Raw genomic sequence first — 57,671 nt, 5'->3', positions numbered from 1 at the left:
AAGGAAGGCATCCCCAAGCGGACGATCCCCCGCTGGCTGGATCTTGATGCCGACAACATGAAAGGGCGCGTTACCGACCTGCCGGAAGAGGGAGATGTCGACACGGCAGTGGACACGCGGCTTATCGTGGAGTTCTACTCCCGCTAGCATCCGTCAGTTTCGGGACCCGTATCGAATGAGGAGCAGTTACATTGGAGTCATTCGTCATGATTGGGCCAGCCCAGGACATACAACCTGGGCCGGCAGTTCCCAAACCAGAGGTCAAGACCATTGAACTGGACGAGACCTACGGCAAGTTTACGCTGGAGCCACTGGAGCGCGGCTTCGCCACGACGCTGGGCAACCCCCTGCGCCGCGTGTTGTTGAGCTCCATTCCGGGTGCCGCTGTCACGTGGGTCCGCATTGATGGCGTGCTGCACGAATACTCCACCCTTCCCCACATGAAGGAGGAGGTGATGGAGGTCATTCAGCGGGTGAAGACCATCCGGCTGCGCGCCCACACGGAGCGTCCCGGCCGCTTGCGTCTCGAGGCCCGAGGCCCCGGCGAGGTCTATGCCGGCGACATCGTCGCTCCGGCCGACTTTGAGATTGTAAACCCCGACCTACATCTCGCGACGCTGGACTCAGACGAAGGCACCCTCAACATGGAGTTCAACGTGGAGCGCGGCACCGGATACGTACCGGCGCAACAGGCGGTCGGCTACTCCATCGGCACGCTGCCGGTTGACGCTATCTTCAGCCCTGTTCGCAAGGTGAACTTCGGTGTGGAGTACACCCGCGTCGGACAAGTCACTGACTATGAGCGATTGGTACTAGAGGTCTGGACTGACCGGACCATCTCTCCTCTCGACGCCGTCCATACGGCTGCCAAAGTGCTCATGGAACACAGCGCGCTGCTCATCGGCGCAGGCAAGGACACTGGTGGAGAGTCCGGACCCGGAGCCGGCATACCGGCGGAGATTTACAACATTACCGTCGAGAAGCTGGAGCTCTCTTCGCGCACGCTGAATTGCCTGAAGCGCGCCGGCATCAACAAAGTCGGCGAGGTGCTGGAGCGCACCGCGGAGGAACTCCTCAAGATTCGCAACTTCGGCGAGAAGTCGCTGGAGGAACTACGAGCCCGGCTTGAGGAGAACAACCTGCCTGTACCGGACAGCTTCTGGGGCAAGAACGCTGAACCTCCAGCGCCCATCGCCTCCATTGTGGAAGACATGGAGGCAGAGGACGAAGCGGACGAGGAACTGTCAGAGGACGAAGACGACAACGATCAGGACGAATCTCCCAAGGAGACCTAAGGGCCATGCGTCACAATATCGGCATCCACAAGCTGGGCAGGACCAGCGGACAGCGCAGGGCGCTCTACAAGGGGTTGGCGCGGTCGCTCATCCTGCACGGTCGAATCAAGACTACCGAGGCTCGGGCCAAAGCGCTGCGCCCGGTCGCGGAACGGTTTATCTCGTGGGGTTGCCGTGCGGCACGGGCCATGGATGGCGGCGACACTCCGGAGAATCGGGCGCGTGCCGTGCACTGCCGCCGGATGGCCTACGCCTTTGTGCAGGACAATCAGGTCATCCGCAAGCTCTTCGATGAGTTGGCGCCTAAGTACAAGGAGCGTCCCGGCGGCTACACCCGGATTATGAAACTGGGCTTCCGCAAAGGGGATGCTGCACCGATCGCACTCATTGAGTTGGTATAGGCGGATCGGAGGTGCAGGGGTGACCCTGGAAACCCGGCGCCGCATCGCGCTGATTGTTGAGTACGACGGTACGGGATACCGGGGATTTCAGACACAGTCAAAGAGGCCAACAGTCCAAGGGGAGTTGGAGCGTGGGCTCCAGGATCTCTTGGGCAAGTACGTTAAGACACACGGCGCAGGCCGGACAGACGCCGGGGCGCACGCTTGGGGACAGGTGGTCGCCCTTACGACCAATGCGGGCTATCCCGCAGCCATGTACCCCAGGGCGCTGAATGGCGTGCTTCCACCAGACATCCGGGTTACGGCAGCGGCGGAAGTGGGTTTGGACTTTGACCCGCGGCGAAGCGCAAGGCGGCGGCTCTACCGCTACCTCGTGCTGAACCAACCTGCGCCATCGGCACTATGGGGACGGTTCGCGTACCATGTGTGGGCGGAGCTGGATCTGGCGGCGATGGCCGGCGCGGCAGAGGCCTTTCGAGGCGTCCGCGACTACCGTGCTTTTTGTAGAGCGTCCTCATTGAGGCGCCGGGATACGGTCCGCGAGGTCTTCAGTGTGAAGGTCTGGCGGCAAGGGCAGGTGGTGGCCGTCGACATGACCGCCAACGCCTTCCTGCCGCAACAGGCGAGACGCATTGCCGGGACGCTGGTTCGCGTCGGGCAAGGGCGATTGAGCGGGTCGGCAGTGTTGCCACTGCTGGAAGGAACGGTGGAGGTAAGCGGGGGGCCGGCGCTGCCGGCATGTGGCCTTTACCTGATGTACGTGGTCTATCCGGAGGGAATCTTGGACATCAGCGGCCCCCGAGGGCTGCAGGAGAGAGGAGAGCCCTGGCCCGGGCTGTTGGATCCGGGGCAAGGGGAACCGTCATGGCAACAAACATAAAACGGACACGCACATACGTCGCGAAACCGGCGGAACTAAGCCCGCGGTGGCACTTGTTCGATGCGTCCCAAATGCCGCTTGGCCGCTTGGCCGTGCAGATTGCGACGATATTGCAAGGCAAGCACCGGCCCATCTACACGTCGAACATCAACACGGGCGACTTTGTGGTGGTAGTGAACTCGGCCAAGGTGCACACAACGGGCAAGAAGCGCGAGCAGAAGGTCTACAACTGGCACAGCGGGTATCAGGGCGGCTTGCGCAGTGTCACGATGGACAAGATGCTGGAACGCAGGCCCAACAAAATCATTGAGCAGGCTGTCTGGGGGATGCTGCCAAAGACCACGATGGGCCGGCACATGCTCAAGCGCATGAAGGTCTACCCCGGTCCGGACCATCCACATCAGGCGCAGATCACCGGCTACGCCCCTGAGAGACAGGCGACCGGCGAGAGCGCCTAGGTCGGCAAGGAAGGAATCGAGATGACGACACGGCCGGCACAGGCATCCAGCGATCAGCAATACTACTATGGCACGGGCAAGCGCAAGAATGCAGTTGCGCAGGTACGACTATATCCCGGTGGCGGCGAGGTTGTGGTAAACGGCCGGTCGTTGGAGCAGGCGTTGCCGTGGGTGACATGGCAATCGGCGGCTTTGGAGCCTTTGCAAGTGACGGACAACCTCGGCAAGTTTACGGTCGTGGCCAAGTGCCACGGCGGTGGCTTGGCCGCTTGGGGCGACGCATTGCGGCACGGAATCGCGCGCGGTCTGCTGGCGTTTGATCCAAACCTTCGGAAGCTGCTGCGGAGCCACGGAATGCTAACCCGCGATGCCCGCATCAAGGAGCGCAAGAAGTACGGTCTCAAACGGGCCCGTCGCGCGCCGCAGTACACCAAGAGGTAGCGCCCTAGCGCTAGCATGAGGATGCGCAACCGCCCGTCAATGACCTTCGGGCCAAGACGGGCGGTTGATTGTCTTCCGCACCCACTCTCGGCGAGGACTCACGAGTAACCATTCCCCTTTGGCGCAACAACCGGATTCGTTGACACTTTTCATAGCTGAGACATACAATCTCTCAATCAGCTCCTCTAGGGGACGCTAGCTTGCGGAAAGGGGTGGGAACTATGCCAGAGATGTACATCGACAGCATCCGCCTCAGCCCGATGAACTATCAGCGCGTGGTCATCCTGAAGGAGAAGGACGCGGACCGGTATCTGCCTATTTGGATTGGGCAGTTTGAAGCAGATGCAATCGCCGTGAAGCTGCAAGAGGTGAAGGTGCCCCGGCCTCTCACTCATGACCTGCTCGGCAACGTCATCGATGCCATGGGTGGGGTGGTGAAGAGAGTGGTGGTAAGTGATCTGCAGAACGACACCTTCTACGCCAAGATCATCCTTGAGTACGGAGACAACACCAACGGCCATAGCAAGGAGGTCGACTCGCGCCCCAGCGACGCTCTCGCGCTTGCTGTTCGCACAAACGTGCCGATCTTTGTGGACGAGGGCGTCCTAAGCAAAGCTGGCGTACAGCTTGACGAAGAGGCCAAAAAGGCGGTGGAAGGCGGCCAGCCGACCCCGGGTGCAACGCCCGGCGAGGATGAACTTCGCGGGATGTCTGCTTTTGCGGACTTTGTGGAGGGCTTGGACCTGGGAGACCTCGGAAAGGGCCCAAACAGCTAGCGTCCGAGATAACAAATCCACCAAAGCAAGAGGCCCCTAGTAGGGGCCTCTTGCTTTGGTGCCCGTTTTCAGTCGCTCGATGCCATGCAGGAACGATGTTCAGAGGCGCGGTATTCACCACAGAAAGGACAAAGGGGACGTTTGACGCGCCGTAAACGGTAGTGATAAGATTCACCAGACTTCTTTGAGGTGGTATATGCCAACGTGGGCTCTCGCTCTGCGTCTCATGGGGGTCGGGTGGTATGTCGCTGCGTCCGTGGTCATAGGTATTGTAGGCGGATACTTGGTGGACCGGTGGCTGGGCACCACACCTGTGTTCATAATCGTGGGAGTCATACTGGGGACGGCGGTTGCTTTTTACGGGCTCTACCGGATGGTTCAGCCGCTGATGGGTGACCAAGAACGGGGATCCAGGGAGGAATAATCGGCGTGGCCATTTCCGGAAGCGCCAAGGGAATACTGGTCTTTGCGGCACTTGCCCTATTGGCGTTGGCATTGGCGGGATTTATCACCGGCGCCATTGGCGCCGCTTTTTTCGACCGAGAGAGCTTTCTCCCTACGCCGGGTGTGCACTTGGCCCCGCAGGAAATCCTTGGCGACAATCCCGGACATGAGCTCAAAGAGGGTGGGTTCGACTTTGTTGTCACCAACACCATCCTCTCATCGCTGGTGACTTCTGTTGTTCTCATCCTGCTCTTTGTCCTGGGCACCAGTCGGATGAAGCTGGTGCCGGGGCGGTTGCAGGGGCTTCTGGAGTCCATTGTCGAGGCGCTGCTGAGCTTCGTTGAGAGCGTCATGGGCGCGGGCAAGGGGAGGGGCATTTTCCCCCTTGCGGCCACCATCTTCTTCTTCGTTGCCTTCAACTCTTGGCTCGCCCTCATCCCCATTTACCAGTCCTTTGGCGTCATCAAGGACGATAAGATCTACGCCACCTTCCTGCGTCCCGCAGGCACGGATCTGAACATGCCCTTAGCGCTGGCCCTCATCTCCTTCTTCGTTGTGGAATACCTGGGGTTCCGCGCCCACGGCGTCGGGTATTTGGGGGAGTTCATCCGCTTCGGCAATCTCCTGCGAGGACGCATCCTTACGGGGCTGATAGACCTCTTTGTCGGCGTGTTGGAGGCGGTCAGCCACATGGTCCGCGTGGTCAGCTTCACCTTCAGGTTGTTCGGCAACATGACGGCGGGAGAGATCCTGCTCTTGGTGACCTCGTTCCTGGTGACCTTCATCTTCTCCGTGCCTTTCTACGGGCTGGAGCTGATGGTTGGCCTGATACAGGGAGTGATTTTCGCGGCCCTGACAGTAGTCTTTGCCGCGATTGCCGTTGCGCCCCATGAAGCGGAGGGGGAGCACTAGCGGCGAGGCAGCACAACTCAGGAGGATCCAGGCCTCGCATCGGCATCGGTGTGAGGGCCGCCCGGAAAGAGGGGACGACATGGACGTAGTCATCCTGGCGTTGGTGGTAGTCGCGATAGGTCTGGCCGCGGCCGCCTTAGGCGGCGTCTTTGCGCTGTATGCCAGCCGGCAGGACTAGGAAACAGGCAAGAAGCGCCGCCGAGGCAAATCTACTACGGCTGCGCAAGGAGGAACAATGGTAGAGACGGAAGGGTTGAAGTTGTTGGGCGCTGGCATTGCGGCCGGCCTGGGCATGTTGGGGCCTGGCCTTGGCATCGGCATCCTAGGCGCGGGTGCCATGAACGCCCTGGGGCGTAACCCGGAGGCCCGGGGCGCTATTCTGACCAACATGATCCTGGCCATCGCCTTCGCCGAGGCATTGGGCATCTATGCTTTGATCGTGGCGGTCATCCTGGCGCTGGTGGCGTAGAACGCCCGGCGCGGGAGGAGGTTCCCGTGGCACTTTTGGACGGATTGGAGAAGCTGGGGTTTCACATACCCAGCCTGATAGTCTTTCTCGTAAACTTCGCTATCCTCTTGGCGGTGCTGTACGCCTTTGGGTACAAGCGCATCCTGGCCATGCTGGACCAGCGCTCGGAGCGCATCCGGGACTCGCTGTCTGAGGCGGACCGGGTTCGGCAGGAGTCGACCCAAGCCCGCGAGGAGCTCGAGGCCCAGTTGGGCGAGGCCCGTCGTGCCGGCCAGCAGGTGCTGGAAGAGGCCCGACAGGCCGCCGAGCGCTACCGCGAGGGGGAGCAAGCGCGGGCACGCGCGGAAGCGGAGGACTTTCTCCGGCGTGCGCGTACGCAGATCGAGCAGGAGCGCAACCAAGCTATCGAGCAGGTGCGCGAGCACTTTGCCGACTTGGCCATCACCGCGGCGGAACGCGTCATCGACCGCTCCCTGGACCGCGATGCTCACCGGGACCTTATCGAAAGGGCACTCAGCGAGAGCGCTGAGGCGCAGCGGAACTAGTACATGGCGGGGCGAAGACAGCCATCGTCCAAGCGGTACGCGCAAGCGCTCTTTGAGCTTGCTCAGGAGTCAGGTGCCGTTACCGAATGGGACGAGCAGTTGGCAACGCTTGCCGCAGCGGCTGGCACGCCAGAGTTTGTCTCCCTGATGGAGGCACCGGAGATAACTGCGGACGAGCGCGCGCGGGCGTTGGGGCACGTCCTTCCGGACATGACCGACGGCGCCGGCAACTTGTTGCATCTGCTTGCTCGGGCACGAGCGGTGCAGGCGTTTCCGCAGGTGCACGAGCGCTTCAGGGAGCTCGTCGATGCGTCGCAGGGCGTCGTCCGCGTGGAGGTTGCCTCCGCCGTGGAATTGTCGGAGGACGACACGAAGCGCATAGCTGAGCAGCTCTCGACGGTGCTGGGCGGCGACGTGCGTGTGACCGCGTCTGTGGACTCGGAGTTGTTGGGCGGTTTGGTCATTCGGGTGGGCGACCGCGTCATAGACGGCAGCGCACGCCAGCGGCTCAACTCACTGCGGGGTGCGCTTGCACGGGGTATGGTCTAACGCGCCACCCCTCGAGGTGGCGATACAAGCAGGGTCCCGCGGTGCGGGATGGAGGTAGGCATGGCCATTCGTGGCGAAGACATCGTATCAGTCATCAAGCAGCAAATAGAAGGATTTGAGAGCCGCGTGTCCATGGTGGATGTGGGTGTGGTGATGGACGTCGGCGACGGCATCGCCCGCATCCACGGGCTAGCGGGCTGCAAGTCCACGGAGTTGTTGGAGTTCCCCAACAACGTGTTCGGCATGGCGCTGAACCTGGAAGAGGACAGCGTGGGTGCCGTCATCCTGGGCGAGGAGAATACCGTCCGGGAGGGCGACCAAGTGCGCACAACTGGGCGCATGGTCGAGGTCCCTGTTGGCGACGGCCTGCTGGGCCGCGTTGTCGACCCGCTGGGACGTCCCCTTGATGGCAAGGGTCCCGTGGCCAGCACTAAGAACCGCCCCGTGGAGCGTGTCGCGCCGGACGTGACCAAGCGGAAGTCGGTGGACACGCCAGTGCAGACAGGCATCAAGGCGATTGACGCCATGATCCCCATCGGCCGCGGCCAACGTGAGCTCATCATCGGCGACCGTTCCATCGGCAAGACCGCCATTTGCATCGACGCCATCATCAACCAGAAAGGCAAGGACCTGTTGTGCGTCTACGTGGCCGTCGGACAGAAGGCGGGCAAGGTCGCGGGCGTGCTCGGAACGCTGGAGCAGGCCGGTGCGATGGAACACACCATCATCGTGGCCGCCAACGCCGCTGACTCGGCAGCGCTGCAATTCCTCGCCCCCTACGCCGGTTGCGCCATCGCAGAGGAGATCATGGAGTCTGGACGGGACGCCCTCGTCATCTACGACGACCTCTCGAAGCACGCATGGGCATACCGCCAGCTTTCGCTGCTCCTACGTCGACCTGCGGGCCGCGAGGCCTATCCCGGCGACGTCTTCTACCTGCACAGCCGGCTACTGGAGCGCGCCGCCAAGCTGAGCGATGAGGAGGGCGGCGGTTCCATGACCGCGTTGCCAGTCATCGAAACGCAGGCAGGCGACGTGTCCGCCTATATCCCGACCAACGTGATTTCAATTACGGACGGCCAGATCTACTTGGAGGCCGACATGTTTAACGCCGGCAACCGCCCGGCGGTGAATGCGGGCCTTTCGGTTTCCCGAGTGGGCGGCAGTGCCCAGCGGCGCGCCATGCGGCGGGTCGCTGGCCGCATGCGCCTGGACTTGGCCCAATATCGGGAGTTGGCCTCCTTCGCGCAGTTCGGAACGTCCGACCTTGACGCAGCGACTCGGCAGCAACTGGAGCGTGGCCAGCGCACCACTGAGATCCTGAAGCAAGCCCAGTACCGACCACAGAACCTCGAGCACCAGGTGATGACCTTCTTCGCGGTGGGCAACGGCTTCGTAGATGAGGTACCCATTGCAGACGTTCAGCGCTGGGAGTCCGAGTTCACGCAGTACATGGACACGGCCCACCCAGAGGTTGGCCGAAGCATCGTTGAGACCAACGACATTACGGAGGAGAACACCGCGGCCCTTCGCTCTGCAATAGAGGAGTTCCAGAAGGGCTTCGCGGCGGCGTAACGCAATGCCAAGTCTACGACAGATACGTCGGCGCATCCGCACGGTGCAGAACACGGGTAAGATCACGCGCGCCATGGAGATGGTGGCGGCAGTGAAGATGCGCCGCGCACAGCAGGCAACGATGGCTGCTCGGCCCTACGCGGAGAAGATGGCTGAGTTGCTCTCCCACCTTGCCGGCATGCCCAGCAACGAGGACTCGCACCCGCTCCTGCAGACCCGGTCCATTGAGCGAGCCACGCTTGTGCACGTGACCCCGGACCGGGGCCTGTGTGGGGCGCTTCCCGGCAACCTGAATCGCCGTGCTGGCTCGTTCATCCTGGAGGATAACGCCGGCACCCCGGTGTCTGTTGTCACCGTCGGACGAAAGGGGCGCGATTTCATGATCCGTGCCAACCGCGAAGTTCAGGCGGTCTTTGACGGCCTTGGCGACCGGCCGACGCTGATGGAAATCGTCCCGCTGGCCCGGCTCATCATGGACTCCTTCACGTCGGGCGAGACCGACGCGGTGTTCATCTCGTACGGTCAATTCGTGAACACAATCGTGCAGCGGCCGACGTTGCAGCAGCTTCTACCTGTGGCGCCGGCGGAGCTGGCAGCAGACAACGCCGTGGGCTACATCTATGAACCCATACCGGCCGAGGTGCTCGACGCTCTGCTCCCGCGCTACGTAGAGATGGAGCTCTACCACGCGGTGCTGGAAGGCATCGCAAGCGAGCAATCGGCCCGCATGGTGGCCATGCGCAACGCGACAGAAAACGCGCAAGACTTGGTGAAGGACCTGACGCTGGCGGCCAACAAGGTGCGGCAGGAAGCCATTACCAACGAGCTACTTGACATCATCGGCGGCAACCTGACCTTCCAATAAATATGCAGGCTAAGAGGTAGGTGGATCATGGCTCTTGGAACCGTTGGACACGTAGTGCAGGTCATCGGGACCGTGGTGGACGTGGAGTTCCCCTCGGAGGGATTGCCGGCCATTCACTCCGCTGTCGCCTTGGACCTTGACGGCGAGGCGCTGGTGCTCGAGGTGCAGCAGCACTTGGGGAACAGCTGGGTGCGTTGCCTGGCCCTGGGACCGACGGAGGGCCTGGCTCGCGGCACCGAGGTCGTCGACCGAGGCGAGGCTGTCAGCGTGCCCGTGGGCCGCGGCTCTCTTGGCCGCCTGTTCAACGTGCTTGGTGAGCCGCTGGATGGCTTGGGTGAAGTGCCCGCGGAGGAGCGGTGGCCCATCCACCGGGAGCCGCCTGCCTTCGAGGAGCAGGAGACCAGCACATCGATGCTGGAGACGGGCATCAAGGTCATCGACCTGGTGTCCCCCTTCGCACGTGGCGGCAAGATCGGCGCGTACGGCGGCGCCGGCGTAGGCAAGACGGTGATCATCCTGGAGCTTATCCACAACATCGCACGGGTTCACCAGGGATTCTCAGTAGTTGCGGGCGTGGGCGAGCGCTCGCGCGAGGGCAATGACCTCTGGAATGAGATGAGGGAGTCCGGCGTGCTGAGCAATGCGACGCTGGTCTTCGGTCAGATGAACGAGCCGCCGGGCGTGCGCGCGCGAATCGGGCTCACGGGTCTGACCATGGCGGAGTACTTCCGCGACAACGAGGGGCAGGACGTGCTCCTGTTCATCGACAACATCTACCGCTACATCTTGGCGGGCATGGAAGTGTCGGCGCTGCTGGGCCGGATGCCCTCTGCTGTGGGCTACCAGCCGACGCTGTCCACGGAGATGGGCGCGCTGGAGGAGCGGATCACCTCCACCAGTAAGGGATCCATCACCTCAGTTCAGGCCATCTACGTGCCGGCGGACGACTACACCGACCCGGGCATTGTCGCGACGTTCGGGCACCTGGACGCCATCATTTCACTGGAGCGGTCCATTGCGGAGCAGGGGCTGTACCCGGCGGTGGACCCGCTGGCCTCCAACTCGCGCATCCTGGACCCGCAAGTGGTCGGCGATGAGCACTACCGCGTGGCCCGGGGCGTGCAGGCGGTGTTGCAGCGCTACCGCGACCTGCAGGACATCATCGCGATTCTGGGTGTTGAGGAGCTGTCGGAGGAGGACAAGGTGACGGTGGGCCGCGCACGCAGGCTGCAGCGGTTCCTGTCGCAGCCGATGAACGTCGCCGAGGCGTTCACGGGCCGTGAGGGCCGGTACGTCCCCATCACCGAGACGGTGCGGGGCTTTGCAGAGATCCTCGAGGGTAAGCACGACGACCTTCCCGAGCAGGCCTTCTACATGGTCGGCACTATCGAGGAGGCCCGGGAAGCCGCCGAGAAGATGGGCTAGGAGCAGTCATGGCGACCATGCAGTTCGAGATGGTGACGGCGGAGCGGTTGCTCTTCTCCGGCGAGGTGGAGTCCGTGGTGGCACCCGGCGCCGCCGGGGAGCTGGGCATCCTTCCGCACCACGCGCCGCTGCTGACAACACTGAACCCCGGCGAGCTGCGCATCAGGCAGGGTGGGCAGGAGCAGTCCATAGCGGTCACTGGCGGGTTCCTGGAGGTGCTGGATAACCGTGTGACTATCCTGGCCGATGCTGCGGAGCAGGCCGATGAGATTGTGCTGGAGCGCGCAGAGGAGGCGATGCGCCGGGCGGAGGAGCGCATCGCGACGCGGGAGTCAGACATGGACTTGCAGCAGGCGGTGGCGGCGCTGCGGCGGGCGCAGGTTCGCGTCTTGGTGGCGCGGAGGCGTCGGAGCCGCGTTCCCGGCGGGGGACCACAGCCGGGGGCGGCAGAGTAGGCGCTGGGCGAGCGCTTGGAGCGCTGACTAAGGGAGACAGGGGGCGGTCCTGTGGGGCCGCCTCTTTCTTTTGGCTAGCTGCCGGTGTCGTTGGAGCGGAGGTAGTAGGTCATGGACTGGAGGGAGAGGACGGGGTCTATGTTGCGGACCTTCACCTCCTGGGGGGTGTGGGTGTTGACGGGGGCGTAGTTGAGGATGGCGCGGATGCCGCAGAGGGTGATCTGGTCAACGACGTCTGCGGCCTGGGCGGCGGGCACGGCTACGATGCCTATCTGGATGCTCTTCTGGCGGACGGTGTCCGGGAGGTCCGTCATGGGCTGGACTATGAGGCCGCCTATGCTTTGGCCTACCTGGCGTTCGTCGGCGTCAAAGGCTGCCACTACTTTGAAGCCCTCGGGGGCGAAGCCGGGGTAGCTGATGATGGCGCGGCCGAGGCGGCCTACGCCTACTACTGCCATGTTCCACTCGTGGTCCAGCTGGAGGATGTCCTGGAGCTCCGCGAGGAGGTAGGCGATGGTGTAGCCGCGGCCCTGCTTGCCGAAGCGGCCGAAGTAGCTGAGGTCCTTTCGTATCTGGGCCGGGGTCATCTGGAGGGTGCGGCCGAGGAGCTGGGAACTGACGACGTCGTTGCCCTGGGCCTGGAGGTGGCGCAGGGCTCGCACGTACTGGGGGAGCCTGTTTACAACGACCTCGGGGACTTCCATGGGTTGGTGAGCCTCCCTGGGAGTGGGCTCCGGGACGGCTCATTGTAGGTACGGGGTGTATGTAGCGTCAAGTTTGGAGCGGCTTCGGTGCAATTGAGTTGCCTGGCTCTATTCCAAGAATTTTCTTTCGCCCAGCGGCCGGGGGTGGGCGGGCGGCGGGTCTGCGCGCATGGTACGCACTGGGTCGAGGATGGGGCAAGGTCTTGGTGTCAGGGTGCGGGTGGTATACTTGGCGGGTTGTTGAACTGGATGTGAAGGGGTGGCCGGGACGTTGGAGCAGCGCGGGAGGTCCGAGGCGCCCGTGGAGGCGGCGGCGGGCGAGGGCTCGTCGCGGGGGCTGCGGGGGCGGCTGTCGTATCGAGGGCTGACGCAGCTTCGGACGTTCACGTCGTTCCGGTATCCGAACTACCGGCTGCTGTGGGCCAGTACGTTGATGGCGAGCGCGGGGAATTGGGTGCAGCAGGTGACGATTGGGTGGCTGGCGTTCCATTTGACGGGGGACGCGCTGCTGACGGGGACGGTGCTGGGGCTGCGGGGGGTGCCGTTCCTGATTGCGGGGCCGCTGGGCGGGGTGCTGACGGACCGGATGGACCGGCGGAAGCTGCTGATGGCGACGCAGGTGTATCTGGCGCTGCTGGGGCTGGTCTTCGCGCTGCTGGTGTGGTCGGACTTTCTTGAGATCTGGCACTTGTACGCGTTCACGTTCCTGTTCGGCGCGGGGTGGGCGATGAACAATCCGCTGCGGCAGGCGATGGTGGCGAACTCTGTGCCGCGGGAAGAGATGATGAACGCGATTGCGCTGAACAGCGCGGCGTTCCAGGTCACGCGGATCATTGGGCCGGCGATCGGCGGGGTGCTGATTGCGGTGGTGGGGCCTTCGACGAACTTCTTCATTCAGGCGGTGGCGTTCACGATGGTGGCGCTGCTGGTGTGGCCGCTTCGGATCCCGCAGGAGGACTGGTCCCGGAGCGCGCGGCAGTCTTTCCTGACGAACTTCCGCGAGGGGGTGGCGTACGCGGTGCGGACGCCGGTGATCCTGGCGCTGATTTTGCTGGGGATGATTCCGTCGCTGTTTCTGATGTCTTTTGTGAACGGGGTGATGCCGGTGTTCGCGGCGGAGGTGCTGGAGAATCCGGACCGCGGGCTGGGGTTCCTGCTGAGCGCCTTCGGGGTGGGGGCGCTGATTGGGACGATGGCGCTGGCGAGCCTGGGGAGCGCGCGTCGTAAGGGGCTGATGCTGCTGGCGGCGGCGATGGGGGCGGCGGTGTCGACGATCGCGTTCGCGATGACGACGACGCTGATGGTGTCGATGCTGGTGATGGTGGTGATGGGGGCGATGCATATGTTCTATATGGCCACCAACAATACGCTGATCCAGACGATTGTGCCGGACACGCTGCGGGGGCGGGTGCTGAGCCTGTTCATGCTGGACTTCGCGCTGACGAGCCTGGGGGCGGCGATGGCGGGCGGGATTGTGCGGGCGTACGGGATTTCGGCAGGGTTCCTGTTCGGCGGGGTGTGCGCGCTTGTGCTGTTCATTGTGGTGGCGTTGGTGTTCAAGGAGTTGCGGGGGCGGTTTTAGGGCTGGGGTGCGGGGGGTCAGGTTCCCCCTTCGATTTCCCTCAGGGCGAACGGCCCAACGATTTCCCTCAGGGCGAACGGCCCAACCCCGACGCCGGCGGGCCTGCGGGCCCCGGTTCCCCCTTCGATTTCCCTCAGGGCGAACGGGAGGGGGATTGGTTTGGTATTTGTGCGTCGGAACGCCGTAGGTGGGGGGGAGGTTGTTTCTGGTTTGTTTTGTAGGGGATGTGTCGGATTTTAGGTTGGAGTCCAATTTTTTTTGCATTTTGGCCTCTGGTTGGGGGTTTTCGGGGGCGCCTGTTGTGATGGCGGCGGCGTTGGTGGTTGGGGCTTTAGTCGACATGGGGGGAGGGTAGCGGGGTTGGGGGTGTAGTCGCAAGGGGGTTGTGTCAGGGTGGGCCCTTCGATTTCCCTCAGGGCGAACGGGTTGGGGGTGGGGGGTGTGGTATACTTCCCCACGGAGGCGTGAGGGGCGATGACGACGCAGCAGGACCAGCCGCAGACTGAGCAGCCCCAGGAGCTTGCCCTTCGTGTTGGGCGGCTGGAGGGGTTGATGGAGGCGGTGATAGAGCAGCAGCGGGGGCTGAGCGATCGCATGGACCGTTTGGAAGCCCGCATCGACCGGCTGAGCGAGCGCATTGATCGGATGACGCTTGCTGTGATGGGCGGGGCCGTGGTCCTTGCCGCCGCCATCATCGGGGGGTTTGCGGCCTTCCAGGGCTAGCTCCGTTCCCGCCCGGCTCCCCCGCCTGCTTGTGGTATACTTCCCCACGGAGGCGTGACCGGCGATGACGACGCAGCAGCAGCCACCGCAGACCGAGCAGGCCCAGGAGCTTGCCCTTCGTGTTGGGCGGCTGGAGGGGTTGTTGGAGATGGTGATAGAGCAGCAGCGCGTCCACACGGCGGCTATCGCCGCCGTCAACGCCCGCATCGACCGGCTGACGCTGGCGGTGTTAGGCGGGGCGGTGGTCCTTGCCGCCGCCATCATTGGGGGGTTTGCCGCCTTCCAGGGCTAGCCGCCGGGGTGGTGGAACAAACATTGGCGGGGTTCCGTTATAGGGTTGAGGAGCCCTTCGAGAGCCTCAGGACAGGCCCTTTGGGCTGTGCCGTGTTGTTGGCTATGGCCGATGGGCCCTTCGAGAGCCTCAGGACAGGGCTAAGAAAGAAGGTCCAGGTGACGGAGTACAGACTGGCGAGCGCTGCATCGCGTCTGCCCCTGGGGGGGCGGGGCGCCGGTGAGCCGCCGAAAGGAGGTGGCTATCCCGCGTTGGCGTCCGCCCGCGTCCTTCGAGAGCCTCAGGACAGGCGAGAGCCTCAGGACAGGCTCCCACGAGAGCCTTGGGGCGAACGGAGGCGCACTTGGGCGAGCCGATGCGGGACCCGCTCCAGAGCCGGACCGTGACGGCTGACCCCGCAGGGAATGCGGGGAGGCCGAGATGAACACTCCCCCGGCGGGGCCGAGGGGACATCCCAAACACCCACGAAAGGGAAGGACAATGAACAGATACTTCAAGATGACGGCGGCCCTGGCAGCGTTTGCGCTGCTGCTGGTGGTCATGGGCCTGAGCACGCAGCCGACGGTGCAGGCGCAGACGCCGGGACCGGGAGAGCCATCCCAGTCGTTTGTCTGCTCCAACAGCCTAGCCGGCTGCACCCTGTATGACCGGTCAGGGGACAATGCGGCGGACGCTGAAGAACCTACTACCGGCGCCCCCGACGAGAATTCCACTGGCGACAACCTGTTTACAATCGCGGCCGTAACCGATGGCGAGGTGACGATCCAGAACCTGGACCTGCCGCGGGTGACGCAAAAGGTTGCTGTCGCGGACGGCACAGCGCTAGACGGGCCGGACGCGAACCCGAAGACCATCCCCATTGCCGCTCTTGTAACCATTGAGGCCGTTCACAAGAGCAGCGGCTTGGTGGACGCAAGGTGCGACATCAACGGTGAATCGGGTGACGGCACCACCGACAGTGCCTATGACGAGGGCGAATGCACCACCGGTAACGCCTACCAGGTGAAGGCCTTCAACGGCAACCGGATCCAGGTGAGCTACACACCCGACGACAACACCTTCGGCTCCGTCAAGACGGTGAGGGTGGACAACGGAAGGCCGTCCCTGGTGTCCAGTTCCCCTGCTCCCGGCCTCATAGTCAAGGGGAACGCCAACATCACCTTCAGCGCGGACATCACGGACAGCGTCTCCGGCTTCGCCGCCAAGTTCACGGGCGACAACGGGCTCGGTGCGAACCTGTCTGACGCAGGCATCCTGACCTCGGACGGCGATCCTCCCGCAAACAATAGCTTGACCAGGGAGGGCGGCGTGCGCCTGGTGGTCGCGGGCAACGTGGTGAACCTCGTCGAGGGCGACTTCACCAAGATCGACGACGGCTGGCGGGTCAGCAAGACCCTCAACTCCACCGCCCTGCAGGCCATCGCCACCAACGTGCCGTGGTACTTCGAGGTGCGAGACGAGGCCAACAACTCGCAGCGGACCAGCGGCTCCGTCTCCGGCACTGCCGGCGTGGGGAGCGCGGCGGGAACGATAGTCGACAGCAAATTCAGCGGCAACCTCAGCGATAACACCTTCCTGGGCAGCCGCGTCAGAGTGAGCAAGAAGGTTGGGACCAACACGTTTGTGAGCAACAACCAGTCCGTAACCTTTACGGGGTCAAACGGCACTTTCGTGGTCGCGAACGAAATAACGGCGGGAGAGACGTACGACCCGCTCTTTGACGATGCGGTGAAGGATGTCCCTAGCGACTCCGCTGCCGCCGATTCCACCCCTCTAATCGGAACGGGCGGTTATCAGTGCCCGGTTGATGCTAGAGACGACTATACGCGCACTGCTCCTACCGCCCCCGCCACGGTTACTACTGCAACCCGAACCAAGGAGAATGGTGAAGATGACGAGGTCGCAGCCGACCAGCTTACCGCCTGCCAACCTGCGCCCAAGGACACCTATGAGATCCTTGGCACCAACCTCATCACCATAGACAGCGTCAATCCGGCGCTGGCCAGCGGCAACCCGGTGGTGACGGGCATTGGCTACAACGCTACCACGAAGGCGGACAAGGCCCAGAAGAACTCCATCAAGGTCACCTTCGCGGACGAGGGCAAGACCGACAGCACCGCCCCCGGCAGCGGCATCGACGCCGACACCGTGACGGAAGCCGCCTTCAGCGTCAGCGGCCACACGGTGGAGTCCGTGCGGACGGTCGGCAACAGAGTCTACTTGACTCTGGCGGACAACCTGGGTTCCACGGAGAGGCCGTGGGTGGACATCGCCGGTTCCCAGATCCGGGACAAGGCCGGCAACGCCGTGACCGCCGTGCGGACAAGGGCCGTTGACAAGCTGGGGCCGAACCTCAACCTGTCCAAGAGCGCGGACCTGAGCAACGACAAGGTGACGGTCACGATCACCACGGACGAGCAACTGAACGCGACGCCGACGGTGTACGTCACCGAGGCCGCCGCCAATGGCGACGCCGAAGCCGAAGCCGAGGGCGCGACTGCAAGGAGTCCGGTGAGGCAGACGGGTTCCATGAGCTACACCTACACGCATGAGAACTCCGACGGCGGAGAGTTCAGCGTCTACGTGAAGGCCGCGGACACCAGTGAGGTCGAGAGCACGGCGGGCGACAGTGATTCCGCGGCCGACCCCGGCTCCTTCACCTTTGAGTTGGACAAGAAGCTGAACAAGGGCGTGCCTCCGCAATTCGACGTTGCCAGCGTTAAGGACGTGGCAAACAAGTCCGGCACCGCCGACAACGTGGAGCAGGTTGACCCTCTCATCGTGACGGTGGACTTTACGATGGAAGGGGATGAGTACGCGCGGGACAGCTACAAGACGGTGACGCTGACCTCCGCCAAGCTGAGCATCCGGCTTCCGGACGGCACCACGGAGCCCAGCACCATAGACCTGACCACGGGCGTCACCACGCCGGACAACGTGAAGTTCACCATTCCGCTGCTGAACCCCAAGATCGGCGCTTACACGCTGACGGTGCAGGCCGTGGACCAGGCGGGGAACACACAGATCGACGGATCCGCGGACCTGAAGGCATCCTGGGACGTGGTCAAGCCCAAGCCGGTGGAGATCGACTTGTCTCCCGGCTGGAACCTGATCTCGCTGCCCTTCCAGCCAGCCAACCCGGCCATCAACAGCGTGATACCGCCCACGCACCCGGTGAGCATTGTCATGACCTTTGACAACGTCAACCAGACGTGGTTGTTCTCCCGCCGGGACACGGAGACGGGGAACTTTGTGGGCGACATCGTCGCGATGACGGCCAGTACGGCCTACTTCGTACGGACGGAGAACTTCCAGCCGTTGAAGATGTTGCGGCCGGCGCTGACGACCTCTGCCTCAGCGAACATTCAGCCGCCCGCCGTCACAGTGGTGGAAGGCTGGAACCTGGTGCCCGTGATCACAATTTCCGTGCCCGCCCCTGAGGGCGTCGCAGCGGACGACTACTTCGGCACCCTCAGGTCCGGCTCCAACGCGGGCTGGTTGAAGGCCCTGACCTTTGAAACCCTGTCCAGGGTCTGGAGCTCCGTGACCCCCGGCGACACGGTGACCGTGGGCGTGGATGACACCAACCCATGCACCGGCAAGAAGCCTGACGCGGAGAAGGTGCTGGACGGGACCGAGCCGTGCCAGATGGGCGCATACACGGAACGCGACACCGGTGACGCAGTGAAGGCCGATTCGACTGCAGATCCTGTGGTTGAGGCCGACCCCGTCGGCGCGGACGAGAACGACCCCAACAAGTTCGACGACAACGACCGGGTCGTCCTGAAGGCGCCGGTAACGGTGGGCAAGGGCTACTGGCTCTACGCCACCGCGGACGGGGTGCTCATCCCGTAACGCCCCGTAGCATCGCCAAGGCAAGGCCAATTGGGGGCCTCCCTCCTCGCGGGGGGAGGCCCCCTTCGATTTGCCTGGGGGGCGGGCTTGGCGTTGTGTGTGGGGGGGAGCTGGGTGATGCGGAGGGGGTTGGGGTGCGGGGTTTCTGGATACCGGTATGCACCGGTATGAGGGGTAGGGGGTGTGGGGGTGCTGAGGGGCTTCGATGGGGGTTGGGGGTGAGGGCCCTGGATTCCTGCCCCCGTATCGGGGTACGGGGCATGCTTCGCAGGAATGACGCAGAAGGGGTATGAGGGGTAGACGACTCCCGCCTCTTGACCAATGCGCGGTGAGCGGGGATAATCCTGTACAGGTCGGCTGACCGGGCCGTTGTGTTTTGAGCGGCGTCCACCCGGGAAGGCCACGAATATGGCTCACTGTTGGTGAGCTTTCAGATACGGGAGAAGACCATGCTACTTGCAGCACACCGCACCAGGGTTGCCCTCATCCTGACGTTTGCCGTCTTTGCCGCGCTGCTGGCGTTTGCGCTGGCTGGCGGGCGGGACGTCCAGGCCCAGATAGGAGGACAGCCGCCGCCGGGCCCGGTCACGTACTCGGGCACGGTGACGGTCGGGGGAGAGGCCGCGCCACAAGGGCTGATGGTCGTCGCGCGGATAGAGAGCCCCAGCCCCGTCATCGACGGCTACGAGTCGCGGCCGCGGGCCACCAGGAACGGCGAGTACCAGAACCTCATCGTCGGGCCCACCAACGTGGTGTTCAACTTCCGCAACATCAGCTTCCACATCATCGCGGTGGAGAACACGATCACGGCGCACCTGGGGCCGGAGGGGCTGACGGCGGCGGAGGTGGCGACGTTCATTCCGGGACCGAACGTCGTGGACGGGTTCAACCTGACGTTCCCGGCGCTGCCGCCGGCGCCGGATCCGACAGCGACGCCGACACCGGCGGCAACGGCCACGCCGACGGCGGTCCCGGCGACGCCTGTGCCATCGCCGACGGCTACGGCTGTGGCGACGGAGACACCGACGCCATCGCCGACGGCAGTGCCGACGGCGACGGCTGTGCCGACGCCGGAGCCGACGGCGACGCCGGCGCCGACGCCGACGCCGTTGCCGCCGATCATCGTGACGGCGACGCCGACGGCGACACCGGAGGTGGAGGCGACGCCGACGCCGGAGCCGGACGAGCCGGGGACGTGCGGGCAGGGGTCGCGGGCGGACGGGTACGTGCTGCTGGCGGGGCTGGGGCTGCTGGGGCTGGTGTGGGCGCGGCGTCGGCGTGCGAGCTAGCGGCTCGCGGGCGCGGGGCGTCGATGGGGGCGTCGCGGGGGTTTGGCGGCGCGGTCGATGGGGGCGCGCGAGGGCGCAGGTTTGGGGCCGCGGGAGATGTTGCAGGGATGGCAAAAATTGCTTGTCAGGTTCCTTGACACAGGTAGGCGGCTATAGTAGTCTTGCAAACGGAAAAACTCCTTAAGGAAGGTACGCTCACCATGAGGGTAGTCGATACGAAGCACCTGAAGTCTTCCAGCGTCTGGCGGCGCAGTCTTTGGATCCCACTTCTCCTCCTGATGGGCCTCCTGTTGCTCCCGGCGTGCACGGGCGATCAGGGTCCGACGGGCCCGCAAGGGGTCGCGGGCCCGCAAGGGGCGACGGGCCCGCAGGGTCCGACGGGAGCGGCGGGGCAGGACGGAGCCCAGGGGCCGATTGGGTCGCCTGGACTTCGGGGTCCGGCAGGCCCGCAGGGGTCGCAGGGTCCGCAGGGGGCGGAGGGCGATCGCGGGCCGCAGGGCGCGACTGGCGCGGAGGGACCGCAAGGCCCGGTGGGTGAGCGCGGCCCGGAGGGCGGCCCGCCCGGGCCGGAGGGTCCCCAGGGTGAGCGCGGCCCGATAGGTCCCGAGGGCCCGATAGGTCCCGCAGGCCCGGAGGGTCCGAGAGGCCCGGCCGGCGGTCCGCCAGGCCCGATAGGACCGCAAGGCCCGACCGGCCCGCAGGGCCTGATTGGTGCTCCGGGTCCGCAGGGTCTGGTCGGCGCGCAGGGGATCCAGGGCCCCCAGGGGATCCAGGGCGAGCAGGGCGAGCAGGGCCCGCCCGGGCAGCGCGGCCCGCAGGGCGAGGTTGGCCCGCAGGGGCCGCAGGGCGAGACCGGGACGCAAGGCCCGACCGGCCCGCAGGGCATCAAGGGTGACGAGGGCGTCATGGGCCCGCCCGGAGCGATTGGCCCGCAGGGCCCGCAGGGCGAGCGCGGCCCGCAGGGTGAGGCCGGCGAACGCGGCGCTCCCGGCCTCACGGGCGCTGGGGGCCCGCACGGCCCGCAGGGCGTCCAGGGTGAACCCGGCATCAGCAACCTGACCCTTGTGAAGGTCAGCTCGGATTCCACGAGCGACGACAAGTCCGCCTCGGCGATGTGCGCGGACGCGGGCAGCGACCTGTTCGCGGTCGCGGGCGGCGCGAGCATCACGGGCGCAAGCGCAGGCGTGAGCCTGCCGGCGTCGGCGCGGACGGGCGTGCCCGGCGACAAGCCGCTGGGCTGGACGGCGAGCGCGGCAGAGACGTCGGAGCAGAGCGGCAGTTGGACGCTGGAGGTCTACGTCATCTGCGCGACCGTGGTGGGCTAGCCCGGAAGCGACACGCAAGACGAAGCATATGAGGGGGGCGGCGCAAGCCGCCCCCCTTTCTCGTTTGCAGACGGCCTGGAAGGCCCGCTGAGCCGCCTTGACACCGCGCGCCGGGCGATGCTACGTTGCTTTATCCGCTCAGATAGCAAAGTCGTGTGACAAGCATGCTGGAACGCCTATCCACAAGGCAGGAGACGATCCTGCGCATCATCCTCTCGCAGTATGTGGGGACCGCGGCGCCGGTGCCCTCTGAGGTGGTGACGCGGCACTCTGGGCTGGACGTGAGCCCGGCGACGGTGCGGCATGAGATGGCGGTGCTGGAGGAAGAGGGGTACATCAGCCGCCCGCACCACTCGGCCGGCGGCGTGCCGACGGACCGGGGGTACCGTTACTACGTCGAGGCGCTGGCGGGGACGCCGGAGTTGCCGGGCGGGATCAAGCGCAACCTTCGCACGCAGCTCGCGGGCGCGGGGCGCGACGTGGACGTGTGGGCGCGGCTGTCGGCGCGGCTGCTGGCGCAGCTGGCGAACAACATGGCGCTGGTGAGCATGCCGCGGACGGTGCAGACGCGCATCCGCAACCTGCAGCTCATCTACCTCGACGAGCTGCTGGTGATGCAGGTGCTGGTGCTGCAGGAGGCGCGGCTGCGGAAGGAGCTGGTGCCGCTGACGGAGCCGGTGTCGGAGGAGGAGCTGACGGCGCTGGCCAACCGGCTGAACCATCGCGTGCGGGGGCTCTCGTACGGGGACGTGCGCGGGCGGGAAATTGCGGACTCGGCGCTGGAGCGCGACGTGCTGGACACGACGCTCCGCATCCTGGAGGAAGAGGACAGCACGGCCTTCGCGGACTACATCGTCGAAGGGCTGCGGCACCTGGTGGAGCAGCCGGAGTTCAGCGGGGCGTCGCAGGTGCGCGACCTGATCGAGGTGCTGGAGAACCGGCGGTTGGCGCGCGCGGTGCTGACCGAGCGGCCCGGCGTGGGCGAGATGCGCATCGTCATAGGCGAGGAGAACCGGGAGGATGCGCTGAAGCCGATGAGCCTGGTCATCACGCGCTACGGCGTGGAGGGGCAGGTGTTCGGCACGGTGAGCATCGTTGGGCCCATGCGCATGCACTACGAGCGCGCGATCGCGGGGGTGCACTACGTGTCCTCGCTGATGAGCGGCATGCTGGAAGATGCGGGCATCGCGCCCTAGGAGCGGCATGGAACAGCAGAACCCAGAGCATGGGGCCACGGGCGGCGCACCGGAGGCCCCAAACCATTCTCCGGACGAGCAGCAGGCGCCAGCGGGCGAGTCGGCCGACGCGGCCGGGGGCGACGCAGATGAGCTGTCGGCGCGGGTGCAGGAGCTGGAGGAGCGTTCGCAGCGGTACTTGGCCAACTGGCAGCGCGCGCAAGCCGACCTGCAGAACTTCCGCAGGCAGGTGGAGCGCGACCAGGAGGAGATGGCGCAGTGGGCGTCCGCGGCGCTGATGCAGCAGACGCTGAGCGTGCTGGACGACCTGGAGCGGGCGTTCAACACCGTGCCGGCGAACCTGATATCGCTCACCTGGATCGAAGGCGTGTGGCTGATGTACAAGAAGCTGGAGGCGATGCTGGTGGCCCGCGGCCTCGAGGCGCTTGAGGTGCAGGCGGGCCAGACCTTTGACCCGAACCTGCACCAGGCGGTCACCGAGGTGGACGGCGTTGCGGGCGCCGTGGTGGAGGTCGTGCAGCGCGGGTACACGGTGGGCGGCAGGCTGCTGAGGCCGGCGCTTGTGACGGTGGGCAACGGGAGCGTGGTGGCGGAGGGAGGCGGCGAGGATGCAGGCGACACGGACTCCCCTCCGGCCCCAGAGGGGGACGGGGAGGGTGAGACCCCCGATCCGCAGACGGATTCCGCCAACTAGGTTTTCCCCCCTCCACCTGTCCTTCCGGCAAGTCCCCATTTCTTCTGGGCTTCCTATGTCGTCTATGAGGACCGGTCGCTCTTCTCCGCCATCCTTGTGGCGCGACGCTGGCCCCTTCCCCGCCCCACTGGATTCCCCCGCTTTCGCGGGGGCAGGCTCTTCCTGCGCAAGAATGACGCGAATGGGGGTGGAGTATCGGAGGTGGGCCGTGGCAGAGTTGCCCCACGCGGCGCCCCTCTGGATCCCGGCCTCCGCCGGGATGGAGGCTGGGTTGTGTGGGTCGGCGTGTGCTGGCGGGGGCGGAGGTAGTGGGGACGACGGGTAGTGGACAGCCGATAATTGTCCCTGTGCAGCTTTGCCTCGTGTTACAATGAAGCGGCGTGTTTGCGCCAGCCCTGGTATTTGAGAACAGGAAGCCGCACGAGCCTATGGCAACACAGAAGGACTACTACAATCTCCTAGGTGTGCCCCGGGACGCGACGGAGGAGCAGATCCGCCGTGCGTTCCGTGGGTTGGCCATGGAGTGGCATCCGGACAGGAACAAGGCAAAGGACGCCGCCGAGCGCTTCAAGGAGATCAACGAGGCGTACCAAGTGCTCATCGACCCGGAGAAGCGGCGGATGTACGACCGGTTCGGGCGGGCGGACGTGGACCCGAACAGCGGCTGGCCGGGGCGCGGTTTCGACGGGTTCGACTTTCCGGGCGGCGTGGGTGACATCTTTGACGCTTTCTTCGGCGGGTTCCGGGGCCAGGCCAACACGTCGGCCAAGGGCCGGGACCTGCAGTATTCGATGACCATCACGTTTGAGGAAGCGGCGCTGGGCGTGGAGCGCGAGGTGCAGATCACACGGCAGGAGATCTGCGGGACGTGTCACGGCGACCTGGCTGAGCCCGGGACGCAGAAGGAGCAGTGCGCCAACTGCGGCGGCTCCGGGCAGGTGCGCAGGACGCAGAGCAGCGTGTTTGGGCAGTTTATGCAGGTGGTGGCATGCTCTGCATGCCGGGGGCTGGGACAGACGATCCTGTCGCCGTGCACGGGCTGCAGAGGCACGGGCCGGGAGAAGTCGACGCGCAAGGTGATGGTGAACGTGCCCGCGGGCGTGGAGGACGGCATGCGCGTCCGGCTTGCGGGAGAAGGGGACGCGGGCGTCAACGGCGGGAGGCCGGGCGACGTCTTCGTGAGCCTGTCGGTGAAGCCCCACCTGTACTTTCGCCGCGATAAGGAGAACCTGGTCTTTGATCTTCCCCTGAACGTGGCGCATGCTGCCCTTGGAACGACAATAGAGGTCCCGATGCTGGAAGGCGAGCGGGAGACATTTGAGGTGCCCGCAGGGGTGCAGTCCGGGGCCATCCTTCGCAAGCGGGGCAAGGGCGTGCCCAACCTGCACAACGGCCGACCTGGCGATCTCATCGGCCTGGTGACGGTGATGACGCCGCAGAAGATGGGCCCACGCACGCGGGAGCTCTTCGAGGAACTGTCTGAGTCGCTGGACGAGGACGAAGAGGCCTACGCGTCCAACGGTGTGAAGTCGTGGTTCCGGAAGCTGAAGGACGTCCTCACCGGCGAGAGCACCTAGTCGCTGAATGGCGGTCCTTCTGACCCTGCAGAGTCACCGGATTCTCCCACAAGCCTTCCCCTATTTTCCGCAAGCTATCCGTATGGAGCGTGCCGCGTGGACTGGCTAGAGCTTTCCGTGGAAGCCTCTCCCGAGCTGGTGGAGCCGCTGGTGGAGCTGTTCCAGCGCTACGGGCGCCGGCAGGTTGTGGTGGAGGAGGCGGGCGGGGTCAACCCGGACGAGGGAGAGTCGCCGCCCGTTGGAGGGCCGGTCTTCGTGCGGACGTATTTTCCGCAGGACAGGCGCTCGGCCGACCGTGTCGCGCGCATTCAGGCGGGAGTGCAGCTCATGGGGCTGATCAAGCCGTTGTCGCCGTTGAAGGTGCGGACGGTGTCGCCCTTCGAGTGGGAAGAGGCGTGGAAGGCGCACTTCCAGCCCCTGCGCGTAGGGAAGCGGCTGGTGGTGCGCCCAACGTGGCATGAGCACGAGGCGTTGGAAGGCGACATTGTGCTGACGCTGGACCCAGGGCTGGCCTTCGGGACGGGGCACCACCCGACGACGCGCATGTGCCTGGAGCAGCTGGAGCGGCGGGTGGAGCCGGGGATGCGCATCCTGGACCTGGGCACGGGCAGCGGGCTGCTGGCGCAGGGTGCGCTGCTGCTGGGCGCCGAGTGGGCGCTGGCGCTGGACACGGAGGCGGACGCTGTCCGGTCGTCACGGCGGAACCTGAAGGCCGCGGGGCTGTCGCGCCGGGTGCGCATCGCACGGGGAACGTTGCCGCACCCGCAGGCGGTGGGGCTGGACCTGACCGTCGCGAACATCTCGGCGAAGGTGCTGGTGGAGCTTGCGGGGGCTCTGGCCGAGACGCTGAGGCCGGGCGGGACGCTCATCGCGTCCGGGGCGCTGGAGGAGCGGGGGGACGAGGTGCGGGAGGCGATCCTGGGCGCCGGGTTCGAGGAGCTGGAGACGCAGCAGACGGAGGACTGGCTGGCGCTGTGCTTTCGTCGCGGCTAGCTGAGCTCGGTGGGCCACTCCTGGCCGGGAGCGCGGTTGAGCAGGTATGACGTCGCCTCGCGCGGGCCAACGCCGTCGAAAAGGATGCGGGCCGTCATCTCTGTGATGGGCATCTCTATGCCGTGCCGCTGGGCGAGAAGAAGCGCAGCGGCGATGGTGTCCACGCCCTCCGCGACATGCACCATGCCTTCCAGCACTTCCGCCAACGGCACCCCTTCCCCCACCTGCTCGCCGACATAGCGGTTGCGGCTGAGGTTGCTAAAGCAGGTGGCGGCCATGTCACCGAGCCCGGAGAGGCCGGCGAGCGTCAGGGGCTTGGCGCCACAGGCCACGCCCAAGCGGGTGATCTCCGCCAACCCCCGTGTGACGAGGGCAGCCTTGGCGTTGGCGCCGTAGCCGAGGCCGTCGCTGATGCCCGCGGCTATGGCGATGGCGTTCTTGAGGGCGCCGCCAAGCTCCACTCCCACAACGTCATCGTTTGTGTAGACGCGGAAGGTGGGGGAGTTGTAGAGCTCCTGAACCCACTCGGCGACGGCGGGATCCTGGCAGGCGATGACGGTTGAGGAGGGCTTGTCCTCGACGACTTCCCGAGCGAAATTAGGGCCGGAGAGGACGGCGATGCGGCCCTCGGCGACATCCGGCAGCTCCTCTTGAATCACATGCGTCATAGGCAAGCCGGTGTCGTGTTCGAGGCCCTTGATGGCGCTCAGAAGTACGGTCTGGTCGTTGATATGGCCACGCAGGGCGGAGAGGTTCTCCCGCAGCCGCTGCGCCGGCATGCCGAGCACGACGAGGTCAGCCCCGTCCAGGGCGGCGCCGGCGTCGGCGGACGGGGACAGAGAGTCGGGGAAGAGCGCGCCGGGCAGCAGGCGATGATTCTCGCGATCGCGGGCGAGAATGCCGGCCTCGTCGCCGGAGCGGGCGAGGAGGGGGACGGGGGCGCCGCGGCGGGCGAGGAGGATGGCCAAGGTCGTACCCCAGCTCGTGGTGCCCACGACCGTCGCATGGGTCATTGCTACGCCTCCGGCTGCACTTGCGGCGGGGCCGCGGATTCGCCGAGACGGGCCTCGGTGCCGGAGAAGAGGCGGCGGATGTTGCCGTGGTGGCGGCCGATGATGATGGCCCAGCCGACGAAGCCGTGGAGGGCGTAGGCCCAGTGGAAGTCGCCGCGGAGCCAGAAGACGACGAGCGAGCCCGCTCCGATGGTGACGCCGATGACGCTGCCGAGGGAGATGTAGCGGGTCAGGCGCATGAGCACGAGGCCAAGGACCAATGCGGTCAATCCGCCCCATGGGAAGAGGACGAAGAGGCCGCCGACGCCCGTCGCGACGCCCTTGCCGCCGCTGAACTTGAGGTAGACGGACCAGCTATGGCCGGCGAGAGCGGCCAACGCGACACCCGCCTGCAGGCCGGCGCTCTGGGCATCGGTGAAGCCGGCGGCGTCGGCGATGGCGCGGGCGGCGAGGACGGGGACAGCGCCCTTGGCGACGTCGAGGAGGAGGGCCGGGACGGCGGCCCTGGCGCCGGCGGTGCGGAGGACGTTGCTGCTGCCGATGTTGCCGCTGCCGGTCTGCCGGACGTCGACGCCGCGGCTCCATCGGCCGATGAGCAGGCCCCACGGGACGGCGCCCAGCAGGTAGGATGCCGCGATGACGAGCACGAAGACGACTATCGCGTTCACTGCGACCGCCTCCTGGCGCCCTTGCGGATGTCGAGGCGGATGGGGACGCGGCGGATGGAGAAGGCGCTGCGGATGGTGTTCAGCAGGTAGCGGCGGTAGGAGAAGTGCACGATCTCCGGGTTGTTGACGTAGAGGGTGAAGCCGAGGGGGTGCACCTGGCTCTGCTCGCCGCGGTAGAGGCGGAGCTGACGGCGGCCCTGCGAGCGCGGGGGGTGCTTGGCCATGGCCTCGACGATGGTGGTGTTGAGCTCGGCGGCGCCGACCTCGGTGGCCTGCTCGCGGTAGAGCTCCTGCGCGGTGGTGAGGAGGCCGTCGAGGCCCTCGCCGGTGAGGGCGGAGACGAAGTGGATGGGCACGTAGGGGGCCCAGTGGAGCTTCTTGCGAATCTCCTGGATGACCTCCGTCTCGTGCTCGCGGGCGAGGTCCCACTTGTTCACGGCGACGAGCATGGCGTGGTAGGACTCGAGGACGTAGCCGGCGACGTGGACGTCCTGGGCCGTGGCGAGCTCCGTGGCGTCCATGACGAGGACGGCGACGTTGCAGCGCTCTATGGACTGGAGGGAGCGGAGGACGCTGAACTTCTCCGGGCCGGGAACGATGTGGCCGCGGCGGCGCATACCGGCGGTGTCGATGAGGAGGAGGGGGTTGCCGTCGTAGCTGACCCAGGCGTCGAGGGAGTCGCGGGTAGTGCCGGGGGCCTCGTCGACGATGGCGCGCTCCTCGCCGGTGATGGCGTTCATGATGCTGGACTTGCCGACGTTGGGGCGGCCGACGATGGCGAGGCGGAGGAAGCCCTCGTCGAGCTCAGCCTCGGCGCCGGGGGGCAGTTCGTCCTCGACGGCGTCGAGGAGGTCGGCCATGCCCTCGCCCTTGATGGCGCTGATGGCGATGGGGTCGTTGAGGCCGAGGGCGTAGAACTCGGCGACGTTGAAGCGGCGGCGGGTGCCCTCGCTCTTGTTGACGGCGGTGACGATGGGGACGTTGAGGCGGCGGAGGGAGTCGGCGATCTCCGTGTCGGCGGGCTGGAGGCCGTCGACGGCGTCGGTCAGGAAGACGATGACGTCGGCGTCCTCGAGGGCGGCGCGGACCTGGCGGGAGACCTTGGAGCCGATGGGGCCGCCCGCGCCGAGGTCGATGCCGCCGGTGTCGACGAGGAAGAAGTTGCGGTTGGGGCCCTCCATGGGAGTGATGACGCGATCGCGGGTGGTGCCGGCCTCATCTGCGACGACGGCGCGGCGCTGGCCGGTCAGGCGGTTGAAGAGGGTGGACTTGCCGACGTTTGGGCGGCCGACGATGGCGACCACGGGCATTACGCCCGCGTCCTGGCCGATATTCGCTTCCTCTGGCGATGCCGCCCTAGCCAAGAAGGGCCTCCAACAGGGCCTGCTGCGCGTGCAGGCGGTTCTCCGCCTGGTCGAACACGACGGACTGGGGGCCGTCCAAGAAGCCGTGGGGGACCTCCTCGCCGTAGTGGGCGGGCAGGTCGTGCATGAAGACGGCGTCCGGGGCGGCGAGAGCCATGAGCTCAGGGTTGACCTGGTAGCCGAGGAAGACCTCCTTGCGGACGGCGGCCTCGTCCTCCTGGCCCATGCTGGCCCATACGTCGGTGTAGACGACGTTTGCGCCCGCGACGGCCTCGCGGGGGTCACGGAGGAAGGTGGCGCTGCCACCGTTGGCGGCGGCGAGGGCCTCGATGGCGCGCTCATCGTCGGGCGAGAGGCCGTAGCCCTCGGGGGAAGCGATGCGGTAGTGCATGCCGACAGCGGCGCAGCCGAGACCGAGGCTGCGGGCGACGTTGTTGCCATCGCCGATGTAGGCGAGGGTCGTGCCGGGCAACGAGCCGCGCTGCTCGAGGACCGTTGTCAGGTCCGCGAGGGTCTGGCAGGGGTGCTCGTCGTCGGAGAGGGCGTTGATGACGGGGACGGTGGCGTAGTGGGCGAGCTCCGCAAGCATCGCGTGAGAGTAGCAGCGGTAGACGATGCAATCGACGTAGCGGGAGAGGACCTGGGCGACGTCGCTGACGGCCTCGCGGCCGCCGATGCCGACCTCGGCCGGGCTGAGGTAGAGGCAGTTGCCGCCGAGGTTGGCCGTGCCGACCTCGAAGCTGACGCGGGTGCGGAGGGACGGCTTTTCGAAGAGGAGGGCGACCGTCTTGCCCTGCAGGGGTCTTGCCGCGTCGGGGGTGCGCTTGATGTCGCGGGCGCGCTCCACGAGGGCGCAGATCTCGGCCGGCGACAGGTCGGCCACGGAAAGCAGGTGTTTCGATTGCAGGGTCAAGCTTGACATAGCTATGACAGTATAGCACGGGGATTGGTGTGCGCCATGTTGGATGCCGGTGCGGGGTGGCGGGGGTGGGGAGTGGGTTGGAGGAGGGGACGCCCCGCGTCGCCGCACCTGGATACCGGCCTCCGCCGGTATGGAGGCGAATTGGGAGGGGGAAGGCGAGGGTTGTCTTTGGTGAGGGTGCCCTGCCTTTCCGCCCCTCTGGATTCCTGCCTGCGCAGGAGTGACGGTGAGGTGGGAGGGTTTGGCGGATGTGGTTGGACGCGGGGATTCTGGATTCCCGCCCCCGTATCGGGGTACGGGGCAAGCTTCGCGGGAATGACGGTAGCGGGTGGGCGAGGGAGACGGAAGGGGACGGGCGCGGAGGGGGATGGGTATGTCGGGGTTCCTGCCTTCGCAGGAACGACAGGTAGGGTGGGGCAGGAGTGAATGGGGGTGCTGGGAGTAAGGTGAGAGAGCTCCCCCATCCCGTATCGAGTGCGGGGCAGGCTCTAACCTTCCCCCCCCCCGAGGGGGAAGGGATCTCTTTGCTGCGCAATTGGTTGGATAAATCAGAGGTGAAAGAATTACGGTTGGCGATTGGGATTGTCAGCGGTCTTGCCATTCTGGGTCGTTGGGGGGGTAGGCGCCGGGGCCTATCAGGGGGACGAAGCGGCAGCCGCCGAAGTCGCGGGTGGTGTGGCCGGCCTCGGTGCGGGTCAGAAGGAGGAGGCGCTGCTCCTTGCGGGGGCCGACGGGGACGAGGAGGCGGCCGCGCGGGGTGAGCTGGTCGAGGAGGGCGAGCGGGGGGGTCGGGGCGGCGGCGGAGACCATGATGGCGTCGAAGGGGGCCTCGTCGGGGCAGCCGAGGGCGTCGCCGGACTGGCGGACGCTGACGCAGTCGTCGTAGCCGAGTGACTGCAGGAGGGCGGCGGTGCGGTGGGCGAGCTCGGGTACGCGCTCGACGGAGACGACGCGGGCGGCGAGCTGTGCGAGGACGACGGCCTGGTAGCCGCTGCCGGCGCCTACCTCCAGGACGCGCTCCCACGGCTGGGGGTCGAGGGCCTGGGTCATGATGGCGACCATGGTGGGCTGGGAGATGGTCTGGCCGTGGCCGATGTACAGGGGGCCGTCGCGGTAGGCGAGTTTCTTGTGCTCCGGGGGGACCATGTCCTCGCGAGGAGTGCGGGCGATGGCGTCGACGACGCGGGCGGAGTAGCGGCCGCCGAGGCGCTTCAGCAGGCGCTCGCGGTCCTGCCGCATGCTGCGGCCGGGGAGCTTCAGCGGTGTCCTCCACCAGAATGGGCCTTGCACCGAGGCCTCCCACACCCCGGGCCGGGTCGGCGCCGGTCAGTCGTTGGCCCGCTGGGGTGATGAGGGCATTGTACTACCGGAGGCTATACCCCTCGTGCGGGCAATGGCGCCGCGTATGGCGTCCGCATATAATCCGAGCCATCCAAGGACTACAGGAGCGCGTCCTATGTCGTACGACACGCTGTCCGGCATTCTCATGAGCGTGGGGTGGAGCTCCGGGTTGGCCGCCGGGGTGGAGTTCTCCGGCGGGACGGACCCGGCCCTGCCGACGCCGTTCCGCATCGGGGAGACATCGGCGGCGGCGGTGGGCGCGGTGGGGCTGGCGGCGTCGGCGTTGTGGGAGCTGCGGACGGGGCGGCGGCAGGGTGTGGGAGTGGACGCGCGGCATGCGACGGCGTCGTTGCGGAGCAGCCGGTACATGCTGCTGGACGGGGCGCGGGTGCCGGGCGAGCGGGCGCCGGCGTCCGGCGTATTCCCGACGGCGGACGGGCGGTGGAGCTACCTGCACTGCAACTTCGTCAACCACCGCGAGGCGGCGCTGGGCGTGCTGGGGGTCGAGGAGGACCGGGACGCGATAAAGCGGGCCGTCGCGACGTGGAAGGGGCTGGAGTTGGAGGAGGCGATCATCGCGGCGAAGGGCGCGGGCGGCATGGTGCGGTCGATGGCGGAGTGGGCCGAGCACCCGCAGTCGGCGGCGGTGGCGACGCTGCCGCTGATCGAGATCGACAAGATAGGGGACAGCCCGCCGGAGCCGCTGCCGGAGGGATCGCGGCCGCTATCGGGCATTCGGGCGTTGGACCTGACGCGGGTGCTGGCGGGGCCGAGCTGCGCGCAGACGCTGGCGGAGCAGGGGGCGGACGTGCTTCGGATCACGGGCGCGCACCTGCCAAGCCATCCGGGGCAGGAGATGGACACGGGGCACGGCAAGCTGTCGGCGCACCTTGACCTGCGGGAGGCTCGGGACAGGGAGACGCTGCAGGGGTTGGTGCGCGAGGCGGACGTGTTCTCGCAGGGGTACCGGCCGGGGACGCTGGCGGAGCGAGGGCTCTCTCCGGAGGAGCTGACGGCGATTCGACCGGGGCTGGTGTACGTGTCGCTGTCGGCGTTTGGGCGCGTGGGGCCGTGGGCAGGGCGGCGGGGGTTCGACACGGTGATACAGACGGTGAGCGGCATCACGGACCGGCAGGGGGAGCTGTTCCCGGGCGCGGAGCCGGGGCCGCAGTTCTACCCGGTGTCGGCGATCGACTACCTGACGGGGTACCTGATGGCGTTCGGGACGATGGTGGCGCTGCACCGGCGCGCGACGGAGGGCGGGAGCTGGCTGGTACGGGCGTCGCTGGCGCAGACGGGGCGGTGGCTGGTGAACCGCGGGCAGGTGGCGGAGTCGGAGCTGGCGGGCGTTGCCGAGGATTTTTCAGACGACGAGATTGCGCGGTGGTCGACGGAGAGCGAGACGCCGCAGGGTCGGCTGCGGCACCTGGCGCCCGTCGTGCAGATGTCGGAGACGGCGGCGCGGTGGGAGCGGCCGACTGTGCCGCTTGGGCACCACGCGGCGTTGTGGCCGGCGCGGGGGGTGTAGGGGGTGCGCCGCGGCGCAAGACTCCCCCATCCCAACCTTCCCCCAAAGGGGGAAGGGGTTTTTTCTTTGGGACCTTCCGATTGTGTTGACGGTCACTTGCGTACGTGATACCTTAGTTTGGTTTTGCCAAACCTTGAGATTATTTAGATTTCCCTAGATTTTTGTGGGGCGGGATGCAGCAGACGGAACGGCGGCAGTCGAGCGGGCGGTGGGTTTCCCTGGGGGAGGCCTGCCGGATGCTGGGCGTGAACGAGACGACGCTGCGGATGTGGGCCGACAACGGGGTCATCCGCGCGTTCCGGACGCCGGGCGGGCACCGCCGGTTTTTGCGGGAGGACCTGCTGGCGGCGATGCAGCGCGCGGCGGAGTCGCCGTCGGGCCGGGTGATGCCGTCGCAGACGATCACGTCGGTGACGACGCGGCGGATCCGGCGGCTGCTGCACGGCGACCGGCTGGTGAGCTTCCCGTGGTACGAGGAGATGGACGAGGCCACGCGAGGGCGGCTGCGGCTCTTCGGGCGGCGGCTGCTGGACGTGACAGAGAGCCTGATGGAGCGAAAGCGGCCGTCGGCGCAGGCGCTGGACGAGGTGCGGGTGATCGGCGAGGAGTACGGCGAGGCGCTGACGCAGCGGGGGCTGAGCCTTCGGGAGCTGATGGAGGCCTTCGTGTTCTTCCGGACGCCGCTGACGGAATCGGTGCGCTCGATGGCGCGGCGGGGGTCGTCGGACGCCGACACGCTGGCGCAGGCGTGGCACCACGTTGAAACGATTGCCGACGTGATCATGATCGCCATGGTCGACGCGTACGAAAGGAGCCGGAATGGCAACAAGGCAGGCGCCTAACACCACGGCGTCGGAGGGCCGCGCGGCGGAGATGGACCTGCTCGACCGGCAGGTGCTGAACGTCATCCAGACGGAGTTCCCGATGGACGAGCGGCCGTACCTGGCCATCGGACGGGAACTGGGGCTGGAGGAGGACGACGTCATCGAGCGGATCCGGCGGCTGCGGCGGGAGAACGTGGTGCGGCAGATCAGCGGCATCTTCGACACGCGGCGGCTGGGGTACAAGACGTCGCTGATCGCGTTCAGGTACCCGGAGGAACTGCTGCACAAGGGCGCGCTGGCGATCAACAAGCACCCGGGCGTGAGCCACAACTACGCGCGGGTGGGGCACGAGTACAACCTGTGGTTCACGCTGGCGGTGCCGCCGTACGAGAGCCTGGAGGAGACGGCGGCGCGGATGGCGGAGGAGACGCACGTCGAATCGTGGCGGCTGCTGCCGACGCTACGGTTCTACAAGATCGGCGTGAACTTCGACATGGTGAACGAGGAGGGGAACGCCGCTGACTACCGCCCGGACAACGAGAGCTGGAACAAGGTGGAGCAGCTGACGGACTACGAGATCGACGTGGTGCGCGAGGTGCAGGAGGACCTGTCGCTGGACGTGCGGCCGTTCGACGCGATGGCCGAGCGGCTGGGGCTGACGCCCGAGGGGATGTTCGCAATCATGCGCGGCTTCCAGGAGCGGGGCGTCATGCGGCGGTACAGCGCGGTGCTGCACCACCGGAAGGCGGGGTTCCGCTCGAACGCGATGAGCGTATGGCGGGTGCCGGAGGAACGGAAGCTGCAGGTCGGGCAGGCGCTGGCGAACTCTCGGTGGGTGAGCCACTGCTACGAGCGGCCGGTGTTCCCGGACTGGCCGTACAGCCACTTCGCGATGATCCACGCGACGAGCCGGAGCCGGTGCGAGGACGTGGCGAAGGAGCTGGCCAAGGAGACGGGCGTCGACGACTACATCCTGCTGTACAGCACGCGCGAGTACAAAAAGACGCGCGTCCGCTACTTCGTGTAGGGGCGCGAGGCAACCGGAGAATTTTTCGCATGGCGCAACGGACGGCTACGCACAAGCACTACCCGGTGTTCCTCACCGTCGAGGGGCGGCGATGCGTCGTCATAGGCGGGGGGACGATCGCGGAGCGCAAGGTGGAGGGGCTGCTGGACGCGGGGGCGGAGGTGACCGTCGTGGCGCCGGAGAGCACCGAGCGCGTGCGCGCGCTGGCCGATGCTGGTGTCGTGACGCTGTACGAACGCACGTACGCGGCGGGGGACCTGGCGGGGGCGTTCATCTCGATTGCGGCGACGGACGACTCGGACGTGAACGAGGGGGTGTCGCGGGAGGCGACGGAGCGGAACGTACCGCTGAACGTCGTGGACGTGACGCACCTGTGCACGTTCATCGCGCCGAGCATCGTGCGGCGGGGGCCGGTGACGCTGGCGATGTCGACGGGCGGGCTGGCGCCGGCGCTGGCGCGGAAGCTGCGGGAATCGCTGGAGGCGAACGACGCGCTGGCGTACGCGGACTTGGCGGAGATGGTCGGGCGCGTGCGGGCGGACCTGCGGGGACGCTCGGTCACGGTGGACCCGGAGGGATGGCAGGCGTCGCTGAACGCGGAGGTGCTGGACTTGTACCAAGACGGCGAGCGTGAGCGCGCGGAGGCGCGGCTGACGGAGCTGCTCGAATCGTGGCCGCACTGGGTCAAGGCGGTGGCGTCGTGAAGCTGGCCGTCGTGGGCGTCAACCACCGGACGGCGCCGCTGGAGGCGCTGGAGCAGCTGGCCGTCGTGGGGCACGACCTGGCTGGGGCGAACCGGATGCTCGCCGAGCGGGCCGGGCAGGGCGTCGTGCTGCACACGTGCAACCGGACAGAGTTCTACACGCTGGCGGAGGACCTGGAGGACGCGCGGGAAGCCGCGGCAGGGGTGTTCGAGGCTTACGGCGTTGGGTACGAGGGCGTGGAGCCGTACGTGTACGGCTACCACCACGACGCGGCGGCGCGGCACCTGTTCCGGGTGACGTGCAGCCTAGACTCGATGATTTTGGGCGAGTCCGAGGTGCTGGGGCAGGTGCGCGAGGCGTTTGGGGCGGCGGTTGCGGCGAAGACGGCGCACTCGCCGATGACGCATGCGTTCCACCAGGCATTGCGCGTGGGCAAGCGGGCGCGGCGGGACACGGACATCGGTCGGAACGCGCAGTCGGTGAGCTACGCGTTCGTGGAGCTGGCGCGGCGGACGCTGGGGCAGCTGGACGGCGCGCACGGGCTCGTCGTCGGCGCGGGCGAGGCCGGGCGGCTGGCGGCGCAGGCGCTGCAGAACGCGGGGATCTCGCGGCTGACGGTGATGAACCGGACGGAGGTGCGCGCATCGGAGCTCGCGGAGGAGCTGGGCGGCGCGGACGTGCTGCCGCTGGACGGGCTGCAGGGGGCGCTGCGCGAGTACGACGTCGTCATCTCTGCCACGGGGTCGCCGGACTACGTGGTGACGGGCGCGGACGTGTCGGGCGCGGCGGCGGGCCGCGGAGGCAAGCCGCTGCTGCTGCTGGACGCCGCTCTGCCGAGGGACATCGACCCGGCGGTGCGGGACGTTGCGGGGGTGACGCTGGCGGACATGAGCGACCTCGACCGGGTGGCGGAGACGAACCGGCAACGGCGGCAGCAGGAGGCCGCGCGGGTGGAGGCCATCGTCGAGGAAGAGGTGACGCGGTTCCACGAGTGGTGGGACTCGCTGCGGGTGGTGCCAACGCTGGTCGATCTGCGGGAGCAGGCGGAGACGCTGCGGGAGCAGGAGCTGGAGCGGGCGCTGCGGCGGCTGTCGCATTTGGCGGAGGCGGACCAGGAGACGGTGGCGGCGCTGAGCCGGGCGCTGGTGAACAAGCTGCTGCACCACCCGGTGACGCGGGTGAAGGCCGAGGGCCGGCCGGAGGACATCCAGACGCTGCGGTGGCTTTTCCGGCTGGACGAGGCCCCGGCTGACGACTTTTCAGTCGACGCCGGCGGGGAGGAAGACCCGAGCGGGGCCCCCGCAGAGCGGGTCTAGCCATGACAGCGGGCGAAACCGCCTCGGCGCGGGAGCGCATCGTCGTGGGGACGCGCGGGAGCCCGCTGGCGCTTGCACAGGCGGAGCGGGCCGTGGACGCGCTACGGGCCCAATACCCCGAATTTGACGTTGACGTCCAGGTTGTGACCACCACAGGAGACGCTTCCCAAGAGACCCCGCTGTCTGAGCTTGGGCTTGGTGTGTTCACGAAGGAGCTGGAGGCGGCGCTGCTGGATGGGCGCATCGACATGGCGGCGCACAGCCTGAAGGACATGTCGGCGACGGGGCCGGAGGGGTTGGCGATCGCCGCGGTGCTGGAGCGCGAGGACCCGTGCGACGTCGTGGTGAGCCGCTCGGGGGCGACGCTGGCGGAGCTGCCGCTGGGGGCGGTCGTCGGGACGAGCAGCCCTCGACGGGCCGCGCTGGTGCGGGCCGCGCGGCCTGACGCGGTGGTGCAGGACGTGCGGGGGAACGTGGGCACGCGGATACGGAAGATGCAGGAGGGGCAGTACGACGCGCTGGTGCTTGCGGCGGCCGGGCTTGTGCGGCTGGGGCGCGAGGGCGAGGCGACGGAGCGACTGGACCCGCTGACGTTCATCCCGGCAGTCGGGCAGGGAGCCATCGCGCTGCAGACGCGGTCGGACGACGGGGAACTGCTCGGGATGCTGGCGGCGCTGGAGCACCGGGCGACGCGGTGGGAAGTCACGGCGGAGCGGGCGTTTCTGCGGGCGATGGGCGGCGGGTGCCGCACGCCGATGGGATGCTTCGGGAGCGTGATGAACGAGTACATCCGCGTCTTCGGCATGGTCGCCGGCGTCGGCGGCGAGCCGCTGTACCGGGACTACGTCGCGGGCGAGGCGCGGGATGCGGAGGCGCTCGGCGGCGAGCTGGCGCAGAAGCTGCTGGAGCAGGGCGCGGCGGCGCTGCTGGCGGAGGACGGGGCATGAGCCGGCCGGGGATGGTCTCGCTGGTGGGCGCGGGTCCGGGGGACCCGGGACTCATCACGGCCAAAGGGCTGGCGCTGCTGCAGGCGGCGGACGTCGTGGTGCATGACCGGCTCATCGCGGAGCAACTGCTAACGCACGTGCGCGAAGACGCGCTGGTCATCAACGCGGGCAAGCGGCGGGGCGACCACCTGATGTCGCAGGAGGAGATCAGCGCGCTGCTGGTGGAGCACGGCACGGCGGGGAAGCGGGTGGTGCGGCTCAAGGGCGGCGACCCGTTCGTGTTCGGGCGCGGGGGCGAAGAGGCTCTGGCGCTGGCGGCGGCCTCGGTGTCGTTTGAGGTGGTGCCGGGGGTCACGTCGGCCATTGCGGCGGCGGCGTACGCGGGGATACCGGTGACGCAGCGCAAGGTGGCGGCGAACTTCGCCGTGGTGACGGGGAGCGAGGACCCCTCGCGGGCCGCGTCGGGCGTCGACTGGGAGGCGATGGCGCGGGTGGACACGCTGGTGGTGCTCATGGGCGTCGAGACGCTGCCCTCGGTTGTGGGGGCGCTCACAGCGGCAGGCAAGCCGCCGGACACGCCGGTGTGCGTGGTCGAGTGGGGCACGACGCAGCAGCAGCGGACGGTGTCAGGCGATCTGTCGAACGTGGTGGAGCACGTAAAGGATGCGGCGTTGAAGCCGCCAGCGGTGACGATCGTCGGACAGGTGGCGGCGCTGCGCGAGCAGCTTCGGTGGTTCGACACGAGCCCGCTCTTCGGGAAGCGGGTGCTGGTGACGCGGACGCGGCAGCAGGCGTCGGCGCTGAGCGCGCTGCTGGCGTCGCGGGGGGCCGTGCCGGTGGAGCTGCCGGTCATCGCGGTGGAGCCGCTGGACAGCGCGGTAGCCCCGCCAAACATGGCGGGGCCGCTCGATAAGGCGCTGGCTGACATTTCGGCGTATCAGTGGCTGGTGTTCACGAGCGCGAACGGCGTGGGGCTGTTCTTCGACCGGCTGGCGGCGCGGGGGCTCGACGCGCGGGCGCTGGGCGGCGTGCGGCTGGCGGTCATCGGGCCGGGGACGGCACGGGCGTTGCAGGAGCACGGGATCAAGGCCGACTTCATGCCGGAATCGTACGTGGCCGAGGCGCTGGCCGCGGGGCTCGCGCCCATGCTCGCTTCGGGCGACCGGGTGCTGCTGCCGCGGGCCGAGGGGGGACGGAGCGTGCTCATCGAGGAGCTGCAGAGGGCAGGGGCCTCGGTGGACGAGGTGTTGCTGTACCGCGCTAGGCCGGGGGAGGATGTGGCCGAGCGGGCCAAGGACGTCTTCGCCGAGGGCGTGGACGCGGCGACGTTCGCGAGCTCGTCGACGGTGCGGGGGCTGGTGGATGCGCTGGGCGGCGACCCAACGTTGGTGAACGGGTGCGCCGTGGCGTGCATCGGGCCGATCACGGCGGAGACGGCGCGGGGGCTCGGCGTGCGCGTGGACGCCGTGGGCGAGGAGTACACGATCCCGGGCATGGTGGACGCGCTCGAGGGGTGGTTCGCGCGGCAGTCAGGCTAACAATGGGCCGAGTTGAGGACAGCTCGGCACGAGAGAGTCTCGGAGGGAGTCATGGCAGAGTTTCCGACGGTCCGGTTGCGGCGGCTGCGCGGCTCGGAGGCCGTGCGGCGGTGGGCGCAGGAGCCGCGGTTGTCGGCGGCGTCGTTCGTTTACCCGCTCTTCGTGACGGAGGCAGAGGGTGCGCCGACGCCGATCGAGCCGATGCCGGGGTGCTACCAACTGCCGATCTCGGCGCTGGCGGACGAGGCGCGGGAGGTGGCGTCGCTGGGGATCCCGGCGGTGCTGCTGTTCGGGCTGCCGAACGACAAGGACGGCGTGGGGTCGCAGGCGTACGCGTCGACGGGCGTGGTGCAGGAGGCGGTGCGGGCCATCAAGGCGGCTGTGCCGGAGCTGGCCGTCGTGACGGACGTGTGCCTGTGCGAGTACACGGACCACGGACACTGCGGCATCCTCGACGGTGCGACGGTGGACAACGACGCGACGCTGGATCTGCTAGCGAAGACGGCGGTGTCGCACGCGCAGGCGGGGGCGGACATCGTCGCGCCGTCGGCGATGATGGACGGGCAGGTCGGGGCGATACGCGCGGCGCTGGACGCGGCGGGGCTCGACGACACGCCGGTGATGGCATACGCCTCGAAGTATGCGTCGGCGTTCTACGGGCCGTTCCGGGTGGCAGCGGACTCGACGCCGCAGGTGGGCGACCGGCGGGGGTACCAGATGGACCCGGCCAACGCGCGGATGGCGATGCGGGAGCTGGAGCAGGACGCGGCTGAGGGCGCGGACATCCTGATGGTGAAGCCGGCGCTGGCGTACCTGGACGTGCTGCGGCAGGCGCGAGAGGCGTTTCCGCACCCGCTGGCGGCGTACAACGTGAGCGGCGAGTACAGCATGATCAAGGCGGCGGGGCAGATGGGCTGGCTCGACGAGGGCCGGGTTGCCATGGAGGTGCTCACCGCCATCCGGCGCGCGGGGGCGGACATCCTGATCACCTACTTCGCCAAGGACGTGGCGCGTTGGCTGCAGAGGGGGGAGTAATGGCGACGCTGAGACTGCTCTCGTGGAACGTGAACGGCATCCGCGCGGGGCTCAAGAAGGGGTTCTTGGAATGGATGGCGGAGGCGGACCCGGACGTGCTGTGCGTCCAGGAGACGAAGGCGCACCCGGACCAGCTTCCGCCCGCGCTGAAAGAGGTTGACGGGTACCATGCTTACTTCGCGTCGGCGGAGCGGAAGGGGTACAGCGGCGTCGCGATCTACACGAAGCGGGAGCCGGCGTCGGTGACGGTAGGGTTCGGGGTGGACGAGTTCGACAGCGAGGGGCGGACGCTCATCGCGGACTACGGCGAGTTCCTGCTGTACGCGGTGTACTTCCCGAACGGCAAGAGCTCCGACGTGCGGCTGGACTACAAGATGCGCTTCTACGACGCCTTCCTTGAGCACATCGACGGGCAGACGGCGTCGGGGCGCAATGTGGTCATCTGCGGCGACGTGAACACGGCGCACAAGGCCATCGACCTGGCGCGGCCGAAGGAGAACGAGAACGTGTCCGGGTTCCTGGAGGTCGAGCGGAAGTGGATCGACAAGCTGCTGGCGCACGGGCACCTGGACACGTTCCGGATGTTCAACGAGGAGCCGGGCAACTACACGTACTGGGACATGATCTCGCGGGCGCGGGACCGGAACGTGGGGTGGCGCATCGACTATTTTTACGCGAGCACGGGGCTGGCGGACAAGATCAAGGGCGCGTTCATTCTGTCTGAGGTCATGGGGAGCGACCACTGCCCGGTGGGCATCGACGTTGAGGTGAGCAGCTAGCGATGCCAAGGGTGCGCCTGCTCCACCTGCGGCCGCTGGAGGCGGCAGAGCGCATCGCGGCACTGCACGCGCTGGGGTACGACGTGCTGTTCGACCCGCTGGACGACCGGGACGCGCTGAAGCGGGTGTGGCAGACGCCGCCTGACGCTTACGTCTTCGACATCACGCGGGTGCCGTCGCACATGCGGGAGCTGGCGATCTCGCTGCGGGAGCGCAAGACGACGCGGCGGGTGCCGATGGTCTTCGCGGGGGGCGACCCCGAGAAGGTTGCGCGGTTGCGGGAGGTACTGCCGGACGCGGCGTATGCCTCTTGGGAGGACATCGGCGGGGCGTTGGCGGAGGCGATTGCGAACCCGCCGGAATCGCCGGTGGTGCCGGAGTCGCTGTTTGCGGGGTACTCGGGGACGCCGCTGCCAAAGAAGCTGGGGGTCAAGCCGGGGATGACGGTGACGCTGCTGGGCGCTCCGGATGACTTTGAACGGACGCTGGGGCCACTGCCGGAGGGCGCCATGCTGGACTGGGACGCAAGCGGGCCCGCTCCGCTGGCCGTCTGGTTCCTCAGCTCGCTGGCCGAGTTGGAGACTGGCCTTGGCCGCGCTATCGACGCCGTCGCCGAACGGGGCGGGCTGTGGATGGCGTGGCCTAAGCGGGCCTCGGGGGTGGCGACGGACGTGATGCAGCAGGCGGTGCGCGAGGCGGGACTCGCGGCGGGGCTGGTCGACTACAAGGTGGCGGCCATTGACAAGACGTGGAGCGGGCTGCTCTTCACGCGGCGGAAGACGCCGTAGCACGGAACCTACATCAACCTCTACAAGGACTGACTCACCATGAACAACAACCTGTCCAAGCGGCTGTTCGAGGAAGCGCAGAAGGTCATTCCCGGCGGGGTGAACAGCCCCGTGCGGTCGTTCCGGGGCGTGGGCGGCGAGCCGCCGTTCATCCTTCGCGGGCGCGGGTCGCGGGTGTGGGACGCGGACAACAACGAGTACATCGACTACCTGGCGTCGTGGGGGCCGCTGGTGCTGGGGCACGCGCACCCGTCGGTGGTGCTGGCGGTGCAGGAATCGGCGAAGCGTGGAACGAGTTTTGGGGCGCCGACGCCGGGCGAGGTGGAGCTGGCTCGGTTGATCTGCGCGGCGCTGCCGTCGGTCGAGCTGGTGCGGCTGGTGAACTCGGGCACGGAGGCGTGCATGAGCGCGATCCGGATGGCGCGGGCGCACACGGGGCGGTCGAAGGTGGTGAAGTTCGTAGGGTGCTACCACGGGCACTCGGACGGGCTGCTGGTGAAGGCGGGCTCGGGGGCGGCGACGCTGAGCGTGCCGGACAGCGCGGGGGTTCCCGCAAGCTACGCGGGCGAGACGCTGCTGGCGGACTACAACGACATGGAGAGCGTCCGGGCGCAGTTCGCGGCGAACGGCGGGGACATCGCGGCGGTGATCGTGGAGCCGGTGGCGGGCAACATGGGCGTCGTGCCGCCGGGGGAGGGGTTCCTGCAGGGGCTGCGGGACATAACGACGGAGCACGGGGCGCTGCTGATCTTCGACGAGGTGATCACGGGGTTCCGGGTCGCGCACGGGGGGGCGCAGGGGCTGTACGGGGTCACGCCGGACCTGACGACGCTGGGGAAGATCATCGGGGGCGGGATGCCCATCGGCGCGTACGGCGGGCGGCGCGAGGTCATGGAGCAGGTGGCGCCGCTGGGGCCGGCGTATCAGGCGGGCACGCTCTCGGGGAACCCGGTGGCCGTTGCGGCGGGGATCGCGACGCTGAAGTCGGTGGAGAGGCCGGGGGTGTACGAGGGGCTGGAGGAGACGGCGCTCGAGCTGACGGATGGGCTGCAGGCGGCTGCTGCGGCGCACGAGGTCTCGGTGACGATCAACCGTGTGGGGTCGCTGTTCAGCATGTTCTTCAACCCGGGGCCGGTGGACGGCTGGGAGGCGGTGACGCAGTCGGACGCGGGGGCGTACTCGCGGTTCTTCCACTCGATGCTGGAGCAGGGGGTGTACTTCGCGCCGTCGGCGTTTGAGGCTGCGTTCGTGTCGACGGTGCACACGCCGTCGGACCTGGAGCTGACGCTGGAGGCGGCAGACGTCGCGATGGGGAAGGCCGCGGCGGGGTAGCGGCAGACTCAATGGAATGCAAAGGGCTCCAACCCCATGATCGGGGTTGGAGCCCTTCTTGTTGCGAAAGAGGTCGCGGTTAGGCGATGCCCTTGGCGACGAGCTCCCAGTTGACGAGGCGCCACCACGCCTCAAGGTACTCGGCGCGGACATTGCGGTAGTCGATGTAGTAGGCGTGCTCCCAGACGTCGCAGGTGATGATGGGGGTCTGGCCGTTGGTGAGGGGGTTGCCGGCGTTGCTGGTGTTCTCAATGGCGAGGGAGCCGTCGGCGTTCTTGACGAGCCAGGTCCAGCCGGAGCCGAAGTTGGTTGCGGCGCGCTGGGTGAACTGCTTCTTGAACTCCTCAAAGGACTCGAAGGAGGCGTTGATGGCCGCAGCGACGTCGCCGGAGGGGTCGCCACCGCCCTGGGGGCTCATGCTGTTCCAGTAAAGGGTGTGGTTCCAGACCTGGGCGGCGTTGTTGAAGATGGTGCCGGCCGGGGCCTTGACGATGATGTCCTCAAGGGAGGACTCCTCGAACTCGGTTCCGGGGATGAGGTTGTTCAGGTTGTTGACGTAGGCCTGGTGGTGCTTGCCGTAGTGGAACTCCAGGGTCTCGGCGGAGATGTGTGGGGCCAGGGCGTTCATCGCATATGGCAGATCGGGCAGCTCGTGCTTCACAGTTTCCTCCTCTGGACTGTTTCCGTTGGCGGCGGACGCCAGATGACGCAGACGACGACGGCGCAAACCGCTAGGACGGGGGTAGTCTAAACCAGACTTAGGGCGCGTGCAAGATATGGCGGCCGGGCGCCAAACCGTCCGGGTCTACGTGAGGGAGGCGATGTCCCGGAGTTGGGAGAGGAGCCAGTGGACGGAGTCCTCGCGCTCTATGGCGGCGGTGAGAAACTCCGAGCGGCGGACGCGCTCCTCGGCGGGCATGACAACGGACTGGTAGAGGGCCTCGGCGGTGCCCTCGATGTCAGCGGGGGAGATGGCGAGGACGCCGTCGCGAAGCTGCTCATAGGCGCTGGAGCCCTCGGAGAGGACGAGGACGCCGTGGCGGTTGTTGACGACAGGGCCCTCCTTGGCGACGGGGTTCATGCCGTCGACGACGGGGTTGACGAGGAGGGTGTCGTAGAGGCGCAGGCCGGCGATGGCCTGGGTGTAATTGTTCTCCGTGAAGACGTGGATGGGCTGCCAGTTGGGGCTGCCGTGGAGGTTGTTGATCTGGCGCACGAGGGCCTCAATCTCCTCCATGTAGCGTTCGTACTGCTTGGTGTGGGTGCGGGAGGGGACGAGGAAGGCGAGGAAGGTGACCTCTTCCTTGATGTCCGGGTGGGACTCCAGCATGGTCTGGTAGGCGCGGAAGCCGCGGGTGATGTTCTTGTTGGGTTCCGCGCGGTCGACGCGGACGATGGTGTGATTGGCGGTGTACTCAGAGATCTTGCCGTGGAACTCGGTGGCGCGCTGGGACTCGGCGATGGCGCGGACCTCGTCGACGGCAATGGACATGGGGTAGGCGCGGACGTAGGTGCAGCGACCGTTGGCCTCGACGGTGCCCTCGGTGTAGTCGACGACGGAGCCGGGGATGAAGGCCTCGCAGCACTCGAGGAAGGCACGGGCGTCCCAGCGGGACTGGAAGCCGACGATGTCGCAGGCGCAGAGGCTGGAGCAGATGGCGGTGCGGATGTAGCCGGGAAGGAGCTGCCACGTGCGCAGCGACGGCCAAGGGATGTGGAGGTAGTGGGTGATGAGGGCTTCCGGGAGTTCCTGGCGGACCATGCCGGGCGTCAGGTAGAGGTGGTAGTCGTGGAGCATGACGATGGGCGGCGGGCCGCCGGCGGCCTCGGCGATGATGGCGTCGGCGAAGGCCTGGTTGACGGGGGTGTAGCCGGTGGCCCAGGTGTCGTGGACGGTGCTGTCGAGGTTGGGCGTGTAGGCGGGGCTCCACATGGAGTGCTGGAGGAACCAGAGGAGGGGGTTGCAGAAGACGTTGTAGAACTTGTGGTAGGCGCGGCGGGGAGTGATGACGTAGCGGGCCGACACCTTCTGGTTGGGCAGCGGGGAGGGGATGTTGGAGGACTCGGCGGCCTGCTGGGCGCGGCGGTCGCCCTCGCCCATGGCGTTGGCGACCCAACTGAACTCGAAGTGCTGGACGAGGGAGTTCAGAGCGGTGACGACGGCGCCGGAGCCCCTGCGGGGCTGGGGCTTGCCCTCTGGGCTGATGTGGAACTCGAGGGGGCCGCGGTTGCTGGCGACAATGAGGGGACGGCCTTCAAGGAGAGAGGCGCAGAGGGAAAAGAGTTCCTGTTTGCGAGTGTCTTCCGAAACCGGTATCTGCATAGTCTGCCCATTCCCCAGGGTCCCCCTGGACACTCTGGCAGATAAGTTCGACCCCTGGCGGCTCAGGGGGTGTTCAATGGATGTTGGGCTTCCGCACTTGAGGATGTGTAGTTCGTGACAACAGTATAAACCCGCGCGCAAGGGAAATGGTAGAGGGGTCAGGCGCAACTTGTGCGGGAAAGGGGCCTTTGCTATAGTGGAATCCCTCTCTTGTTGCGCACGTGGGGATATAGCTCAGCTGGAAGAGCACTTGCATGGCATGCAAGGGGTCGGGGGTTCGAATCCCCCTATCTCCACCAACGTCAAGATACGTCGTCGCCCTCAGCTCTGTGCGTCACCGTTGTCGAACGGGTATGGGAGTTGTATACCGAATCGCTCACGAAGCAACTGCATATCTTTTCTGTCGGTCTCGTCAGGCTCATAGCCTTCTTCACCCGGCTGGTCAGTTGCCCGTACAGCTTGTTCATCAGGCGTGAGGCATCGGACGCTCCTGCCATTGATTGACCCAATGCCTCGCAATCCACGTCCCGAGAACACCCACTCACCGCCGCGAATGCTCGGCTGAGCGGCGCTGCCGTCGCTTCCGAAGCGGACGGGATGGAAATCGATCCTTCGGTCTGTTTCATCACGGACCACAAATCCCTGCGGCAGTTCATCTGTCATCAAGGAGAACCCCAAGTCACGAGTTACCTGCATTGTTTGTGGGATATCGTCTGCCTTAATGATCACATCCAGGTCATCGTGCGGGCGCGTCTGTTCCCCCAGCAGCGCGTCTACTCCCCAACCGCCCTGGAGCCAAACGTCAATCCCTGCCGTTTCAAGGGCGTTGACGACTTGGATGACATCATCTGCGTTCATCATGCGGGGATTGTAGTAGGCAGGTAAGGGGGACTCAATTCCGCTGCCCACGAGCACCGGAGTCTTTGGTGTCTATTGCATATTTGGAACGTTGATTCGTGGCTCAACAATCTGAGGTCAGTCATGCTCTCAATCTCGCGATCACGGGGCGAATGACCTGCCACCAAAACCTGGTGCACGTTGAAGGGTCCAGCGTTAAAGCTCCTGTGAGGTCTCGCACGAACATCGGTATGACGACGCGCCCGCCTGAATGCGGACGCACACACACTTCGCCCAATCACTCTGACATTTGCGGGTCTGCTGCCAGCCCCGAGGCAGGCCGATGCACTCCGGGGTATCATTGTGGTGAGGGTCAGCGGCATCGGAGGCCGGGATTTCATAAGCCCGTGCACCAAGCCTATGGGATCCATGTCCATCGTCCGGATGGAAGGGCGAATTCGGGTTTCACCAGGAGAGAGGCATGAGCAACTTTGAGAAAATGCAGGGCCGGTTGGCGGCGGGGGAGACGATCCTGATGGACGGGGGCATGGGGTCGGAGCTCCAGTTTCGGGGGTATGTGAGCCCCACAACGTGGTCGGGAGGTCCGATGCTCTCGCATGCCGAGCTGGTGAGGGATATTCACCAGGAATACATAGAAGCGGGCGCGGAGATCATCATCACGAACACCTTTGCCACGGGGCGTGACTTGTTCGAAGAGGGCGGTCTCGGGGACAAGGTGGCCGAGGCCAATAAGCTGGGAATCGACGCGGCGGTTCAGGCACGGAGGAACGCGGGCGCAGAGGACTCGGTGGTCATTGCGGCGTCGGTGTCCACGATGGCTCCCAAGGAGCACGCAGAGGTGCCGGTGCCCTATGAACAGGCTCTTGAGACCTACCGGGAGCAGCTGGGAGAGATGGCCAAGGGCGGCCCGGACGTGGCGGTGGGCGAGATGCTGGTCCGCATATCGGACACGCTGGCGGTGATAGAAGCGGCGGCGGAGTTGGGTCTGCCAGTGTGGGTAGGGCTCTCGATAGTCCGGGATGGAGACGAGCTGTATCTGGGCATCCAAGGGAGGCATGGGGGCGAGACACTTCAGGACGCCATGGATGCCATGAAGGGCAAGGACGTCGCAGCCATGTTCATCATGCACACGCCGGTGGAGAACACGGGGCCCGGGCTGGAGATCGTCAAGGCGAACTGGCCGGGGACCTTCGGCGCGTACGCGCATTTTCCCGGCCACGAGGGGCCAACGCCCTTCGCGAATGCCCTGAACCCACAGCAGTACCTGGAGTACGCCAAGGGGTGGAGCGAGCAGGGGGCGCGGATCATCGGAGGGTGCTGCGGCACGAGGCCCGAGCACATCCGGGCGCTGAGGAAGTGGCTAGTGGGGTCGTAGGGTGGGGTCGGGCAGGGTTCCGTAGAACGGCTTTGTGGGCCCTTGCCTGTGGCTTCCTCCCTTGGCTTTGTAACAGGAGAATGCCAATGAATATGACCTACTTCTCCCCGAAGACCGAGAAACGCCCCAGCAACATCGACGGTAGAGGCCTCTTTGCAAACGAACCCATCACCAAGGGCGAGATCGTTGTGGTCAAAGGAGGGTACGTCATGTCCCGTGCGGACAGGGACGAAGTCCAACTTCGCATCGGGCCTGCTGAGATTCAAGTGACTGAGGAACTGCACATTGGCCCTATTACCCAAACTGAGCGTGAGGGGGCATGATTCACATGAACCATTCATGCGACCCAAACGTCGGGATCCAAGGCCAGATTGTTTTCGTCGCATTGCGCGACATCGCTTCGGACGAGGAACTCACAATCGACTATGCCATGACGGACGACGAAGACTACGAGATGGAATGCAATTGTGGGGCACCAGGTTGCCGCCGAACGATTACGGGACGTGATTGGATGAAGAAGGAATTGCAGCAAAGGTACGATGGTTACTCTTCGTGGTTCATCCAGAGAAGATTGAATCACCGGTGAACGGAGGTCCAGGAGGGAGTTGATGCGGCACAGGATTCGGGCGGCAGCGATAGTTGTGGACGGCGACTCGGTACTCCTTGTGCAGCATCAACATGACGAACTCCAGGGAGGGCAGTCATGGTGGGTGCCTCCGGGTGGTGGTGTGGAAGGCGAGGAGTCGCTCTTGGAATGTGCCCAGCGTGAGACCCTCGAAGAGACAGGGCTATCGGTAGAGCTCGGCCGGATTGTTTACATTCGAGATTTCGTAGAGCCGGACTACCACCACTGCGAGGTGTTCTTCGTTGCGACTACATACGTGGGGACGCCATTAGTGGGGAGCAATCCCGGCATTTTCGACGTTGACCACGTAATCAAGGACGTGAGGTTCGTGCCCAGGGGGGAGATGGCAGAGATGACCATCTACCCAGAGGAGATCAAGACTTCGTTCTGGGACGATCTTGCGGGCGGGTTCTCAGGGACCAGATACTTGGGAGTGCAGAAGTCGGAGAGCAAGACATTCCTCGATTCGCAGAGCGCGACCGACTGACGAGACCTCCCTTTCCGCTCCCGCGTGCCCTTGGCCCTAATGCGGCGGCGGGCCACTAGGGGCACTGCAAGCCATTGTTCGAGCACGTGGAAGTCAACCCTATGGCCATGTTCGCGGCGCTTGTCGCGACGGATGGAGGCATTCGGTCTCAACTAGAGGTTCGTAGCTGAGACATTATTGTGAGGGGTTGTTTCCGATGCTATGCTGCCCGATGTTGAGGGCCCGAAGGGTTGCGGGCGAGGGATGGCCCGCGCCGGGGCGGTCCGAACAAACAGGGCGGTTGGATAGTGAAAAGGGAGGTATGTATGTCCAAGCATGCGGGTCTTGCACTGATGTTGGGCGTGGTCCTTGCTTTCATTGGGTCCGCATTCATGCCGGGAAGTTTCCTCATTGATAGGACGGACCCGTTTGACTATGTCTCGACAGTGGATGCGTGGGCGAACAATACGATCCTCGCGCAGTGGATGACGTTCATCACGCTCATCTCGATGATGCTCATGGTATTCGGCGCGTTGGGCCTCTACCCACTGGCGAGCAGCCAGGGAGGGCTGGCCGGAAGGCTGCTGCAGTTCGGCATTGTCGCATCCGTCATTGAATGGAGCGTCCTCGTCGTGACGCAGGGCATGCGACACTTCTCGATCCACCTGCTACAGCGCGAGGAGCTGGGTCACGCCGGGCTGGACTTCGCGACCGGGGCATTGGAAGTGCACGTGGTCACGATTGCGGTCACGATGATGTTCCTGGCGGTGTTCCCGATAGCAACGCTGCTGACGGGCCTAGGGCTCGCGGCGCGTTTCGGATCGATGGACGTCTACAAGATCGCCAGCTACCTTCTGGTGATCGGCGGGATCGTGGGGTTAATCAACTTCATCGTCGCGCTGAACTCGCCGGACTTGGGCCTTGACCTGCTGCTGTACGTGAACAGCGCCGTCCTCTATATCGGAGGGATCTGCCTGTTCATCATCGGCCTGGGCATGTACAAGGGGCGGAGCGAGCTGACGGCGGACGTGACCTAAGGCCAAGGCATAAGGGCCAATCGAGGCCTGCGGGGCCTCACGCAAATCGTACTCACGGGGTGCGCGGGTCGGGAGTTGGCCCGCGCACCCCGATTGTTTCAGGGGGCACTGACGTGGCGCAGATACTGTTTGGGGTGCAGTACAACGGCGTCTCCATGTCCAGCGTGATTGGGCCGCTGGAGTTTGCGCGGCGGACGGAGGGGCTTGGATTCCGCTCGTACTTCGTGCCGGAGCTGGAGACGCTGCCGACGCTGGACCCGTTCATCCTGCTTACGGCCGTCGCGCAGCACACGGAGCGGATGCGGCTGGGGACGGGTGTCGCGGTGCTGCCGTTCCGATCGCCGTACCAGACAGCGAAGATTGCGACGTCAATCGACGTGCTGTCGGGCGGGCGGATGGTGCTCGGGCTGGGGTCCGGCGGCGTGTTCAACGATGACTTCGGCGTCGAGGGCGTGCGGCCGGAGGACCGGCGGTCGCTGACGGACGAGGGGCTCGAGCTGGTGCGTCGGCTGCTGTCGGAGGAGCGGGTGACGCACAGCGGTGCGCACCACCGGATGGAGGACATGGCGCTGGAGCCGAGGTCTGTGCAGCAGCCGCATTTGCCCATCTGGACGGGCGCGATGTGGAATGGGCGGTTCTCCAGACGGATGCTGGAGCGGACGGCGAAGTGGGCCGACGGGTTCCACCCGCACGGCATGACGCCACAGGGCTACGCCGAGGGGAAGGCGGCCATCGAGGAGATGGCGGCGGGGCTTGGGCGCGATCCGTCGCGGCTGGAGTGGTCGTGCAACATGTACATGTGCATGGGACGGTCGCGGGACGAGGCGATGGAGGAGGTCCGGCGGGCGATGCAGCAGCGCTTCGGGGATGACGCGTGGGAGCTGGACCCGGACACGCTGCTGCTGGGGACGCCGGCGGACTGCATCGAGAGCATCGAAGCGTTTGCGGAGGCGGGCGTCGGCCATTTCGTCATTAACGCGCTGTGCGGGCCGGAGGCGCTGCTGGAGACGTACGAGGGGTTTGCGGGCGAGGTGATGGGGCGGTTCTCATAAGGGGGCGCGCGCGTTGTGCGGCGCGGGGACGGTTGGTATAGTGGCATAAGCGTATCGGCAGTCTTGAAGGAAGCTTCATGACCACGATTTTGGACTACAGACCCGAAATAGCCGCCGCAGTTGCGGACGGCTCATTGGACGTTGGCCTGTCCGCGGATGCGCTTACTTCACTCCGTCAGATTCACGAAAGAATGGTGGCGTTGGTAGCGCCCTTGACGCGCGTGAAATCGCTATCCGAGGCCGAGGCTTTGGCAACCAATAACGAATCTGAGTACCTTCGTTTAGCAGAGGAGTGGTCAAGGTTGGTTGGTGCCTCGGGCTTCTCTCAGCCAAAGACTCAAGAGGTCAACGCCGCGCTCTACGATATACGTCTGCCCAACGTCGACGACCAGGACCAGTGGCTGAGCACACTTCAGTCCGTTAAAGCATTCCTAGAGTGGGCGAGGAAACTCGATCGGCGTCTCGATAGCAATGAGCTCATCAGCCAAGACGAACTCCTTAAATTTGATCGCCTGTTCAGTTCGTTGCACCGCCCTTGGGGGCGATATGTTATGGCTGATATGGCCATCAGTCTTGTCGTTGCTAAGCCCTCTGATTCATCGCCCAACGCGATTCCACTTCTCGCAAGGCTTGCGGACCAGTGCATAACGGAAGTGGAGGATCTATTCTTAGCCGAGGCAGACTATGGTGATGACGATGGCGAACATGTGTCACTTGAGGATGTAAGGGCGAACCTTGGCCTATAGCGTCCGCTTCACCAAGCGGGCGGAGGGTGAGTTTGCAACGATTTACCGATCTGTTAGTCCTGCTGTGCGCCGCAACCTTGATGGGGCACTTTCGCGCTTGGAGGACGCCCCATTCCCTCGGCAGAACCCTGGGGCTGGGCAGGACGTGGTGAGACAGCTGCAGGGTGAGGAACGGCTGTGGCGGATACGCATCGGGAACTATCGCATGGCGTACCGCATTGAAGGGGAAGACGTGACGGTTGTGCGCGTCGCCCACCGGTCCGAGGTCTATCGGGGAATGTAGTCCAATCCCCTTAGAGTTCTTCCAGCGCGCTCCGCCATGCTTCTATGGTCTGCTCTACCTCTGCTTCTCCGTGGACTGTTGAGACGTAGTACTTGGTGTGGTTCTTGTAGATGCCCCGGGCTCGGAGGAGGGCGTTGAAGCGGAGCAGTTTGGCGTGGTCTCGGTCCAGGGATGCGCGGTAGTCCTGCACCTCGTGCTCGGCGAAGACTACGTCGAACATGGGGGCCTCGCCGAGGACGTGGGCAGGGATCTCGGCCTGACGGAGCAGGTCTTCGAGGGCGGTCTTGAGGCGGTGGCCGGTGGCAAAGAGGCGCTCGTAGGTGCCGGGCTCGCGGAGGACCTCGAGGGTGGCGAGGCCAGCGACGGCGGCGACGGGGTTGCCGTTCAGGGTGCCCTGCTGCGTGACGTAGGCGTCGCGGCCGGGGGCAGGCGCGAAATAGTCCATGATCTCCGCGCGGCCGGCGATGGCGGAGAGGGGGAAGCCGCCTGCGACGGTCTTGCCGAGGGCGCAGAGGTCAGGCGTGACGCCGTAGTACTCCTGGGCGCCGCCGTAGGCGAAGCGGAAGCCGGTGACGATCTCGTCAAAGATGAGGGGCACGCCGTACTGAGTGCAGACGTCGCGTAGACCCTCGAGGAAGCCGTCCTTGGGGGCGAAGGTGCGCTGGAGGGGCTCGATGATGACGCCGGCGAGCTCGTCGTGGTGGCGCTCGATGATGGCGGAGGCGGTCTCGATGTCGTTGAAGGGGGCGACGAGCATGTCGCCGGCGGCGGAGGCCGGGATGCCGAGGCCGTCGGGCGCGGGCGCCGGGAAGGGGCGGAGGGCGTCCGCTGCGGGCGTGACGCTCATCATGGCGTGATCGTGGGTGCCGTGGAAGCCGCCCTCGAACTTCAGAATCTTGTCGCGGCCCCGGTAGGCGCGGGCGACGCGCATGGCGTAGAACGTGGCCTCGGCGCCGCTGCTGGCGAAGCGCACACGCTCGGCGCAGGGAACGGCGCGGATTATCTCCTCGGCGAGGAGGAGGGCGTGCTCGTTTAGGCCGAAGTACGTGGTGCCTTTCGAGAGCTGCTCTTCGACGGCCTCGACGACCTTGGGATGCGCGTGGCCGATGAGCATGGGGCCGGAGCCGAGGACGTAGTCGATGTACTCGTTGCCGCTGACGTCCCAGACACGGGGGCCGCTGCCACGGGCGATGACGGTGTCCATGGAAATGATGTTGCCGGTGCTGCCGCCCGGCAGAACTCGCGCCGCAAGGTCCAGTAGCTGTTGCTCGCGCTCGCCAACGTTGTCCCTTGACATAGGCGCCTCCATCCGTTGCCTGTGATGCCTGCACTATAGCGCATCCGCGGCGTGGGTGGGAGAAGCGCGGGTTACCGGGGGCATGCCGGTCGGGTATGCTGGCGGCGGCGAACCGCTCCACCGACGACGAATCACCTAGATTGGACACTGGAGGACGACATGCGGCAACGACCATTCGGGAAACTGGGGATGGCCAGCGCACTGACGCTCGGCGGGGGCGGCCTCGGGCAAATCTGGGGGCCGACGACGCGGGAGGAGTGCGTGGCGACAGTGCGAGAGGCGGTCGAGTCAGGAATCGACGTGCTGGACTTGGCGCCCAGCTACGGCAACGGAGAGGCGGAGAGCGTCATCGGCGCGGCGTTTGGGGGCTCGCTGCCGCCGGGCGTGCGGGTAACCACCAAGTGCCGCGTCGGATCCACGCCGCCGGAGCAGGTGTACGACCTGCTTTCCGAGAGCCTCTCGGGGAGCCTGGAGCGGATGAAGATGGAGCGCGTGGACGTCATGTTCCTGCACAACGCCGTCACACTGGGCGACGAGGGGGGAGACCGGCTGACGACCGTGACTAGCGTTGTCGAGGGGGTGGCGCCGGCGTTCGAGCGGTTGATTGCCGAGGGGCGCATCGGGCGCTGGGGGCTGACGGGCATCAGTCACGCTGACGCGCTGATCCACCTGCTGGAGAACGGGCCGCGGCCGGACTTCATCCAGTGCATCGCGAACTTGCTGGACTCGGCAGGCGGGCTGCTGCAGGGGGACGGGCCCGCGCGGCCGCGCGACATCATCGCGTCGGCGAACGCCAACGGCGTGGGGGTCATGGGCATCCGGGCGGTGCAGGCGGGCGCGCTGACGGACGCTATCGACCGGCCGCTGCCGGAGGGGCACTCGGAGCTGGCGGACTACGCGCGGGCGGCGCCCTTCCGCGCCATCGCGGCGGAGGCCGGGCACAGTGCGGCGTACCTGGCGCACTGCTACGCGCTTTCGATGGAGGGGGTGTCGACGGTGGTGCTCGGCATCAAGAACCGCGAGGAACTGCGTGAGTGCGTCGAGGCGGAGGAGGCGGCGCCGCTGGACGGGGAGATGATGGCGCGCTTCGACGCCGCGGTGGGGCGCGCCGGGTAGCAGGGAACGTCCGGGCCAACTCTTGCGTTATTGTGATTAAGGGCCCCTGTAAATGGGGCGCCTGACTCGATTAACAACTGCCCATTCCCGGTTGGGGATGGGCAGTTTGCACTTTTGAGCTTTGGCGAACCGCTGCGCTGTTGCCACCGCTCTCGATAGGGGTCAATCTTTGATGTTCGGTTTCCTGCGCCCAAGTCCCACGCTGACCAACGCTGAGGTGCGCTCCAGCCTCCGCATGATGATCTGGGATGGCGTGACCAGCGAGGCGCTGGCGACCATCCAGGTCATGGGATATCTGGCGGCCTATGCGCTAGCGCTGGGGGCCAACAACCTGCAGGTGGGCATCGTCTCGGCAGTCCCCTTCGCCTCGCTGGTCGTGCAGTTGCCGGCCATCCTCATCATCGAACGGTTTCGGGCCAGGAAGGCAATTGGACTGCCGGCATGGCTGCTGGCCCAGCTGCTGATGATCCCCGTTGCGGCGGTGCCGTTCTTTATCGACGTCCCCAGTTCACTTGCCGTGACGACGGTGATCTTCCTGCTGGCGTTCCGCGGCCTGTTCGCGCCGATGTGGATCACGGCGTGGATGAGCTGGATGCACGACTTGGTGCCGCAACAGCTGCTAGGCGGCTACTACGGTCGGCGGCTGGCGGCCAGCACTGCGGTGCTGGCGGTATTAGGACTGGGCGCGAGCTTCTTCATCAGCTGGTGGGAAGGACGTGCGCCGGCTGGGGAAGAGACGTTTGGCTATTCACTGTTCTTCATCGTCGGGGCGCTGACCCTTGGAATCATCGGCCCGGCCATGGTTGCGCGGGCGAAGGAGCCGCTGATGCCGGCGGCGCCGGATGCGAAGCAATCGCCCATCAGCGTCTTGACGGAGCCGCTGCGGGACAAGAACTTCTCGCAGTTGCTGCGGTTCCTGTGGGTCTGGGGCGTGGCGTCCAACATCGCGATACCGTTCTTCGTCGTCTACATGCTGACGGACCTGAAACTGGAGCTGCCGGTCGTCATGGCGCTGGTGGTGCTGAGCAACATCACGCACGTCCTGTTCGTGCGCGTGTGGGGGCCGATGGCGGACCGGGTCGGGAGCAAAACGGTGATGTCGCTGTCGGCGTCGCTGTTCCTGCTGGTGTTCCTGGGGTGGGTCTTTGTGGCGCATACGGAAAAGCATGTGTTGACGATGCCGCTTCTCATCATGCTCAACGCGTTTGTGGGCATTGCGCGCGGGGGCATCTTCCTCACCATCAATACCCTTTCGCTCAAAATTGCGCCGGACCAGAAGGCCACGGCATTCCTTGGAGTCGCGAGCATTGCGGCCTATGCCAGCATGGGCATTGGGCCGATCATCGGGGGATACTTGGCGGACTATTTCGCGACAAAGACGCTGCGGTTCGATTTCACCTGGGTCACGCAGACGGGCGCCGTTGAGATACCGGCATTGCAGCTGGTGGGGTTCGACTTCGTCTTTGTCATCGCCTTCATATTCAGCCTCTTGTCGCTGAACCTGCTGGTGGCGCTGCGGGAGGAGGGCGAACTGCCGCGGGATGTGGCGCTGGCAGAGCTGATGGCGCACTCGACACCGGCAAGGCGAGCCCTTACCTCGGTGCCGGTCCTGGGGCCGTTGACGTCAATGTCCTACGGCTACCTGAAGCGGCTGCCGGGGGCGGACGTGGCGCTGGGGGTGACGGCGTACCAGCTTGCTGCGTCGACGCAGGCGGCGGTGACGTCGGCGGGCAAGGGGCGGATGCTGGTGCGCGAGGTGGCGCAGGCGGTGGGCGACGCGGTGGACGACGCCATCGAGGACGTGGGGGACTTCGCGGGGCATGGGCTCGAGCTGGCCCGGCACGCCACCAGGGGCGCGGTGCACGTAGGCGACGACCTGACGGACCAGGTGGGGCGCGCGGCCCGGGGCGCCGTGCTGGGGACGCTGCGGACGCTGACGCGCCGGCAGGTGCCGTTCCTGGTGGCGCTACGCGGCGCGGGCTACGGGGTGGTGCAGGGCGCGCTGGAGGGCGGGCACAGCGCGGGCGAGGCGACGACGGAGGCGCTGGAGGCGGCGCTGGAGGCGGCGCGGGAGCTGGGCGTGTCCGAGGAGGCAGCGAACACGGCGTTTGTTGTGGGAGCAATGGAGGCCGCAGAGGCTTCCGGAGAGCAGGCGGTACAAGAGATTCGGCAAGCGTTTCCCACGGAACTTACCGGCATCTGGGACTACCGGGCGGGTGAGGACGAGACGCCGGACGACACAGGATAGGTCCGGCGGGGATGTAACACACGGAAGCGTAGGCATTCGCCAAGGGAAGGCCGACTGAGCACCCGCCTAGGGCCGTCAGACAAACCGCTACCATTCTCAGCGAAATCTGCTGAAATCCATCCAGTTTACCTCATTGACACCCCTACTATGCCTCTGTAGCGTTGCCCTAAAGACGCGCATTGGGCCGCCCCCTATGCGCTATGCGTGAAATCTGGCTGCGTAACACGGCTGGATTTCTTGGATGCACAAGAACATCTATCATATTGCCTTCACAGGACTTGCAGGCAGACCGGCCGATGCGCTGGTGCGGCTGCCCCGTATGAGTGGGAGCGTCCCCCGTTGAGGCATGAGGGGCGCCTCCCGGGATCGCGTCCCCTCATTGCTGTTGGCGTCATCTCCGCTCTGCTACTTGCCCTCACCCCCCTTGCCAGCGTTGCGCTTGCGGAGGCCGGCACCCCCGGCGAACGGCTGTCGGCCTTCGATATCGACCCGCTGCCGGGCGACGGCAAGCAGGACGCCCGCGGCGTGTGCTCCGATGGGACGACGATGTGGGTCGTCGAGGAGCGGGGGTATAAGCTCTTTGCCTATACGCTGGAGCAGGATGCGCTGACGCGAAATGAAAACGGCGACATAAGTCTCAGCGGTCAGAATGTTCCGGGCGGCTGTACCACAGACGGCACGACTATCTGGGTAGCCGACGACGAGGTCAACAAGCTGGTCGCCTACAACATCGCCGACAAAGATCCGGATACCGCCAAGGACTTCACCACGCTGACCGGCACCGTCCGACTCACCGGCATTGCCGCAGACAGCTTGACTATGTGGGTCGCTGACGTGACGGACAAGAAGCTGTATGCCTACGTGTTGGCTGACAGGACGCCGGACTCCACCAGAAATATTGCCCTCCACGAGGACAATACAACCCCCCAAGGCCTCTGGACGGACGGCACGACGATGTGGGTGGCGGACAACACCGACGCACACTTCTTTGCATACGAGCTTGCCACCGGTGATCGCGACACCGCCAAGGAGTTCGCCGCCACTGATGCCACCAATGTGCAAGGGATATGGTCCAACGGCAGCGTCTTGTGGGCCGTCAACCGGGCGGCGAAGCAGGTGACCGGCAACAAGGTGTTGGCCTACCGGATGCCGGTGTCTCTCTCTTCCGACGCGAGCTTGAGTGCACTGGCGCTGAGTGGGGTGACGCTGTCGCCGGCGTTTGCGGCGGGGACGACGGGGTACACGGCGGCGGTGGGGCACGGGGTGACAGCGACGACGGTGACGGCGACAGCTAGCGACGAGAACGCGAGCGTGGCGGTCACGCCGGGGGATGCGGACGGCGGGACAGAGGGCCATCAGGTGGATCTCCCTGTGGGCGAGGCAGTCATCACGGTAGAGG

56 protein-coding genes and 1 tRNA gene (1 of these 57 running past the window's edge) are annotated in these 57,671 nt (G+C 66.2%); 47 read left to right on the top strand and 10 right to left on the bottom strand.

Annotated features, from left to right (window positions below; translation table 11 throughout):
- The 15 genes from rpsD to OXC99_00700 all read left to right on the top strand — a co-directional run.
- Positions 1-147, top strand: partial view of a 30S ribosomal protein S4 gene (rpsD, locus tag OXC99_00770; GenBank protein MCY4623532.1) — the end only. Its footprint begins 480 nt before the window's first position; 147 of the gene's 627 nt are visible here — the last part of the coding sequence; the start codon falls outside the window, past its left edge; the stop codon is at positions 145-147.
- 59 nt (positions 148-206) lie between these two features.
- Entirely contained in the window at positions 207-1,295 is a 1,089-nt protein-coding gene (locus tag OXC99_00765; GenBank protein ID MCY4623531.1) for a DNA-directed RNA polymerase subunit alpha, read from the top strand.
- A 17-nt stretch (positions 1,296-1,312) separates the two neighbouring features.
- Positions 1,313-1,696, top strand: coding sequence for a 50S ribosomal protein L17 (rplQ, locus tag OXC99_00760; protein ID MCY4623530.1), 384 nt, complete (start codon positions 1,313-1,315; stop codon positions 1,694-1,696).
- A gap of 19 nt (positions 1,697-1,715) precedes the next feature.
- Positions 1,716-2,576: a tRNA pseudouridine(38-40) synthase TruA gene (truA, locus tag OXC99_00755; protein ID MCY4623529.1), complete on the top strand. Its 861-nt coding sequence runs from the start codon at positions 1,716-1,718 to the stop codon at positions 2,574-2,576.
- On the top strand, positions 2,561-3,034 hold the full coding sequence (gene rplM / locus OXC99_00750) for a 50S ribosomal protein L13 (GenBank protein MCY4623528.1): 474 nt from the start codon (positions 2,561-2,563) through the stop codon (positions 3,032-3,034). Before truA ends, rplM begins: the two co-directional genes overlap by 16 nt.
- Before the next feature lie 21 nt (positions 3,035-3,055).
- Positions 3,056-3,475, top strand: coding sequence for a 30S ribosomal protein S9 (rpsI, locus tag OXC99_00745; protein ID MCY4623527.1), 420 nt, complete (start codon positions 3,056-3,058; stop codon positions 3,473-3,475).
- Between the two features lie 221 nt (positions 3,476-3,696).
- Positions 3,697-4,251: a bifunctional nuclease family protein gene (locus OXC99_00740; protein ID MCY4623526.1), complete on the top strand. Its 555-nt coding sequence runs from the start codon at positions 3,697-3,699 to the stop codon at positions 4,249-4,251.
- Positions 4,252-4,680: 429 nt separating this feature from the next.
- Positions 4,681-5,607, top strand: a complete 927-nt coding sequence (locus OXC99_00735; GenBank protein ID MCY4623525.1) for a F0F1 ATP synthase subunit A — start codon at positions 4,681-4,683, stop codon at positions 5,605-5,607.
- A gap of 235 nt (positions 5,608-5,842) precedes the next feature.
- Positions 5,843-6,076, top strand: coding sequence for an ATP synthase F0 subunit C (locus OXC99_00730; GenBank protein ID MCY4623524.1), 234 nt, complete (start codon positions 5,843-5,845; stop codon positions 6,074-6,076).
- Between the two features lie 26 nt (positions 6,077-6,102).
- The gene (gene atpF, locus OXC99_00725; GenBank protein MCY4623523.1) at positions 6,103-6,621 is read left to right on the top strand and encodes a F0F1 ATP synthase subunit B; all 519 of its coding nucleotides are present in this window, start codon (positions 6,103-6,105) and stop codon (positions 6,619-6,621) included.
- Between the two features lie 3 nt (positions 6,622-6,624).
- A complete protein-coding gene (locus OXC99_00720) occupies positions 6,625-7,170 on the top strand; it encodes a F0F1 ATP synthase subunit delta (protein ID MCY4623522.1) in 546 nt (181 codons plus the stop codon).
- Positions 7,171-7,230: 60 nt separating this feature from the next.
- A complete protein-coding gene (gene atpA, locus OXC99_00715) occupies positions 7,231-8,745 on the top strand; it encodes a F0F1 ATP synthase subunit alpha (protein MCY4623521.1) in 1,515 nt (504 codons plus the stop codon).
- A 4-nt stretch (positions 8,746-8,749) separates the two neighbouring features.
- The gene (gene atpG / locus OXC99_00710; protein MCY4623520.1) at positions 8,750-9,610 is read left to right on the top strand and encodes an ATP synthase F1 subunit gamma; all 861 of its coding nucleotides are present in this window, start codon (positions 8,750-8,752) and stop codon (positions 9,608-9,610) included.
- Positions 9,611-9,637: 27 nt separating this feature from the next.
- Positions 9,638-11,035, top strand: coding sequence for a F0F1 ATP synthase subunit beta (atpD, locus tag OXC99_00705; GenBank protein ID MCY4623519.1), 1,398 nt, complete (start codon positions 9,638-9,640; stop codon positions 11,033-11,035).
- An 8-nt stretch (positions 11,036-11,043) separates the two neighbouring features.
- On the top strand, positions 11,044-11,490 hold the full coding sequence (locus OXC99_00700) for a F0F1 ATP synthase subunit epsilon (protein ID MCY4623518.1): 447 nt from the start codon (positions 11,044-11,046) through the stop codon (positions 11,488-11,490).
- Positions 11,491-11,564: 74 nt separating this feature from the next.
- Here OXC99_00700 and OXC99_00695 read toward each other — a convergent pair whose 3' ends face one another.
- Entirely contained in the window at positions 11,565-12,194 is a 630-nt protein-coding gene (locus OXC99_00695) for a redox-sensing transcriptional repressor Rex (GenBank protein ID MCY4623517.1), read from the bottom strand.
- A 259-nt stretch (positions 12,195-12,453) separates the two neighbouring features.
- Here OXC99_00695 and OXC99_00690 point away from each other — a divergent pair, with 259 nt between their 5' ends.
- The 10 genes from OXC99_00690 to prmA all read left to right on the top strand — a co-directional run bounded on the left by OXC99_00690 (position 12,454) and on the right by prmA (position 25,720).
- A complete protein-coding gene (locus OXC99_00690; protein ID MCY4623516.1) occupies positions 12,454-13,776 on the top strand; it encodes an MFS transporter in 1,323 nt (440 codons plus the stop codon).
- 474 nt (positions 13,777-14,250) lie between these two features.
- Positions 14,251-14,499, top strand: a complete 249-nt coding sequence (locus OXC99_00685) for a hypothetical protein (GenBank protein ID MCY4623515.1) — start codon at positions 14,251-14,253, stop codon at positions 14,497-14,499.
- Between the two features lie 64 nt (positions 14,500-14,563).
- Entirely contained in the window at positions 14,564-14,791 is a 228-nt protein-coding gene (locus OXC99_00680; protein MCY4623514.1) for a hypothetical protein, read from the top strand.
- Between the two features lie 480 nt (positions 14,792-15,271).
- The gene (locus tag OXC99_00675; protein ID MCY4623513.1) at positions 15,272-18,646 is read left to right on the top strand and encodes a hypothetical protein; all 3,375 of its coding nucleotides are present in this window, start codon (positions 15,272-15,274) and stop codon (positions 18,644-18,646) included.
- A 449-nt stretch (positions 18,647-19,095) separates the two neighbouring features.
- Positions 19,096-19,935: a hypothetical protein gene (locus OXC99_00670; protein ID MCY4623512.1), complete on the top strand. Its 840-nt coding sequence runs from the start codon at positions 19,096-19,098 to the stop codon at positions 19,933-19,935.
- A gap of 200 nt (positions 19,936-20,135) precedes the next feature.
- Entirely contained in the window at positions 20,136-21,260 is a 1,125-nt protein-coding gene (locus tag OXC99_00665) for a hypothetical protein (protein ID MCY4623511.1), read from the top strand.
- 164 nt (positions 21,261-21,424) lie between these two features.
- Positions 21,425-22,456, top strand: a complete 1,032-nt coding sequence (gene hrcA, locus OXC99_00660; GenBank protein MCY4623510.1) for a heat-inducible transcriptional repressor HrcA — start codon at positions 21,425-21,427, stop codon at positions 22,454-22,456.
- A gap of 7 nt (positions 22,457-22,463) precedes the next feature.
- On the top strand, positions 22,464-23,150 hold the full coding sequence (locus tag OXC99_00655; GenBank protein MCY4623509.1) for a nucleotide exchange factor GrpE: 687 nt from the start codon (positions 22,464-22,466) through the stop codon (positions 23,148-23,150).
- 428 nt (positions 23,151-23,578) lie between these two features.
- Positions 23,579-24,727, top strand: coding sequence for a molecular chaperone DnaJ (gene dnaJ / locus OXC99_00650; GenBank protein ID MCY4623508.1), 1,149 nt, complete (start codon positions 23,579-23,581; stop codon positions 24,725-24,727).
- A gap of 96 nt (positions 24,728-24,823) precedes the next feature.
- Positions 24,824-25,720, top strand: a complete 897-nt coding sequence (gene prmA, locus OXC99_00645; GenBank protein MCY4623507.1) for a 50S ribosomal protein L11 methyltransferase — start codon at positions 24,824-24,826, stop codon at positions 25,718-25,720.
- Here the strand turns inward: prmA and OXC99_00640 are convergent.
- From OXC99_00640 to OXC99_00620, 5 genes are all read right to left on the bottom strand, one after another.
- Positions 25,717-26,733 (bottom strand): NAD(P)-dependent glycerol-3-phosphate dehydrogenase, encoded by a 1,017-nt coding sequence (locus OXC99_00640; GenBank protein ID MCY4623506.1) that lies wholly within the window; start codon positions 26,731-26,733, stop codon positions 25,717-25,719. The two genes, prmA and OXC99_00640, sit on opposite strands and share 4 nt — an antisense overlap.
- A 2-nt stretch (positions 26,734-26,735) precedes the next feature.
- Complete coding sequence (gene plsY, locus OXC99_00635; GenBank protein ID MCY4623505.1) at positions 26,736-27,401, bottom strand: glycerol-3-phosphate 1-O-acyltransferase PlsY; 666 nt, start codon at positions 27,399-27,401, stop codon at positions 26,736-26,738.
- Positions 27,398-28,765, bottom strand: coding sequence for a ribosome biogenesis GTPase Der (der, locus tag OXC99_00630; protein MCY4623504.1), 1,368 nt, complete (start codon positions 28,763-28,765; stop codon positions 27,398-27,400). The genes plsY and der overlap by 4 nt, the downstream gene beginning before the upstream one ends.
- On the bottom strand, positions 28,758-29,687 hold the full coding sequence (argF, locus tag OXC99_00625) for an ornithine carbamoyltransferase (GenBank protein ID MCY4623503.1): 930 nt from the start codon (positions 29,685-29,687) through the stop codon (positions 28,758-28,760). Before argF ends, der begins: the two co-directional genes overlap by 8 nt.
- A 585-nt stretch (positions 29,688-30,272) precedes the next feature.
- Entirely contained in the window at positions 30,273-30,977 is a 705-nt protein-coding gene (locus tag OXC99_00620; GenBank protein MCY4623502.1) for a protein-L-isoaspartate(D-aspartate) O-methyltransferase, read from the bottom strand.
- A 166-nt stretch (positions 30,978-31,143) separates the two neighbouring features.
- Between OXC99_00620 and OXC99_00615 the strand changes: the two genes are divergently transcribed.
- The 11 genes from OXC99_00615 (at position 31,144) to hemL (ending at position 42,846) form a co-directional block, all read left to right on the top strand.
- Positions 31,144-32,556 carry a CoA transferase gene (locus OXC99_00615; GenBank protein ID MCY4623501.1) on the top strand — a complete coding sequence of 471 codons (1,413 nt, stop codon included), beginning with the start codon at positions 31,144-31,146 and terminating at the stop codon, positions 32,554-32,556.
- 173 nt (positions 32,557-32,729) lie between these two features.
- Positions 32,730-33,398: a helix-turn-helix domain-containing protein gene (locus OXC99_00610; protein ID MCY4623500.1), complete on the top strand. Its 669-nt coding sequence runs from the start codon at positions 32,730-32,732 to the stop codon at positions 33,396-33,398.
- The gene (locus OXC99_00605; GenBank protein MCY4623499.1) at positions 33,376-34,407 is read left to right on the top strand and encodes an AsnC family transcriptional regulator; all 1,032 of its coding nucleotides are present in this window, start codon (positions 33,376-33,378) and stop codon (positions 34,405-34,407) included. The genes OXC99_00610 and OXC99_00605 overlap by 23 nt, the downstream gene beginning before the upstream one ends.
- Positions 34,408-34,436: 29 nt before the next feature.
- A complete protein-coding gene (locus OXC99_00600) occupies positions 34,437-35,111 on the top strand; it encodes a bifunctional precorrin-2 dehydrogenase/sirohydrochlorin ferrochelatase (protein ID MCY4623498.1) in 675 nt (224 codons plus the stop codon).
- On the top strand, positions 35,078-36,427 hold the full coding sequence (gene hemA / locus OXC99_00595) for a glutamyl-tRNA reductase (GenBank protein MCY4623497.1): 1,350 nt from the start codon (positions 35,078-35,080) through the stop codon (positions 36,425-36,427). The genes OXC99_00600 and hemA overlap by 34 nt, the downstream gene beginning before the upstream one ends.
- Positions 36,428-36,429: 2 nt before the next feature.
- Positions 36,430-37,374, top strand: coding sequence for a hydroxymethylbilane synthase (gene hemC, locus OXC99_00590; GenBank protein ID MCY4623496.1), 945 nt, complete (start codon positions 36,430-36,432; stop codon positions 37,372-37,374).
- Positions 37,371-38,912, top strand: a complete 1,542-nt coding sequence (cobA, locus tag OXC99_00585) for a uroporphyrinogen-III C-methyltransferase (GenBank protein MCY4623495.1) — start codon at positions 37,371-37,373, stop codon at positions 38,910-38,912. Before hemC ends, cobA begins: the two co-directional genes overlap by 4 nt.
- Before the next feature lie 51 nt (positions 38,913-38,963).
- Positions 38,964-39,947 (top strand): porphobilinogen synthase, encoded by a 984-nt coding sequence (hemB, locus tag OXC99_00580; protein ID MCY4623494.1) that lies wholly within the window; start codon positions 38,964-38,966, stop codon positions 39,945-39,947.
- Positions 39,947-40,726, top strand: coding sequence for an exodeoxyribonuclease III (locus tag OXC99_00575; protein ID MCY4623493.1), 780 nt, complete (start codon positions 39,947-39,949; stop codon positions 40,724-40,726). Before hemB ends, OXC99_00575 begins: the two co-directional genes overlap by 1 nt.
- Before the next feature lie 2 nt (positions 40,727-40,728).
- Positions 40,729-41,514 carry a DUF3052 family protein gene (locus OXC99_00570; protein MCY4623492.1) on the top strand — a complete coding sequence of 262 codons (786 nt, stop codon included), beginning with the start codon at positions 40,729-40,731 and terminating at the stop codon, positions 41,512-41,514.
- Between the two features lie 39 nt (positions 41,515-41,553).
- Entirely contained in the window at positions 41,554-42,846 is a 1,293-nt protein-coding gene (gene hemL, locus OXC99_00565; GenBank protein MCY4623491.1) for a glutamate-1-semialdehyde 2,1-aminomutase, read from the top strand.
- 79 nt (positions 42,847-42,925) lie between these two features.
- Here the strand turns inward: hemL and OXC99_00560 are convergent, their stop codons facing one another.
- Complete coding sequence (locus OXC99_00560; protein ID MCY4623490.1) at positions 42,926-43,507, bottom strand: superoxide dismutase [Fe]; 582 nt, start codon at positions 43,505-43,507, stop codon at positions 42,926-42,928.
- Between the two features lie 144 nt (positions 43,508-43,651).
- Positions 43,652-45,169, bottom strand: a complete 1,518-nt coding sequence (locus OXC99_00555; GenBank protein MCY4623489.1) for a trehalose-6-phosphate synthase — start codon at positions 45,167-45,169, stop codon at positions 43,652-43,654.
- Between the two features lie 223 nt (positions 45,170-45,392).
- On the opposite strand from OXC99_00555, the gene OXC99_00550 reads away from it, so the two are divergent.
- Positions 45,393-45,468 (top strand) — tRNA-Ala (locus OXC99_00550).
- A 22-nt stretch (positions 45,469-45,490) separates the two neighbouring features.
- Here the strand turns inward: OXC99_00550 and OXC99_00545 are convergent.
- Positions 45,491-46,030 (bottom strand): amino acid transporter, encoded by a 540-nt coding sequence (locus tag OXC99_00545; protein ID MCY4623488.1) that lies wholly within the window; start codon positions 46,028-46,030, stop codon positions 45,491-45,493.
- Between the two features lie 457 nt (positions 46,031-46,487).
- Here OXC99_00545 and OXC99_00540 point away from each other — a divergent pair, with 457 nt between their 5' ends.
- From OXC99_00540 to OXC99_00510, 7 genes are all read left to right on the top strand, one after another.
- Positions 46,488-47,402 carry a homocysteine S-methyltransferase family protein gene (locus OXC99_00540; GenBank protein ID MCY4623487.1) on the top strand — a complete coding sequence of 305 codons (915 nt, stop codon included), beginning with the start codon at positions 46,488-46,490 and terminating at the stop codon, positions 47,400-47,402.
- An 86-nt stretch (positions 47,403-47,488) separates the two neighbouring features.
- Positions 47,489-47,725: a hypothetical protein gene (locus OXC99_00535; protein MCY4623486.1), complete on the top strand. Its 237-nt coding sequence runs from the start codon at positions 47,489-47,491 to the stop codon at positions 47,723-47,725.
- Positions 47,726-48,010: 285 nt separating this feature from the next.
- Positions 48,011-48,514 (top strand): NUDIX hydrolase, encoded by a 504-nt coding sequence (locus OXC99_00530; GenBank protein ID MCY4623485.1) that lies wholly within the window; start codon positions 48,011-48,013, stop codon positions 48,512-48,514.
- Positions 48,515-48,819: 305 nt separating this feature from the next.
- Positions 48,820-49,530, top strand: coding sequence for a hypothetical protein (locus OXC99_00525; GenBank protein MCY4623484.1), 711 nt, complete (start codon positions 48,820-48,822; stop codon positions 49,528-49,530).
- A gap of 113 nt (positions 49,531-49,643) precedes the next feature.
- Positions 49,644-50,582, top strand: a complete 939-nt coding sequence (locus tag OXC99_00520) for an LLM class flavin-dependent oxidoreductase (protein ID MCY4623483.1) — start codon at positions 49,644-49,646, stop codon at positions 50,580-50,582.
- A gap of 77 nt (positions 50,583-50,659) precedes the next feature.
- Positions 50,660-51,328 (top strand): hypothetical protein, encoded by a 669-nt coding sequence (locus tag OXC99_00515; protein ID MCY4623482.1) that lies wholly within the window; start codon positions 50,660-50,662, stop codon positions 51,326-51,328.
- Complete coding sequence (locus tag OXC99_00510) at positions 51,318-51,611, top strand: type II toxin-antitoxin system RelE/ParE family toxin (GenBank protein MCY4623481.1); 294 nt, start codon at positions 51,318-51,320, stop codon at positions 51,609-51,611. The genes OXC99_00515 and OXC99_00510 overlap by 11 nt, the downstream gene beginning before the upstream one ends.
- Positions 51,612-51,621: 10 nt before the next feature.
- On the opposite strand, the gene OXC99_00505 is transcribed toward OXC99_00510, so the two are convergent.
- The gene (locus tag OXC99_00505; GenBank protein ID MCY4623480.1) at positions 51,622-52,908 is read right to left on the bottom strand and encodes an aspartate aminotransferase family protein; all 1,287 of its coding nucleotides are present in this window, start codon (positions 52,906-52,908) and stop codon (positions 51,622-51,624) included.
- A gap of 159 nt (positions 52,909-53,067) precedes the next feature.
- Between OXC99_00505 and OXC99_00500 the strand changes: the two genes are divergently transcribed.
- From OXC99_00500 to OXC99_00490, 3 genes are all read left to right on the top strand, one after another.
- The gene (locus OXC99_00500; protein MCY4623479.1) at positions 53,068-54,024 is read left to right on the top strand and encodes an aldo/keto reductase; all 957 of its coding nucleotides are present in this window, start codon (positions 53,068-53,070) and stop codon (positions 54,022-54,024) included.
- Positions 54,025-54,196: 172 nt separating this feature from the next.
- Entirely contained in the window at positions 54,197-56,272 is a 2,076-nt protein-coding gene (locus OXC99_00495; protein ID MCY4623478.1) for an MFS transporter, read from the top strand.
- Between the two features lie 339 nt (positions 56,273-56,611).
- The coding region (locus OXC99_00490; protein MCY4623477.1) for a cadherin-like beta sandwich domain-containing protein at positions 56,612-57,671 on the top strand (1,060 nt) is incomplete at its 3' end.

This window comes from Chloroflexota bacterium (genome assembly GCA_026713825.1).
Classification (GTDB): Bacteria; Chloroflexota; Dehalococcoidia; order Lucifugimonadales; family UBA1127; genus UBA1127.
This window is presented reverse-complemented; position numbering and strand designations above follow the sequence as displayed.

Coding starts and splice junctions, on each gene's coding strand:
- OXC99_00495 (MCY4623478.1), top strand. CDS start 54,197: ATGTTCGGTTTCCTGCGCCCAAGTCCCACGCTGACCAACGCTGAGGTG.
- hrcA (MCY4623510.1), top strand. CDS start 21,425: ATGCTGGAACGCCTATCCACAAGGCAGGAGACGATCCTGCGCATCATC.
- OXC99_00570 (MCY4623492.1), top strand. CDS start 40,729: ATGCCAAGGGTGCGCCTGCTCCACCTGCGGCCGCTGGAGGCGGCAGAG.
- OXC99_00670 (MCY4623512.1), top strand. CDS start 19,096: ATGCTACTTGCAGCACACCGCACCAGGGTTGCCCTCATCCTGACGTTT.
- OXC99_00540 (MCY4623487.1), top strand. CDS start 46,488: ATGAGCAACTTTGAGAAAATGCAGGGCCGGTTGGCGGCGGGGGAGACG.
- OXC99_00655 (MCY4623509.1), top strand. CDS start 22,464: ATGGAACAGCAGAACCCAGAGCATGGGGCCACGGGCGGCGCACCGGAG.
- OXC99_00640 (MCY4623506.1), bottom strand. CDS start 26,733: ATGACCCATGCGACGGTCGTGGGCACCACGAGCTGGGGTACGACCTTG.
- OXC99_00555 (MCY4623489.1), bottom strand. CDS start 45,169: ATGCAGATACCGGTTTCGGAAGACACTCGCAAACAGGAACTCTTTTCC.
- argF (MCY4623503.1), bottom strand. CDS start 29,687: ATGTCAAGCTTGACCCTGCAATCGAAACACCTGCTTTCCGTGGCCGAC.
- hemC (MCY4623496.1), top strand. CDS start 36,430: ATGACAGCGGGCGAAACCGCCTCGGCGCGGGAGCGCATCGTCGTGGGG.
- OXC99_00675 (MCY4623513.1), top strand. CDS start 15,272: ATGAACAGATACTTCAAGATGACGGCGGCCCTGGCAGCGTTTGCGCTG.
- OXC99_00680 (MCY4623514.1), top strand. CDS start 14,564: ATGACGACGCAGCAGCAGCCACCGCAGACCGAGCAGGCCCAGGAGCTT.
- OXC99_00765 (MCY4623531.1), top strand. CDS start 207: ATGATTGGGCCAGCCCAGGACATACAACCTGGGCCGGCAGTTCCCAAA.
- OXC99_00615 (MCY4623501.1), top strand. CDS start 31,144: ATGTCGTACGACACGCTGTCCGGCATTCTCATGAGCGTGGGGTGGAGC.
- OXC99_00500 (MCY4623479.1), top strand. CDS start 53,068: ATGCGGCAACGACCATTCGGGAAACTGGGGATGGCCAGCGCACTGACG.
- OXC99_00505 (MCY4623480.1), bottom strand. CDS start 52,908: ATGTCAAGGGACAACGTTGGCGAGCGCGAGCAACAGCTACTGGACCTT.
- OXC99_00695 (MCY4623517.1), bottom strand. CDS start 12,194: ATGGAAGTCCCCGAGGTCGTTGTAAACAGGCTCCCCCAGTACGTGCGA.
- OXC99_00700 (MCY4623518.1), top strand. CDS start 11,044: ATGGCGACCATGCAGTTCGAGATGGTGACGGCGGAGCGGTTGCTCTTC.
- OXC99_00535 (MCY4623486.1), top strand. CDS start 47,489: ATGAATATGACCTACTTCTCCCCGAAGACCGAGAAACGCCCCAGCAAC.
- hemB (MCY4623494.1), top strand. CDS start 38,964: ATGGCAGAGTTTCCGACGGTCCGGTTGCGGCGGCTGCGCGGCTCGGAG.
- rpsI (MCY4623527.1), top strand. CDS start 3,056: ATGACGACACGGCCGGCACAGGCATCCAGCGATCAGCAATACTACTAT.
- OXC99_00525 (MCY4623484.1), top strand. CDS start 48,820: ATGTCCAAGCATGCGGGTCTTGCACTGATGTTGGGCGTGGTCCTTGCT.
- OXC99_00740 (MCY4623526.1), top strand. CDS start 3,697: ATGCCAGAGATGTACATCGACAGCATCCGCCTCAGCCCGATGAACTAT.
- OXC99_00545 (MCY4623488.1), bottom strand. CDS start 46,030: ATGATGAACGCAGATGATGTCATCCAAGTCGTCAACGCCCTTGAAACG.
- atpD (MCY4623519.1), top strand. CDS start 9,638: ATGGCTCTTGGAACCGTTGGACACGTAGTGCAGGTCATCGGGACCGTG.
- atpG (MCY4623520.1), top strand. CDS start 8,750: ATGCCAAGTCTACGACAGATACGTCGGCGCATCCGCACGGTGCAGAAC.
- OXC99_00575 (MCY4623493.1), top strand. CDS start 39,947: ATGGCGACGCTGAGACTGCTCTCGTGGAACGTGAACGGCATCCGCGCG.
- OXC99_00685 (MCY4623515.1), top strand. CDS start 14,251: ATGACGACGCAGCAGGACCAGCCGCAGACTGAGCAGCCCCAGGAGCTT.
- OXC99_00605 (MCY4623499.1), top strand. CDS start 33,376: ATGGCAACAAGGCAGGCGCCTAACACCACGGCGTCGGAGGGCCGCGCG.
- OXC99_00600 (MCY4623498.1), top strand. CDS start 34,437: ATGGCGCAACGGACGGCTACGCACAAGCACTACCCGGTGTTCCTCACC.
- OXC99_00665 (MCY4623511.1), top strand. CDS start 20,136: ATGAGGGTAGTCGATACGAAGCACCTGAAGTCTTCCAGCGTCTGGCGG.
- OXC99_00730 (MCY4623524.1), top strand. CDS start 5,843: ATGGTAGAGACGGAAGGGTTGAAGTTGTTGGGCGCTGGCATTGCGGCC.
- cobA (MCY4623495.1), top strand. CDS start 37,371: ATGAGCCGGCCGGGGATGGTCTCGCTGGTGGGCGCGGGTCCGGGGGAC.
- dnaJ (MCY4623508.1), top strand. CDS start 23,579: ATGGCAACACAGAAGGACTACTACAATCTCCTAGGTGTGCCCCGGGAC.
- OXC99_00515 (MCY4623482.1), top strand. CDS start 50,660: ATGACCACGATTTTGGACTACAGACCCGAAATAGCCGCCGCAGTTGCG.
- atpA (MCY4623521.1), top strand. CDS start 7,231: ATGGCCATTCGTGGCGAAGACATCGTATCAGTCATCAAGCAGCAAATA.
- OXC99_00610 (MCY4623500.1), top strand. CDS start 32,730: ATGCAGCAGACGGAACGGCGGCAGTCGAGCGGGCGGTGGGTTTCCCTG.
- hemL (MCY4623491.1), top strand. CDS start 41,554: ATGAACAACAACCTGTCCAAGCGGCTGTTCGAGGAAGCGCAGAAGGTC.
- OXC99_00530 (MCY4623485.1), top strand. CDS start 48,011: ATGCGGCACAGGATTCGGGCGGCAGCGATAGTTGTGGACGGCGACTCG.
- rplM (MCY4623528.1), top strand. CDS start 2,561: ATGGCAACAAACATAAAACGGACACGCACATACGTCGCGAAACCGGCG.
- OXC99_00720 (MCY4623522.1), top strand. CDS start 6,625: ATGGCGGGGCGAAGACAGCCATCGTCCAAGCGGTACGCGCAAGCGCTC.